The 54,704-nt window shown below is 68.4% G+C and carries 55 protein-coding genes, 3 tRNA genes and 1 other RNA gene (2 of these 59 cut by a window edge); 28 read left to right on the plus strand and 31 right to left on the minus strand.

What is annotated here, in order from left to right; genetic code table 11:
• The 5 genes in view from ACWGJP_RS12685 to ACWGJP_RS12705 are tightly spaced (at most 59 nt apart) and all read left to right on the plus strand, a layout consistent with a single transcriptional unit that may run on beyond the window.
• On the plus strand, positions 1 to 327 hold the 3' portion of the coding sequence (locus tag ACWGJP_RS12685) for an RNA polymerase sigma factor (RefSeq protein ID WP_452330137.1). It extends 231 nt beyond the left edge of the window; 327 of the gene's 558 nt are visible here — the last part of the coding sequence; its start codon lies beyond the left edge, outside the window; the stop codon is at positions 325 to 327.
• Positions 324 to 1,394: a DUF4349 domain-containing protein gene (locus ACWGJP_RS12690; protein WP_452330138.1), complete on the plus strand. Its 1,071-nt coding sequence runs from the start codon at positions 324 to 326 to the stop codon at positions 1,392 to 1,394. The genes ACWGJP_RS12685 and ACWGJP_RS12690 overlap by 4 nt, the downstream gene beginning before the upstream one ends.
• 59 nt (positions 1,395 to 1,453) lie before the next feature.
• On the plus strand, positions 1,454 to 2,002 hold the full coding sequence (locus tag ACWGJP_RS12695; RefSeq protein WP_452330139.1) for an ArsR/SmtB family transcription factor: 549 nt from the start codon (positions 1,454 to 1,456) through the stop codon (positions 2,000 to 2,002).
• Positions 1,999 to 3,246: an MFS transporter gene (locus ACWGJP_RS12700; RefSeq protein WP_452330140.1), complete on the plus strand. Its 1,248-nt coding sequence runs from the start codon at positions 1,999 to 2,001 to the stop codon at positions 3,244 to 3,246. Before ACWGJP_RS12695 ends, ACWGJP_RS12700 begins: the two co-directional genes overlap by 4 nt.
• Before the next feature lie 28 nt (positions 3,247 to 3,274).
• On the plus strand, positions 3,275 to 4,594 hold the full coding sequence (locus ACWGJP_RS12705) for an acyltransferase family protein (RefSeq protein WP_452330141.1): 1,320 nt from the start codon (positions 3,275 to 3,277) through the stop codon (positions 4,592 to 4,594).
• Between the two features lie 74 nt (positions 4,595 to 4,668).
• Here the strand turns inward: ACWGJP_RS12705 and ACWGJP_RS12710 are convergent.
• A tRNA-Glu gene (locus ACWGJP_RS12710) sits at positions 4,669 to 4,741 on the minus strand.
• A gap of 152 nt (positions 4,742 to 4,893) precedes the next feature.
• Here ACWGJP_RS12710 and ACWGJP_RS12715 point away from each other — a divergent pair.
• Positions 4,894 to 5,532 (plus strand): MBL fold metallo-hydrolase, encoded by a 639-nt coding sequence (locus ACWGJP_RS12715; protein WP_452330142.1) that lies wholly within the window; start codon positions 4,894 to 4,896, stop codon positions 5,530 to 5,532.
• A gap of 105 nt (positions 5,533 to 5,637) precedes the next feature.
• On the opposite strand, the gene pepN is transcribed toward ACWGJP_RS12715, so the two are convergent.
• Positions 5,638 to 8,118: an aminopeptidase N gene (gene pepN / locus ACWGJP_RS12720; protein ID WP_452330143.1), complete on the minus strand. Its 2,481-nt coding sequence runs from the start codon at positions 8,116 to 8,118 to the stop codon at positions 5,638 to 5,640.
• Between the two features lie 269 nt (positions 8,119 to 8,387).
• Between pepN and ACWGJP_RS12725 the strand changes: the two genes are divergently transcribed.
• On the plus strand, positions 8,388 to 8,591 hold the full coding sequence (locus ACWGJP_RS12725) for a cold-shock protein (protein ID WP_452330144.1): 204 nt from the start codon (positions 8,388 to 8,390) through the stop codon (positions 8,589 to 8,591).
• 120 nt (positions 8,592 to 8,711) lie between these two features.
• Here the strand turns inward: ACWGJP_RS12725 and ACWGJP_RS12730 are convergent.
• Positions 8,712 to 8,783 (minus strand) — tRNA-Gln (locus tag ACWGJP_RS12730).
• 97 nt (positions 8,784 to 8,880) lie between these two features.
• Positions 8,881 to 9,426, minus strand: coding sequence for a CGNR zinc finger domain-containing protein (locus ACWGJP_RS12735; RefSeq protein WP_452330145.1), 546 nt, complete (start codon positions 9,424 to 9,426; stop codon positions 8,881 to 8,883).
• 116 nt (positions 9,427 to 9,542) lie between these two features.
• On the opposite strand from ACWGJP_RS12735, the gene ACWGJP_RS12740 reads away from it, so the two are divergent.
• From ACWGJP_RS12740 to ACWGJP_RS12750, 3 genes are read left to right on the plus strand one after another with little or no spacing between them, the layout of a single operon-like run.
• Positions 9,543 to 9,974 (plus strand): hypothetical protein, encoded by a 432-nt coding sequence (locus ACWGJP_RS12740; RefSeq protein ID WP_452330146.1) that lies wholly within the window; start codon positions 9,543 to 9,545, stop codon positions 9,972 to 9,974.
• Between the two features lie 29 nt (positions 9,975 to 10,003).
• Positions 10,004 to 10,450 carry a VOC family protein gene (locus ACWGJP_RS12745; protein ID WP_452330147.1) on the plus strand — a complete coding sequence of 149 codons (447 nt, stop codon included), beginning with the start codon at positions 10,004 to 10,006 and terminating at the stop codon, positions 10,448 to 10,450.
• Between the two features lie 23 nt (positions 10,451 to 10,473).
• Positions 10,474 to 10,659, plus strand: coding sequence for a hypothetical protein (locus tag ACWGJP_RS12750; RefSeq protein WP_452330148.1), 186 nt, complete (start codon positions 10,474 to 10,476; stop codon positions 10,657 to 10,659).
• 48 nt (positions 10,660 to 10,707) lie between these two features.
• Here the strand turns inward: ACWGJP_RS12750 and gltX are convergent, their stop codons facing one another.
• Positions 10,708 to 12,213 carry a glutamate--tRNA ligase gene (gene gltX / locus ACWGJP_RS12755; protein WP_452330149.1) on the minus strand — a complete coding sequence of 502 codons (1,506 nt, stop codon included), beginning with the start codon at positions 12,211 to 12,213 and terminating at the stop codon, positions 10,708 to 10,710.
• A gap of 155 nt (positions 12,214 to 12,368) precedes the next feature.
• Between gltX and sfnG the strand changes: the two genes are divergently transcribed.
• On the plus strand, positions 12,369 to 13,499 hold the full coding sequence (gene sfnG / locus ACWGJP_RS12760) for a dimethylsulfone monooxygenase SfnG (protein WP_452330150.1): 1,131 nt from the start codon (positions 12,369 to 12,371) through the stop codon (positions 13,497 to 13,499).
• Between the two features lie 22 nt (positions 13,500 to 13,521).
• Here sfnG and ACWGJP_RS12765 read toward each other — a convergent pair whose 3' ends face one another.
• From ACWGJP_RS12765 to ACWGJP_RS12780, 4 genes are read right to left on the minus strand one after another with little or no spacing between them, the layout of a single operon-like run.
• Complete coding sequence (locus ACWGJP_RS12765; protein ID WP_452330151.1) at positions 13,522 to 14,304, minus strand: class I SAM-dependent methyltransferase; 783 nt, start codon at positions 14,302 to 14,304, stop codon at positions 13,522 to 13,524.
• Positions 14,301 to 15,554 (minus strand): MFS transporter, encoded by a 1,254-nt coding sequence (locus ACWGJP_RS12770; protein ID WP_452330152.1) that lies wholly within the window; start codon positions 15,552 to 15,554, stop codon positions 14,301 to 14,303. Before ACWGJP_RS12770 ends, ACWGJP_RS12765 begins: the two co-directional genes overlap by 4 nt.
• Entirely contained in the window at positions 15,551 to 16,327 is a 777-nt protein-coding gene (locus ACWGJP_RS12775) for a fumarylacetoacetate hydrolase family protein (RefSeq protein ID WP_452330153.1), read from the minus strand. Before ACWGJP_RS12775 ends, ACWGJP_RS12770 begins: the two co-directional genes overlap by 4 nt.
• A 9-nt stretch (positions 16,328 to 16,336) precedes the next feature.
• Positions 16,337 to 17,077: a FadR/GntR family transcriptional regulator gene (locus ACWGJP_RS12780; protein WP_452330154.1), complete on the minus strand. Its 741-nt coding sequence runs from the start codon at positions 17,075 to 17,077 to the stop codon at positions 16,337 to 16,339.
• Positions 17,078 to 17,319: 242 nt separating this feature from the next.
• Here ACWGJP_RS12780 and ACWGJP_RS12785 point away from each other — a divergent pair, with 242 nt between their 5' ends.
• From ACWGJP_RS12785 to ACWGJP_RS12800, 4 genes are read left to right on the plus strand one after another with little or no spacing between them, the layout of a single operon-like run.
• The gene (locus ACWGJP_RS12785; RefSeq protein WP_452330155.1) at positions 17,320 to 18,234 is read left to right on the plus strand and encodes an ABC transporter substrate-binding protein; all 915 of its coding nucleotides are present in this window, start codon (positions 17,320 to 17,322) and stop codon (positions 18,232 to 18,234) included.
• Between the two features lie 13 nt (positions 18,235 to 18,247).
• The gene (locus tag ACWGJP_RS12790) at positions 18,248 to 19,795 is read left to right on the plus strand and encodes an amino acid ABC transporter permease/ATP-binding protein (protein WP_452330156.1); all 1,548 of its coding nucleotides are present in this window, start codon (positions 18,248 to 18,250) and stop codon (positions 19,793 to 19,795) included.
• Positions 19,796 to 19,797: 2 nt separating this feature from the next.
• Positions 19,798 to 20,214 (plus strand): RidA family protein, encoded by a 417-nt coding sequence (locus tag ACWGJP_RS12795; protein ID WP_452330157.1) that lies wholly within the window; start codon positions 19,798 to 19,800, stop codon positions 20,212 to 20,214.
• The gene (locus ACWGJP_RS12800; protein WP_452330158.1) at positions 20,211 to 21,320 is read left to right on the plus strand and encodes an acetamidase/formamidase family protein; all 1,110 of its coding nucleotides are present in this window, start codon (positions 20,211 to 20,213) and stop codon (positions 21,318 to 21,320) included. Before ACWGJP_RS12795 ends, ACWGJP_RS12800 begins: the two co-directional genes overlap by 4 nt.
• A gap of 69 nt (positions 21,321 to 21,389) precedes the next feature.
• Here ACWGJP_RS12800 and ACWGJP_RS12805 read toward each other — a convergent pair whose 3' ends face one another.
• Genes ACWGJP_RS12805 through ACWGJP_RS12815 form a run of 3 tightly spaced genes read right to left on the minus strand, consistent with a single transcriptional unit; the run spans position 21,390 to position 25,158 of the window.
• The gene (locus ACWGJP_RS12805) at positions 21,390 to 22,484 is read right to left on the minus strand and encodes a branched-chain amino acid aminotransferase (protein ID WP_452330159.1); all 1,095 of its coding nucleotides are present in this window, start codon (positions 22,482 to 22,484) and stop codon (positions 21,390 to 21,392) included.
• Positions 22,485 to 22,536: 52 nt separating this feature from the next.
• Positions 22,537 to 23,586: a 3-isopropylmalate dehydrogenase gene (locus ACWGJP_RS12810; RefSeq protein ID WP_452330160.1), complete on the minus strand. Its 1,050-nt coding sequence runs from the start codon at positions 23,584 to 23,586 to the stop codon at positions 22,537 to 22,539.
• Positions 23,587 to 23,625: 39 nt separating this feature from the next.
• The gene (locus ACWGJP_RS12815) at positions 23,626 to 25,158 is read right to left on the minus strand and encodes an MFS transporter (RefSeq protein ID WP_452330161.1); all 1,533 of its coding nucleotides are present in this window, start codon (positions 25,156 to 25,158) and stop codon (positions 23,626 to 23,628) included.
• Positions 25,159 to 25,217: 59 nt separating this feature from the next.
• On the opposite strand from ACWGJP_RS12815, the gene ACWGJP_RS12820 reads away from it, so the two are divergent.
• Entirely contained in the window at positions 25,218 to 25,775 is a 558-nt protein-coding gene (locus ACWGJP_RS12820; RefSeq protein ID WP_452330162.1) for a TetR/AcrR family transcriptional regulator, read from the plus strand.
• Here ACWGJP_RS12820 and serA read toward each other — a convergent pair whose 3' ends face one another.
• From serA to ACWGJP_RS12835, 3 genes are all read right to left on the minus strand, one after another.
• Positions 25,776 to 27,380, minus strand: a complete 1,605-nt coding sequence (serA, locus tag ACWGJP_RS12825) for a phosphoglycerate dehydrogenase (protein WP_452330163.1) — start codon at positions 27,378 to 27,380, stop codon at positions 25,776 to 25,778.
• Positions 27,381 to 27,496: 116 nt separating this feature from the next.
• The gene (locus tag ACWGJP_RS12830) at positions 27,497 to 27,838 is read right to left on the minus strand and encodes a hypothetical protein (protein ID WP_452330164.1); all 342 of its coding nucleotides are present in this window, start codon (positions 27,836 to 27,838) and stop codon (positions 27,497 to 27,499) included.
• Positions 27,835 to 28,302 (minus strand): hypothetical protein, encoded by a 468-nt coding sequence (locus ACWGJP_RS12835; RefSeq protein WP_452330165.1) that lies wholly within the window; start codon positions 28,300 to 28,302, stop codon positions 27,835 to 27,837. The genes ACWGJP_RS12830 and ACWGJP_RS12835 overlap by 4 nt, the downstream gene beginning before the upstream one ends.
• Positions 28,303 to 28,376: 74 nt before the next feature.
• On the opposite strand from ACWGJP_RS12835, the gene ACWGJP_RS12840 reads away from it, so the two are divergent.
• On the plus strand, positions 28,377 to 29,300 hold the full coding sequence (locus ACWGJP_RS12840) for a hypothetical protein (protein WP_452330166.1): 924 nt from the start codon (positions 28,377 to 28,379) through the stop codon (positions 29,298 to 29,300).
• A 9-nt stretch (positions 29,301 to 29,309) separates the two neighbouring features.
• Here the strand turns inward: ACWGJP_RS12840 and ACWGJP_RS12845 are convergent, their stop codons facing one another.
• Positions 29,310 to 29,960, minus strand: a complete 651-nt coding sequence (locus tag ACWGJP_RS12845) for a GntR family transcriptional regulator (protein ID WP_452330167.1) — start codon at positions 29,958 to 29,960, stop codon at positions 29,310 to 29,312.
• A gap of 17 nt (positions 29,961 to 29,977) precedes the next feature.
• Here ACWGJP_RS12845 and ACWGJP_RS12850 point away from each other — a divergent pair, with 17 nt between their 5' ends.
• Positions 29,978 to 32,860: an FAD-binding and (Fe-S)-binding domain-containing protein gene (locus ACWGJP_RS12850; RefSeq protein ID WP_452330168.1), complete on the plus strand. Its 2,883-nt coding sequence runs from the start codon at positions 29,978 to 29,980 to the stop codon at positions 32,858 to 32,860.
• Positions 32,861 to 32,936: 76 nt separating this feature from the next.
• On the opposite strand, the gene ilvC is transcribed toward ACWGJP_RS12850, so the two are convergent.
• From ilvC to ACWGJP_RS12885, 7 genes are all read right to left on the minus strand, one after another.
• Complete coding sequence (gene ilvC / locus ACWGJP_RS12855) at positions 32,937 to 34,028, minus strand: ketol-acid reductoisomerase (protein WP_452330384.1); 1,092 nt, start codon at positions 34,026 to 34,028, stop codon at positions 32,937 to 32,939.
• The gene (ilvN, locus tag ACWGJP_RS12860; protein ID WP_452330169.1) at positions 34,006 to 34,515 is read right to left on the minus strand and encodes an acetolactate synthase small subunit; all 510 of its coding nucleotides are present in this window, start codon (positions 34,513 to 34,515) and stop codon (positions 34,006 to 34,008) included. Before ilvN ends, ilvC begins: the two co-directional genes overlap by 23 nt.
• 5 nt (positions 34,516 to 34,520) lie before the next feature.
• Positions 34,521 to 36,323: an acetolactate synthase large subunit gene (locus tag ACWGJP_RS12865; RefSeq protein WP_452330170.1), complete on the minus strand. Its 1,803-nt coding sequence runs from the start codon at positions 36,321 to 36,323 to the stop codon at positions 34,521 to 34,523.
• A gap of 66 nt (positions 36,324 to 36,389) precedes the next feature.
• On the minus strand, positions 36,390 to 38,105 hold the full coding sequence (gene ilvD, locus ACWGJP_RS12870; RefSeq protein WP_452330171.1) for a dihydroxy-acid dehydratase: 1,716 nt from the start codon (positions 38,103 to 38,105) through the stop codon (positions 36,390 to 36,392).
• Positions 38,106 to 38,115: 10 nt separating this feature from the next.
• Positions 38,116 to 38,913 carry a trehalose-phosphatase gene (gene otsB / locus ACWGJP_RS12875; RefSeq protein WP_452330172.1) on the minus strand — a complete coding sequence of 266 codons (798 nt, stop codon included), beginning with the start codon at positions 38,911 to 38,913 and terminating at the stop codon, positions 38,116 to 38,118.
• A 78-nt stretch (positions 38,914 to 38,991) separates the two neighbouring features.
• Positions 38,992 to 40,395, minus strand: a complete 1,404-nt coding sequence (locus ACWGJP_RS12880; protein ID WP_452330173.1) for an alpha,alpha-trehalose-phosphate synthase (UDP-forming) — start codon at positions 40,393 to 40,395, stop codon at positions 38,992 to 38,994.
• Positions 40,396 to 40,479: 84 nt separating this feature from the next.
• The gene (locus ACWGJP_RS12885) at positions 40,480 to 41,730 is read right to left on the minus strand and encodes an MFS transporter (protein ID WP_452330174.1); all 1,251 of its coding nucleotides are present in this window, start codon (positions 41,728 to 41,730) and stop codon (positions 40,480 to 40,482) included.
• A gap of 173 nt (positions 41,731 to 41,903) precedes the next feature.
• Between ACWGJP_RS12885 and ACWGJP_RS12890 the strand changes: the two genes are divergently transcribed.
• Positions 41,904 to 42,164 (plus strand): hypothetical protein, encoded by a 261-nt coding sequence (locus ACWGJP_RS12890; protein WP_452330175.1) that lies wholly within the window; start codon positions 41,904 to 41,906, stop codon positions 42,162 to 42,164.
• A gap of 7 nt (positions 42,165 to 42,171) precedes the next feature.
• Here the strand turns inward: ACWGJP_RS12890 and ACWGJP_RS12895 are convergent, their stop codons facing one another.
• From ACWGJP_RS12895 to ACWGJP_RS12905, 3 genes are read right to left on the minus strand one after another with little or no spacing between them, the layout of a single operon-like run.
• Entirely contained in the window at positions 42,172 to 43,350 is a 1,179-nt protein-coding gene (locus ACWGJP_RS12895) for an acetyl-CoA C-acetyltransferase (protein ID WP_452330176.1), read from the minus strand.
• Positions 43,347 to 43,994: a CoA transferase subunit B gene (locus ACWGJP_RS12900; protein ID WP_452330177.1), complete on the minus strand. Its 648-nt coding sequence runs from the start codon at positions 43,992 to 43,994 to the stop codon at positions 43,347 to 43,349. Before ACWGJP_RS12900 ends, ACWGJP_RS12895 begins: the two co-directional genes overlap by 4 nt.
• A gap of 1 nt (position 43,995) precedes the next feature.
• Entirely contained in the window at positions 43,996 to 44,769 is a 774-nt protein-coding gene (locus ACWGJP_RS12905) for a CoA transferase subunit A (RefSeq protein WP_452330178.1), read from the minus strand.
• A 71-nt stretch (positions 44,770 to 44,840) separates the two neighbouring features.
• Between ACWGJP_RS12905 and ACWGJP_RS12910 the strand changes: the two genes are divergently transcribed.
• From ACWGJP_RS12910 to ACWGJP_RS12935, 6 genes are read left to right on the plus strand one after another with little or no spacing between them, the layout of a single operon-like run.
• Positions 44,841 to 45,656: an IclR family transcriptional regulator gene (locus ACWGJP_RS12910; protein ID WP_452330179.1), complete on the plus strand. Its 816-nt coding sequence runs from the start codon at positions 44,841 to 44,843 to the stop codon at positions 45,654 to 45,656.
• Between the two features lie 35 nt (positions 45,657 to 45,691).
• Complete coding sequence (locus tag ACWGJP_RS12915) at positions 45,692 to 46,138, plus strand: MarR family winged helix-turn-helix transcriptional regulator (RefSeq protein WP_452330180.1); 447 nt, start codon at positions 45,692 to 45,694, stop codon at positions 46,136 to 46,138.
• The gene (locus ACWGJP_RS12920; protein WP_452330181.1) at positions 46,135 to 47,364 is read left to right on the plus strand and encodes an MFS transporter; all 1,230 of its coding nucleotides are present in this window, start codon (positions 46,135 to 46,137) and stop codon (positions 47,362 to 47,364) included. Before ACWGJP_RS12915 ends, ACWGJP_RS12920 begins: the two co-directional genes overlap by 4 nt.
• 41 nt (positions 47,365 to 47,405) lie before the next feature.
• The gene (locus ACWGJP_RS12925) at positions 47,406 to 47,888 is read left to right on the plus strand and encodes a YbaK/EbsC family protein (protein ID WP_452330182.1); all 483 of its coding nucleotides are present in this window, start codon (positions 47,406 to 47,408) and stop codon (positions 47,886 to 47,888) included.
• Positions 47,889 to 47,935: 47 nt separating this feature from the next.
• On the plus strand, positions 47,936 to 48,547 hold the full coding sequence (locus ACWGJP_RS12930; RefSeq protein ID WP_452330183.1) for a TetR/AcrR family transcriptional regulator: 612 nt from the start codon (positions 47,936 to 47,938) through the stop codon (positions 48,545 to 48,547).
• Positions 48,548 to 50,227 (plus strand): MDR family MFS transporter, encoded by a 1,680-nt coding sequence (locus ACWGJP_RS12935; protein ID WP_452330184.1) that lies wholly within the window; start codon positions 48,548 to 48,550, stop codon positions 50,225 to 50,227.
• A 61-nt stretch (positions 50,228 to 50,288) separates the two neighbouring features.
• Here ACWGJP_RS12935 and ACWGJP_RS12940 read toward each other — a convergent pair whose 3' ends face one another.
• Complete coding sequence (locus ACWGJP_RS12940) at positions 50,289 to 50,462, minus strand: hypothetical protein (protein WP_452330185.1); 174 nt, start codon at positions 50,460 to 50,462, stop codon at positions 50,289 to 50,291.
• 197 nt (positions 50,463 to 50,659) lie between these two features.
• Positions 50,660 to 50,732: transfer RNA gene (locus tag ACWGJP_RS12945), tRNA-Lys, on the minus strand.
• A gap of 125 nt (positions 50,733 to 50,857) precedes the next feature.
• Between ACWGJP_RS12945 and ACWGJP_RS12950 the strand changes: the two genes are divergently transcribed.
• Complete coding sequence (locus ACWGJP_RS12950; RefSeq protein WP_452330186.1) at positions 50,858 to 51,664, plus strand: inositol monophosphatase family protein; 807 nt, start codon at positions 50,858 to 50,860, stop codon at positions 51,662 to 51,664.
• Between the two features lie 23 nt (positions 51,665 to 51,687).
• Complete coding sequence (locus ACWGJP_RS12955) at positions 51,688 to 52,254, plus strand: hypothetical protein (protein WP_452330187.1); 567 nt, start codon at positions 51,688 to 51,690, stop codon at positions 52,252 to 52,254.
• Between the two features lie 7 nt (positions 52,255 to 52,261).
• On the opposite strand, the gene ACWGJP_RS12960 is transcribed toward ACWGJP_RS12955, so the two are convergent.
• On the minus strand, positions 52,262 to 52,990 hold the full coding sequence (locus tag ACWGJP_RS12960) for a hypothetical protein (RefSeq protein WP_452330188.1): 729 nt from the start codon (positions 52,988 to 52,990) through the stop codon (positions 52,262 to 52,264).
• Positions 52,991 to 53,056: 66 nt separating this feature from the next.
• Positions 53,057 to 53,426, minus strand: a transfer-messenger RNA (tmRNA) gene (gene ssrA / locus ACWGJP_RS12965).
• Positions 53,427 to 53,559: 133 nt separating this feature from the next.
• Between ssrA and ACWGJP_RS12970 the strand changes: the two genes are divergently transcribed.
• Positions 53,560 to 54,228: an SIMPL domain-containing protein gene (locus tag ACWGJP_RS12970; RefSeq protein WP_452330189.1), complete on the plus strand. Its 669-nt coding sequence runs from the start codon at positions 53,560 to 53,562 to the stop codon at positions 54,226 to 54,228.
• Positions 54,229 to 54,240: 12 nt separating this feature from the next.
• Here the strand turns inward: ACWGJP_RS12970 and hflX are convergent, their stop codons facing one another.
• Positions 54,241 to 54,704, minus strand: the final stretch of a protein-coding gene (gene hflX, locus ACWGJP_RS12975) for a GTPase HflX (protein ID WP_452330190.1). The gene runs 1,048 nt beyond the window's last position; only the last 464 of its 1,512 coding nucleotides appear in the window; the start codon falls outside the window, past its right edge; its stop codon occupies positions 54,241 to 54,243.

A 54,704-nucleotide genomic window follows, 5' to 3' on the forward strand; every position in this document is an offset into this window, starting at 1 on the left:
ACGATCTGCCGGTTCCAGGCGGCGAACCGTCTGCGACGCAGGCTTCGGGAGCAGGCGCACACCGCGGATGCCGACGACGCGCTGATCGCCGACACGGTGAGCGTCGAGGAGCAGGTCATCACGGCGGAGCTCGCCGCACGGATCGCCGCGGAGATCGGCACGCTCGGAGACCTCGACCGCGAGATCTTCCGGCTGTGCGCCTCCGAGGGCTACGCCTATCAGGCGGCGGCCGAGGAGCTGGGCGTGAGTCACGCCGTCGTCCGCAACCGTCTCTCGAGAGTGCGCACGCAGCTGCGAGGCGCCGTGAAGGAGGCGAGAGACGCATGAACGAGCAGAGCACTGATCTTCCGGAGCTGTCCGATCAGGCGGTCGCGAGGATGGAGCACGCCGTGTTCGACCGCATCGCGGATGAACCGGAGAGAGGCGCTCCGGCCTCTCCCGCTTCGAAGAGACGAGGGCGCAGACGCCGTTGGCTGACAGGCGCGGGGATCGCGGCCGCCTTCGCGGTCGGCGTGCTCGTCACTCCCCCGATCCTCGGCAGCGTCGGCACCGCGACGACCGCCGGTTCGCCGGTCATGGGCGCGTCGGACGGCGGCGGAGCACTGCCAGACATGGGCATCACGGAGGCGGGCTCCGAGGAGAGCGCGGTCACGGGTGATGATGCCTCGGCATCCGCCGCTGATCCGGATGCGGGTCGCGAGATCGTCGCCACAGCGTCCGCGCAGCTCGAGGTCGAGGACATCGCCGAGGCTGTCGAGGCGATCGGCGAGCTCGCCGCGGAGTACGGCGGATACGTCGAGAGCACGAGCATCGCCAAGCCCATGGCCATCGATGACGCGAGCGCCCCGATCGTTCAGGACTCCGGCTACGGATGGGTGAGCGTCCGCGTGCCGTCGGCGGATCTGAGCTCGGTGATCCAGGAGCTCAGCGGAAGCGGGGAGGTCCTTTCGTCGTCGGTCTCGAAGCAGGATGTGACGTCGACCGCGATCGATCTGCGCGCCAGAGTCGATGCGCTGCAGGCATCCGTGACGCGGCTGACGGAGCTCATGTCGCAATCCGGTTCCGTATCGGAGCTCATCGAGGCGGAGGTCGCGCTCACCGACCGACAGGCCGAGCTGGAGTCGTATCAGCAGCAGCTCACCGCGCTCGAGGATCAGATCGCGATGTCATCGCTCCAGGTCGAGCTCGTGCGGGAGCAAGCTGTGACGTCCGCGGATCCGGCAGGCTTCGGTGATGGTCTGGTCGCGGGCTGGAACGGGCTCATCGTCTCGCTCAACGCCCTCGTGGTCGCCGTCGGCTTCCTCCTGCCCTGGGCCGCGATCGCCGGCGTCATCCTGCTCGCCATCTGGCTGATTCGTCGCCGGCGTCACCGCTCGAATCCCGAAGAACCCTGATTTTCCGGGGTATACAAGAAGTCTTGTAGAAACGTTGGTCCCGCCATAGCGTGGCCTGCATGGAAGAGATCAGCACTATCACGGCCCTGCACCATCCGGTGCGCAGACGCATCGTCGACTATCTCGGGCTCTACGGCTCCAGCCAGGTCACGACCCTCGCCCGCGCGCTCGGGCAGCAGGTCGGCAGCATCAGCCATCACCTCAGGATGCTGGAACGTGCAGGGGTCGTGGAACGCGCGGACGCCCCCGACGGCGACCGTCGGACGAGCTGGTGGCAGGCGGTCCGGCGCAGCTTCACATGGTCCGTGGACGATTTCCAGGATGCCCCGGCCTCCGCGATGCTCGCGCGCGAGGCGGAGCGGGTCAACATCGCGACCCAGATCGGCCGTCTTCAGGCCTGGCATCGCCACGCGGGCTCCGCGCCGGAGTGGACGAACGCCGCGTTCAGCACCGACACGCTCGCCTGGGCGACAGCCGACGAGCTCACAGCCCTGTCCAGCGCGATCCGCGAGACGGTCGACGCGTGGCGAGCGGGCATCGATCGCGAGGACGGCGCCGAACGTCGCCCGGTGTTCTTCTTCGCGCACGGCTTCCCCACGGCGCCATGACCTCCACTGAGCCGACTCTCCTCCGCGAGCCGCCCCGCTTCTCTCGCGATGTGACGGTCCACGCGTGGATCATCGTCAAAGCGCTCTCCGACGCGGGCGACGCGATCTGGACCATCGCGCTGGCGTGGACGGCCGTGCAGATCGCCACGCCCGCTGTCGCCGGGCTCATCGTGGCCGCAGGAACGGTGCCCCGTGCGATCGTGCTCCTGTTCGGCGGCGTCATCGCCGACCGCGCCAACGCGAGGCATGTCATGCTCGCGTTCAACGCCCTCCGCGTCATCGTCCTCGTGGGCGTCGCCCTGTGGGTGCTCGCCGAGCCGCCCTCCGTCCTCGTGCTGATGCTCGCCGCCATCGCCTTCGGCGTCTGCGACGCCTTCTACGAGCCGTCCGCGGGAACGATCGCCAGGCAGATGGTGCGAGCATCCGATCTGCCGTCGTACGGCGCATTCGCCCAGACCGCCTCACGGCTGGGCACGATGGGCGGGGCGGCCGTCGGCGGATTCCTGGTCGCCCATGCCGGGCTCGGCGGCAGCGCGTCGCTCAACGCGGTGACATTCGTCCTGGTGATCGCCTTCATCGCGCTCATGCTCCGGCCGCGATACGCCCTTCCGCGCGCAGAACGCGAGACTGCGCTGCGTGGCATCGGCCGCGGATTCGCGCATCTGCGTGAGGCGCCGACGACACGGACGCTCGTCATCGCACTCTCGGGACTCAACCTCGCCGTCGGCCCCGCTGTCGGCATCGGCATCGCCCTGCGGGCGCATGACGAGGGGTGGGGCGCTCAGGCGGTGGGGATCTTCGAGGCGCTCCTCGGACTCGGTGCGGCACTCGGCGCCGTATCCGTCGCCCGCTGGCGTCCTCGACGCGAGGCGAGGGCTGGATTCATCGGCCTGATCGTCCAGGGCGCGGGCATCGTGGCGCTCGGTCTCGGCCCCGCATGGGTGACGGGCGCCGGCAGCTTCGTGATCGGCGCGACCGCCGGCTACGCCTCCGTGCTGCTCAGCGCGACGTTCGCGGCGACGGTGGATACCGCGTACCTCGGGCGCATGGGATCGCTCACGCGACTCGGCGACGACGTGTTCATGCCGCTCGCGATGGCCGCCTTCGGCGCGCTCGCCTCGGTGACAGCGATCTGGGTGCCCTTCGCACTGTTCGGCGGCGCGATGGCGGCGCTCATGATCGTGCCGCTGAGCAATCCGGTGTTCCAACGGCTCTCTCTGCGCACCCCGGCGGATGCCGGCTGACGCCCCGCCCTGGCGCTAGTCTCACGTCATGAGCCGCGCCGACGAAGCCCGCACCCGCACCGTCCCGGCGGGGCGCGACCTCACGCTCGATCTCGCCAGGGTGCTCTGCGTCCTGCTGGTCGTCTTCGTCCACATCCTCTTCACCGGCGTAGGCCGCAACGCGGACGGCACGCTCCTCATCGAGAAGACGGTCGAACTGCAGTCATGGTTCGACGCGGTGACCTGGGTGGCGAACATCATGCCCTTGTTCTTCGTCGTCGGCGGATATGCGGCGATGGCGGGATGGCATTCGGCACAACGCAAGGGCACGAGCGCTGATGCGTTCGTACGCGTCCGTCTCGCGCGTCTCGCACGACCGGCGCTTCCCGTCTTCGTGTTCTTCACGGTAGCGCTCGGAGCGGTGCGACTGGTCGGGGTGGATGCCGCGCTCGTGGACGGCATCGCGATCGGCGTCGGCTCCCCGCTCTGGTTCCTCGCCGCCTACATGGTGGCCCAGGCGCTCGCACCCAGGATGATCCGCTGGCACGAGCGGCACGGCGCGGTGGTGCTGCTCGTGCTGCTCGCCGCGTCGATCGCGACCGATGCGCTGCGCTTCATCGTGGCCGGTGGGATGCTCGGGATCGAGCCGATCGGGCCCTCCGGATACGGACTCGGCCAACAGCTCTTCGGCATCCCCAACGTCGTCTTCGTCTGGTTGTTCTGCCAGCAGATCGGCTTCTTCCTCCACGACGGGTGGTTCGCTGCGCGCGCCCGATGGCAGCTCGTGGCGCTCATCGCCATCGGCTACCTCGCCGTGTGGGGCCTCGTCTCCCTCGGCGGCTACTCGTGGAGCATGCTCGCGAACCAGTGGCCGCCGAGCGCGCCCATGGCTGTGTTCGCCGTCATCCAGGCATCCGCGCTCGCCCTGCTGCACCGTCCGCTGACCGCGCTGATGACGATGAGGGGCGCCCAGGGCGTCGTCTTCCTTCTCGGCTCGAGACTCATGACGATCTATCTGTGGCACCTCCCGGTCATCATGATCATCACAGGTATCCAGCTCTTGCTTCCCCTTCCCATTCCTCTGCCGGGGAGCCCCGCATGGTGGTGGACGCGGGCGCCCTTCCTTCTCGTCGTGCTCGCCGTCGTCTGGCTGCTGTCGCTGTGGCTCGTGCGTTTCGAGCAGGTCCCGCCGCTAGAGCCGCCGCGGTACCGGGGCACGACGACGACCGTCGTCGCGGTCCTCCTCTTCGTCATCCCGATCCTGGCGATCACCGCCTACGGCCTGGACTTCCCGCTCGCCGCCCTCGCGCTGGTGACGACCGCGGTTGCCGTCTGGATGACCGGCGCGCGACGCCGGCTCACACCGTAGATGCGGCGCCACCGGTCGGACCATGTCCGGATACGCGAAAACCCCCGGCGAACCGGGGGTTTTCGGTGTTGCGGTGACCCCAGCGGGATTCGAACCCGCGTTACCGCCGTGAGAGGGCGGCGTACTAGGCCGCTATACGATGGGGCCGTCTTGCGGGAGCGTTTCCGTCCCGCGACAACTGTTCAAGTATGCCACGCGTTTTCTCGCCTCACCAAATCGAGCCCGCGCCGAGGCGTTTCCCGGGCGTGGCGCAGCGATTCGGGTTTGCCGGCGGGCAGGGATCGGAGTTGACTCTTCTCATGCGCGTCACGAAGTACGAACATGCCACCCTCCGCATCGATGAGAGCGGAGACACCCTGCTGATCGATCCGGGATCGTTCACCTCCCCGCTGGATGCGCTCACGAACCTCGTCGCCGTCGTGCTGACCCACGAGCATCCGGACCACTGGACGCCCGAGCACCTCGATCGCATTCTCCGCGACGCCCCGGGAACGCCGATCTTCGCACCGGCGGGTGTCGCAGCAGCCGCAGCCGATTACGAGATCACGACCGTCTCCCCCGGCGAGACCGTCACGGCAGGCCGGTTCACGCTGCGGTTCTTCGGCGGCGATCACGCCGTCATCCATTCCTCGCTCCCCCTCGTCCAGAACGTCGGCGTCCTCGTGAACGACGAGCTCTACTACCCCGGCGATTCCTATGCGGTTCCCGAGGGCGTCACGGTCGACACTCTCGCCGCTCCGCTGGGCGCGCCATGGCTGAAGATCGGCGAGGCGATGGACTTCGTCCTCGCCGTCGCACCCCGCCGCGCCTTCGGCGTGCACGACATGACGCTGTCCGTGAGCGGCAAGACGATGCACCGCGCGCGGCTGAAGTGGGCCACCGAGCAGGACGGCGGTGAGTTCTTCGAGCTCGAGCCCGGCGACGCGATCGATCTCTGAGTCCCAGGCGGCCGCCTTCGCGGCGATCATGCTTACCCAGAGCGATGACCGCGACGATCACCGCGAGCTCGGCGCCTCTACCGCGACCGAGCTCGCGACCGATGCTCAGCTCTGAAGAGCACGCACCCTGATCGCACGCGCGAGATGATCGCGCTGCTCGATCACGAGCCTGCGGAGCGCGGCAGGCGCGTCCTCGTTCGCTTCGAGCCATGCGTCGACGAGGTCGAGGGAGTCGGATGCCGGGAAGAGCCCGACCACCAGGCGCCGGGCGATCTCGATGCTCCGCTGCGTCCACGCCGGGCGGATGCGGGCGAAGTACTCCGTATCGCGATCGGCGATCAGGTCACGCCTGCCTCCTGCGCGGAAACCGGCGATCGTGGCGTCCAGCTGGTCGTTGGAGAGCGCCTCGTCCTCCCAGGCCGCGATCCATGCACCGGCTCTGACCTCGGCATCCGGCCGGGACGTCCTTGCCCTCAGAGCCGCGGTGCGACCGTCGGCTGTCTCGTCCTTCGCCGATTCGACGGTGATCTCCGCGTCGTTCACGGCGCCGATGGTTGCCTGCGCGATCACGAGGGACCAGCGCAGCTCAGCATCCACCGGCAGCCCCTGGGGCGCATCGCCGCCGAGGATCGTCGCCAGCGTGGGTCCGGCTTCCGGCGCGTACGCGGCAGCAGCGGCGAACGCCCTCGCCCAGCTCAGCTGCGCGTCGCTGCCCGGCTCCGCGCCTCGAAGGGCCTGCTCGGTCGTCCGGAACCACACGGACCGCTGCTCGACCGCGTCGCTCTCGGGGATGTAGTTGCTCAGCGTGAAGGCAGCGTTCGCGAGGACGCCGGCGAGCAATCCGATGTTCTCCTCCGCCGGCGCGTGCGCGCGGACGATGTCCAGGTAGCGGCGTGCCGGCAGCACCCCGTCTCGAGCCGCGTTCCAGAGCGAGGACCATACGAGGGCACGCGGGAGCGGCTCCAGCGTGGAGAGCGCCTCCGCCGCAGCATCCAGCGAACGCTCGTCGAGGCGGACCTTCGCGTATGTGAGATCGTCGTCGTTCAGCAGCACGAGATCGGCGTCGCCGAACGAGACGGGCGTTTTCTCGGCGACGACGTCGATCTCGGTCCGCCCCCGCCGCACCAGACGTCCGTCGACGAGGTCGTACAGACCGACGCGCAGGCGATGCGGCCGGGGATGACTCTGCAGGATCGCGAGCGCTCCCCCGGCATCCCTTGTCAACTCGATCGTCGAGACGCCGCTCGTCTCGAGCCAGGCCCGCGACCATGAGCGCACCTCGCGGCCCGACACCTCTTCCAGAGGAAGAAGGAGGTCCTCGAGGGTCGTGTTGCCGAACGCGTGCTCGGCGAAGTAGCGTCGTGCGCCCTCGAAGAACGCCTCTTCGCCCACGAAGGCGACGAGCTGCTTGAGCACGGCTGCGCCCTTGGCGTACGTGATGCCGTCGAAGTTGAGCTTCGCGGCTTCGAGGTCGGGGATGTCGGCGACGATCGGATGCGTGGTGGGGAGCTGATCCTGCTGATACGCCCAGGCCTTGCGGTTGGCCGCGAAGCGCACCCAGGCGTCGGTGAAACGTGTCGCCGCGGCGGAGGCATGCGAGCCCATGTAGTCGGCGAAGCTCTCCTTGAGCCAGAGGTCGTCCCACCAGCTCATCGTCACCAGGTCGCCGAACCACATGTGCGCCATCTCATGCAGGATCGTGTTCGCACGTCCCCCGCGCTGAGCGTCGGTCGCCGCGCCACGCGGGATGTACGCCTCTGTGAAGGTGACGAGTCCTGGGTTCTCCATCGCGCCGAGGTTGTACTCGGGGACGAAGATCTGGTCGTACTTCCCCCAGGGGTACGCGTACGCGAACGCGTCCGTGAAGAAGTCGAGACCCTGCCGCGTGACCTCGAGGATCTCCTCCGCCTCCAGGTGCGGCGCGAGCGATGCTCGGCAGAGCACCCCGAGCGGGATGCGCTGATCGCCGCGACTCCACTCCCCGTCGACGCGGTGGTACGGCCCCGCAGCGACCGCGGTGATGTAACTGGAGATCGGGAGGGTCGGCGCGAATTCGACGCTCTGGACGTCATCCGCCGTCGTCGACGAGATCACGCGCTGGTTGGAGAGCACCTGCCATCCGGCGGGGGCGTGAACGACGAAGGTGTACGCGGCCTTCATATCGGGCTGCTCGAAGCAGGCCATCACCCGCCGCGAATCCGCCGGCTCGTACTGCGTGTACAAATAGGTCTCGCCATCGACGGGGTCGACGAAGCGGTGCAGCCCTTCGCCCGAGCGGCTGTAAGCTCCGACCGCGCGCACCCGCACCACGTTCGAGCCGCGCAGGCCGGTGAGCGCGATGCGGGACCCGTCGTGCACGACCGGCCGGCTCGCGCCGTTGACGACCACCTCCTCCACGCTCTCCCCGATGAAGTCGAGCCACGTCTCCGCCGCAGTGGATTCGAACTCGAGCGTCGTCGTGGTGCCGAACCCGGAGCGCGCGGGATCCCGCGCCTCGCGAAGGTCGAGCTCGACACGGATGCTGTGGACGGAGACTGCTGCGGATCGCGCAGCGGTCTCCTCACGGGTGAGGTTCGCAGAGGACATGCATCCATCGTTCCACGACGCCGGTGCGGTGAACCTCAGGCGTTGCGGTAGGCTTGCTCAATCTCACATGTTGCCAGCCGGAATCTCCGCCTGTGCATCCGCCCGCGCATCGCCTTCGCGCTCGGGGCACCTGCCACCTCCTCCTCCGCCTCTCCCCTCCTGATCACGGCCGCAATGATCGCCGCCGCCCCGAGGGACCATCACTTGCTCCGCGCTACCTGCGGTGCGGGACGGGTCGACCATCGGCCCAGAAAACAAAGGAAAAACGCATGGCCACCGGCACTGTCAAATGGTTCAACTCCGACAAGGGCTTCGGCTTCATCGCCCCCGACGACGGATCCGCCGACCTGTTCGCGCACTTCAGCGCGATCCAGGGCAGCGGACACCGCAACCTCGAAGAGGCGCAGAAGGTCGAGTTCGACACGGAGCAGGGCCCCAAGGGCCCGCAGGCGACGAACATCCGCGCCCTCTGAGACCACTTCAGGAAAGGGGCTCTTCCGCTTCGGCGGGAGGGCCCCTTTCCCTATCTGCACGAAGATGCAGAAAGGCCCGGTGATCCGCTTTCTGCGGGATCACCGGGCCTTTCAGAAGTGCTGGGGTACCTGGACTCGAACCAAGAACAACTGAACCAGAATCAGCCGTGTTGCCAATTACACCATACCCCAAGGGCGAAACCGGAGTCTCGCACCGAGGTTCAAGCTTACCCGAGGGCGGACGAGAACGCCAAAACGTCGGCGGGTCGCCGCGTGCCGGGCGCGTCGTTCACGAGGCGTCCGCGCGCTGACGGGCACGGAAGTTCGAGGCCTTCACCCGATTGCCGCAGGTCTTCATCGCGCACCACTCACGGCGACGCCCCCGTGAACGGTCGAGATAGACCTGCGTGCACTCAGGGCGTGCGCACTCACGCAGCAGCGCGGCATCCTCGCCCCCGAGGATCTCGATGGCCTGCCGCGCCAGCGTAGAAAGCCCCTGTGGGACACTCCCCGACCGCTCGACCTCCCCCCCGAGACGAACCCCGATCGGGAGTTCTTCCGCATGCTCGTTCAGCACGGCCACGGCGTCGGCGTCCAGCTGACGTCCACGACGCCGATCATCCATCAGCGCATACACCGCTTCGCGCAACGCGATGGCGGCGTCGAGGTCCTGCGTCGATGCGCCAGGCGCCGCATCGACGAGCTCAGCCTCGACGAACCACGCGTCCAGCGCCCCCGGCTCATCCAGCATCTCGGTCGGTCGGGAGTTGCGACGGGCGCGCCGAGTGCCCACGAAGTCGAGGACAGGAGTCCCGCAAGGGAAGGCATGGATCACGTAACCATTCTGACAGGTGATCACGACGCAGACAATCCCAAGTAACCGTCTTGACAGGTTACTCATTCGTCTGCCACAGTCGTAACCATTCCAACCGGTTACCTTAGGAGGACATCGTGCCCAGCATTCGTTTCCAGCTCACCTCGACACTCGCCCCGCACGACGTCATGTCGGTGCTCACCGACTTCAGCGCGGCACGCGCAGCAGCGTGGCCGACGATCGACGCGCAGCATCTGAAGGTCCACCGGCGCGGAGCGGACTGGGCCGAGGTGACCGAGGGCACCGCCGCCGCATGGGAACGGGCACGGTACGAGTGGAGCGCCGAGGAAGGACGCGTCGACATCACCACGCTCGACTCGAAGGTCTTCGGCCCTGGTGGCGGTTGGACGTTCCAGCTCTCCCCCGCTGAGGAAGCCGGCACACGGATCGACGTCGAGCTCGTGCGCACGCCTCGAGGCATGCGACGCAAGACGCTGGCCGCTCTCCTCCCCCTCATCGCACCGACGAGCCTTCGCAAGGCCTTCGCCGGCCCGCTGCACGCCCGCTGACCCCGCACCCGACAAGGAAACACATCATCATGGAACTGAACCTCGAGATCATCGTCCTCCCCGTCGCCGACGTCGACCGCGCGAAGGCCTTCTACACCGGCCTGGGATTCCGGCTCGATGCCGACGCCACCTCCCGTCGCGGTCTGCGCGTGGTGCAGGTCACACCTCCCGGCGCAGGCGCCGCCTCGGTGATCTTCGGCGAACACCTCACGGACGCAGCACCAGGCTCTGTGAGGGGCCTGCACCTGGTCACACCCGACCTCGAGGGTGCGCGTGCCGAACTGATCGCAGGCGGCGCCGATGTCAGCGGCCCCTGGCACGATGCCGACGGCGTCTTCCACTGGGCGGGCGAGGCCAACCGTGTCTGGGGTGCTGACGACACGCACGACAGCTACGCCTCGTACGTTTCCTTCGACGACCCCGACGGCAACGAGTGGATCATCCAGCAGGTCGTCGACCGCCTGCCCGGGCGCTGATCTGCGAGACGAGGGAGATCTCCATGACCCGGACCAACGACCTCATCCTCGAGCTGCTCCTCGGCGCGGCAGAGGCGCACGGCATCCACGAGCGAGAGGACCTCGGCGGCGTCTACGACGAAGCCTGGCCGCAGTGGTATGCGGCGCACATGACCACGGCCATCGAGCAGCGAGGTCTTCGGCTGGTTCCGGCGACCGAGCAGCGCTGAACCGAGGCGCGGGCGGGAAGGAGTCCCTCCCCACCCGCGTCCGTGTCGTCAGGCCGCGAGGTGCGCGGACAGCGCGCGAAGCCGGGCCAGCGTGGCGTCCTTGCCGAGGAGCTCCATCGACTCGAACAGCGGCGGCGAGACCCGGCGACCCGTGAGCGCCACCCGCGGCGGGCCGTACGCGACGCGGGGCTTGAGCTCGAGTCGCTCCACCAGGGCGGCCGCCAGAGCGTCCTGGATCGCCTGCGGCGTGAACTCGGCCACGGGCTCGAGCGCTGCGACGCAGGCGTCGAGAACCTCACCCGCGTTCGCGGGCAGCCCCTTCAGCGCGTCGGCCTCGTAGGACACCTCGTCCGTGAAGAGGAAACCGAGCATCCCAGGCACCTCGCCGAGGAGCTGAACGCGCTCCTGCACGAGGGGCGCTGCCCGGAAGGCGAGGACGAGCTGCTCATGCGTCGGCTCGTCGAAGAGTCCGGCCGCGGCGAGATAAGGCACGATCCGCTCGGCGAAATCCTTCTCGGTGAGCATCCGGATGTGGTCGCCGTTGATCGACTCCGCCTTCTTCTGATCGAAGCGGGCGGGGTTCGGGTTGACGTTCTCGATGTCGAACGCGGCGACGAACTCGTCGAGCGAGAAGACATCGCGGTCCGGGCCGATCGACCAGCCCAGCAGCGCCAGGTAGTTCAGCAGACCCTCGTGGATGAAACCGCGCTCCCGATGCAGGAACAGATCCGCCTGCGGGTCGCGCTTGGAGAGCTTCTTGTTGCCGGTCTCCCCCAGTACAAGCGGCATGTGCGCGAACCGGGGCACGAAGTCCGTGACACCGGCCTCGATGAGCGCCGCGTACAGCGAGAGCTGGCGGGCCGTGGACGGCATGAGGTCCTCGCCGCGCAGCACATGGGTGATGCCCATCAGCGCGTCGTCGACCGGGTTCACGAAGGTGTACAGCGGGATGCCGTTCGGGCGCACCACGACGAAGTCGGGGAAGGACCCGGCGGGGAACGTCACCTCGCCGCGGATGAGGTCGACGTAGGTGAGATCCTCGTCCGGCACACGCAGGCGGAGCGCCGGCTGACGCCCTTCGGCGCGGAACGCCGCCTTCTGCTCCTCCGTGAGGTCGCGGTCGAAGTTGTCGTAGCCCAACTGCTTCGCGCGCCCCGCCGCCTCGTTGCGCGCGTCGATCTCCTCGGCTGTCGAGTAGCTCTCGTAGATCGCACCGGCGGCGAGGAGCTTGTCGATGACCTCGCGGTAGATGTCGTGGCGCTGCGACTGGCGGTACGGGGCGTGCGGGCCGCCGACCTCGACACCCTCGTCCCAGTCGATCTCGAGCCAGCGCAGCGCGTCCAGCAGCTGCTGATAGCTCTCCTCGCTGTCGCGCGCAGCATCCGTGTCCTCGATGCGGAAGACGAGCTTGCCGCCGTTGTGGCGGGCGTATGCCCAGTTGAACAGGGCGGTCCTGACGAGACCGACGTGCGGGAGGCCGGTGGGCGACGGGCAGAACCGCACGCGCACATCGGCGCCCGTCGCGGTCGTGGTCTGAGGATGAGGAGTAGCCATAGCCCTTCGATTCTAGTTGCGCGACCGTCGCCATCGATCCCGCCTCCGCCGGCCGCTTCACGTCATCCGGAGTAACAGACGCGCCGCCGATCCTCGGGCGGGCGAGCGCTGCTCGTATGGTTGCAGCGTCCGCCTGTCGAGAGAGGACGCCGCCGATGTCACAATCGCTCCTTCACGAGCCGCTGAAGTTCGCCTACTGGGTGCCCAACGTCAGCGGCGGCCTCGTCGTCAGCTCGATCGAGCAGCGCACCTCGTGGGACTACGACTACAACGTGAAGCTCGCGCAGACGGCTGAGCGCGTCGGCTTCGAGTACGCCCTCAGCCAGGTCCGCTATGCCTCCAGCTACGGCGCCGCTCAGCAGCACGAGTCCACGAGCATCAGTCTCGCGCTGCTCCTGGCCACCGAGAAGCTGAAGCTGATCGCCGCCGTGCACCCCGGGTTCTGGGCGCCGGCTGTGCTGGCGAAGTTCATCCTTACCGCCGACCAGTTCTCCAAGGGCAGGGCGGCGGTCAACGTGGTCAGCGGCTGGTTCAAGGACGAGTTCGTCGACCTCGGCCTGCCCTGGCTCGAGCACGACGAGCGCTACCGTCGCTCGGCCGAGTTCATGCAGATGCTGCGCGGACTGTGGACCGAGGAGGAGTTCGACTTCAACGGCGACTTCTACCGGTCGCACGGCTTCACTCTGCGCCCCGGCCCGTACCCCGTCGAAGGGCGCCCGCATCCCGAGATCTTCCAGGGCGGCAACTCGACGGCGGCCCGCTTCAACGGGGGCGCATACGCCGACTGGTACTTCTCCAACGGCAAGGACTTCGACGGATTCACCGAGCAGTACGACGACGTCACGCGCGTCGCTGCAGAGCACGGCCGCACCGTGCGGTTCGGCCTGAACGGATTCGCGATCATCCGGGACACCGAGGCGGAGGCGCGCGAACAGCTCCGCGAGATCGTCGCGAAGGCCGACGTCGAGTCCGTCAAGGGCTTCCGCGCCTCGGTGCAGCAGGCCGGCGCCTCGACCGGGGACAAGAAGGGCATGTGGGCCGACTCGAGCTTCGAAGATCTCGTGCAGTACAACGACGGCTTCCGCACCCAGCTCATCGGAGATGCGGAGCAGGTAGCCCGTCGCATCATCGAGTACAAGAAGCGCGGTGTGAACCTCATGCTGCTGGGATTCCTGCACTTCATCGAAGAGGTCGAGGCGTTCGGGACGAAGGTGATCCCGATCGTCCGCGAGCTCGAGGCCGAGCTGGAGCGCACGGGCGACGAGGTGCCTTCGGCCGCGAGGTGACTCCGGGGTCGCTTCTGAGCCCTCAGGCCGCCGGAGCGGCGTCGTCACGCGTCCAGGAGGCCAGCGCTGCACGATGGTCGAGCGGCAGCCTGCCCTGCTGCTCACGATCTGCGACGACGGCATCGAATGCCGCGCGGAATGCGCTCCGGTCCGCCGAGGACAGGTCGCGGTAGAACGCACCCATTCCCGCGACGCCGCCTTCGACGGCCGTCCACAGCGTCGCGGGAGTCACTTTCCAGGTCCACGACTGCTCCACGACGACGGCACCCGGCAGACCGGCCTCTGCGAGCATCCGGACGAATCCGGCGGCCGTGCGATCGAAGTCGAGTTCCTGCGGAAGCCGGCCGCCGGTGGCAGGCTCGAGCTCCGCGCGCTCGACGACCTCGGCCCAGAACCAGGACGGCGATGCCGTCCAGATCGTCGCGATCACGTGGGCCCGAGACACACGGGCCAACTCCGCGGCGGCTGCTCGAGGATCCGGCACATGGTTCAACACGAAGTTCGCGGTGACGACGTCGAAGGAGCCGCCCCCGAGCGGCAGCGCGGGAAGGCTCGCATCGATCATCGGGAGGGACGGATGCTTCCGCGCAGCCTGCGCACGCATGGAGGCCTCCGGTTCGCAGGCGACGACATCCCAACCGGCCGCGATCCACGCGGAAGCCGGCGTTCCCTCACCGGCACCGACATCGAGAAGGCTCCGACCGCGAGCGGGACCAGCGATCTCCCGCATGCGTTCGACGGTGCCGGCACAGAGCTCGGCATAGGAGGCCGCATATGCGGGGCCGGCCCCGGCCCACGTGCTCATCGTCGCGTCAATCGCCCGAGCGGCGAGAGCGCCACGATGGCGACGACGAGGACGGCAGCAGCCACCCCGAGGCCGGCGTACTGGAAGTTCGAGAGCACAACGCCGGCGAGCACCGCTCCAGCCGCGGCCGACAGACTCATCAACGAGTCGCTGCGTCCCTGTCTGCGGGTGCGCAGTTCCGGCGCAGACGCCTCCGTGAGCAGTGCGGCGCCCGCCACCGTGGCCGCGCTCCACCCGAGGCCGAGCAGGATGAGCGCGACCATCACGCCCCATGCCTGATCGTTCACGGTGATCGCGAAGGCCAGCGAGAGACCGAGCAGTCCCTGCCCCAGGAGCACGACACGGAGCCGGCCCCATCGGTCCGCGAGGATGCCGAACAACGGCGACAGGGCGTACATGCCAGCGACGTGCAGCGCGATCGTCACTCCGACGAGCGTCGACACGTCGGAGGTGCTCGCGTGGCCGGCATGCATGCTGTGCGCCATGTGCGAGAGGTGGATCGGGGTCATCGCCATCACCGATGCCATCACCACGTGCGACGCGGCGATGGCGAAGATCGCATACCGTGCGACCACTGGCCGGTCCACGCGCTCGACGACCTCGGACGCCGGGGCGGCGGCCGCGATCCGCTGAGCGGTCAGGAGCGGGTCGGGTCGAAGGGCGACGACGTACAGCAGGAACGCCGCTGTCTGCGCCACGAGCGAGAACAGGTAGGAACCGGTCTGCGGCGGCATCCCGATCGCCTGTCCGACGACCTCTCCGGGCCCGAGGAGCAGCGGCCCTGCGACGCCCCCGATCGTCGTCGCCCAGACGACGACGGAGAGGTCCCTGCCGCGGTGATGCGGTGCGGCGAGGTCGGTCGCTGCGAATCGGGACTGCAGGTTTCCCGCGTTGCCCGCACCGATGAGAAGGATGCCTGCGAGCAGGAGCGGGAAGACCCGCAGCGCCGCCGCGAGGATCACGATTCCGATGCCCGCCAGGGCGAGCAGGTTGCCCAGGGTGAGCGCCCGGCGACGTCCGACCCTGGCGGCGAGACGTGCGAGCGGGATCGCGCACAGCGCAGCCCCCAGCGTGACCGAGGCCGTCGCCAGCCCTGAGAGCGCATCGTCGCCGGAGATGTCCGCGGCGAGCAACGCGCCGAGGGAGACGGTCGCGCCGAATGCGATACCGCCGAGCACTTGCCCGAGCGAGAGGACGAGAACGGTGCGGCGCTGGACGGCCGCCTGTTCGAAGGCCGTCACGGCGCTCATGCGGCAGGTGCCGCGTCGCGCGCCGGATTGCGCAGGATGCCGAGACCCGTGATCTCGACTTCGACGGTGTCGCCTGCGACGAACGGACCGACGCCGGCCGGCGTGCCCGTCAGGATCACGTCGCCGGGCAGGAGGGTGAAGACCGCGGATGCGTAGGCGATGATCTCGGCGACGGAGTGGATCATGTCGGTGAGCGGCGCCTGCTGCCGAACGTCGCCGTTCACTCTGGTCTGAACGGTCGCGCTCTCCGCATCGAACTCCGTGTCGATGACCGGTCCGAGCGGGCAGAAGGTGTCGAAGCCCTTGCCGCGCGTCCACTGTCCGTCCTTGCGCTGCAGATCGCGCGCGGTCACGTCGTTGGCGATCGTGTAGCCGAAGACGTAGTCGAGGGCATCCGCGGCCGCGACGTTCTTCGCGACCCGACCGATCACCACGGCGAGCTCGCCCTCGAAGTCGGTCTGCTCCGAGATGGTCGGACGCACGATGGCATCGCCAGGGCCGATGACCGCGGTGTTCGGCTTGAGGAACAGGAGGGGCTCCTCCGGGGCCTCGCCACCCATCTCCTTGGCGTGGTCGTGATAGTTCTTGCCGACGCAGACCACCTTGGAGCGAGGGATCACCGGCGCCAGCAGTGCGGCGTCGGCGAGCGGCACGCGCTCACCGGTGGTCTCGTAACCCGTGAACATCGGGTCTCCGGCGAGGACGACGAGTTCGCCCTCGTCGAGGATGCCGTAGCGGATGGCTTCGTTGTGGCTGAACCGAGCGATCTTCACCCCCTCAGCCTACTCAGCGCGTGCTGCTCCCCCGCCAGGATCGGACCGGTCTCTGCGCTCGCCCTCCGTCGTGATGGCCTCGCGGACCTCTCGCAGGTGCTCCTCCATCGCGCGCTGCGCTGCATCGGGGTCGCCGTCGCGGACGGCGACCAGGATCGCGAGGTGACCCTCCGCCGACATCGCACGGCCGCTGCGATGGGCGTGGGAGTCTCGACGCAGCGGGGTGGTCCAGGTGATCACGAGCCGCTGCAGCTCGCTGAGCAGAGGATTTCCCGCCGCACTGGCAAGGGTCTGGTGGAACGTCGTATCGAGCTCCAACGAACGAGCAGCCGTGATCGGCCCTGCCGATGCGACCACCAGCTCTTCGAGGGCGGCGATGGACGCGCTGGTGGCGCGTTGGGCGGCGAGACGCGCGAGAAGGGGCTCGACCGCGGAGCGGAGCTCGGCGACGTCGTCCTGCCGTCCGGCCGAGGCGACGAGCGCGTCGAGATCGCGCGCTTGGGCTCCCCGCTCGCGCACCCGCGTCCCTCGCCCAGGGGTCCGCTCGATCAACCGCCTGTTCTCGAGTTCGTGCATCGCCTCCCGCACGGTCGTGCGCGAGACGGAGAGCTGCTCCGCCAGTGCTCGTTCCGGGGGCAGCTTCTCGCCGGGGGCGACTGCCCCCGTGGCGATGAGGCGCTCCAGGTGCGCCGTGACGGCGACGGATTCCCGCTCTGGGCGGCGCGGTGACACGGCGTTCTGGGCTGTCATTGCGATCCTTCCGCGCTGGATGCCCAACAGGCTAGCAGGCTCCGGCTCATTGGTCCGACCGCATTCCAGGGGCGCAGGACGGAATGTTTCGGCGGCGTAAAGAGGCCATTACGAGTGTTCGAAACGGACTCGGCGGACTCCTCGAGCGTCATAGTCTGGCGCCACTTGGTCGGACCAATTCGAACCGAGTTCTCCGCCGCTCCCCTCAACGGACGCACCCATCCCCAGACGAAGGACGCCTCGTGACCCGCACACGCACCCTCAGCATCATCGGAACCAGCGCTGCCCTTGTGCTCGCCCTCACCGGTTGCAGCCCGGACGCAGACCCCGCCGGAGACGCGAGCGACGAGTGGGCGGAGCTCGCGGCCAGCGAGGCCTGCGTCACGCTCCGCGAGGAGAACCCCGACCTCGTCGGCACGACCCAGACGAACGCCCTCAATCCGCACACGCCGGGGTACGAGACCGTGAGCGCCGAGGACCCGAACACCTACGAAGGTTTCGACATCGACCTCGGCAACGCGATCGGCGCCTGCCTCGGCTTCTCCGTCGACTACATCCCGGTCGGCTTCGCCGAGATGATCCCTACCGTGGCGAGCGGTCAGGCCGACTGGATCGTCTCCAACCTCTACGCGACCGAGGATCGTGCTGCCGGCGGCGTCGACTTCATCAGCTACTCGAAGGTGTTCGACGGCATCCTCGTCGCTGCCGGGAACCCCAGGGAGATCACCGGGATCGACACGTCCCTGTGCGGGACGACGGTCGCTCTGAACAAGGGGTACGTCGAGGTGCCTCTCGTGGAAGCCGTCGGACCGGATTGCGAGGCCGAGGGCCTGGATGCGCCGATCGTCAGCCTGTTCGACTCCAGCGCCGACTGCGTCCAGGCCATCCTCTCGGGTCGCGCGGACAGCTACATGAACGACATCAACACGGTCATGCGCTACATCGCCGAGCACCCGGACGCCCTCGCATCCGCGGAGACGGTGATGCTCGACTACGAGATCGGCATCGCCGTCCCGCAGGGAGAGGACGCCTTCCGCACCGCGGTGGCTGCTGCCCTCACCGAGATCCAGAGCCGAGGCATCCAGCAGGAACTCGCGGCGCGCTGGAAGCTCGAGTCCAGCGAGGACGCCGAGCCGACAATCCTCAGCGTGGGCTGAGCGGGCCTCGCTGATGGACTTCACCGGATTCCTTCACTACCTCACCCTGCCGTATCTGCTGGACGGTGTGCTCGTCACGCTGCAGCTGACCGTATACGGCTTCCTCGGCGGCATGGTGCTCGGCGCGCTGCTCGCCGCGATGCAGCTCACCCGCTTCCGCGCACTCAGCGCGGTGGCACGCTGCTACACGACCCTGTATCGCGGCACGCCCCTCATCCTTCAGCTCGTGTTCGCCTTCACCGTGCTGCCGCACGCCGGCATCGTCCTGACGCCGATCGTGGCGGGCTCGCTGGCACTCGCGATGAACGAAGCGACGTTCTTCTCCGAGATCTTCCGCTCCGGCATCCGCGGTGTCGATCAGGCGCAGGGGAAGGCCGGCCGTGCTCTGGGTCTCGGACCCGCGGCGCTCATGCGCCGTATCACCGCGCCGCAGGCCTTCCGGCAGATGGTGCCCGCGCTGGGCAACGAGGCGATCTCGACGATGAAGAACTCCGCGTTGGCATCGATCATCGCCGTGCCGGAGCTCACGCTGCGGACACAGCAGCTCGCGAGCTCCACGTTCGACTACTTCGAGATCTACTTCGCCACGGCCGTGCTGTACCTGCTGCTGACCGGTGCGATCACGCTCCTGCAGATGCTCGTGGAGCGCCGCTCGGCGCGCATCAGCGGGATCCGCCCCACCACCGCGCGGCGCACCCGAGCGATCCGGTCCGGCGATGCCGAGACGACTCCACGGACGCCCTCGCGTGCTGCGAGACAGAGCGCCGGTCCGGCCGCCCGCGGACAGAGCGGAGCCGCGCTCGAGCTCACCGGCATCGTCAAGCGCTACGGCGACCGCACGGTTCTGGACGGGATCGACCTCACCGTCGCACCCGGCGAAGTCCTCGCACTGCTCGGACCGAGCGGGTCGGGCAAATCGACGCTGCTGCGCATCATCAACCAGCTGGAGGAGCGCGATGCCGGAACTGTCACCGTCAACGGCGCCGAGCTCGGCATCGGCTCGTCGGGACGCCGTCACTCGGAATCACGACTGGCCGCCGAGCGCGTGGATGCCGGAGTCTCGATGGTGTTCCAGAACTTTGCACTCTTCACGCATCTGAGCGTCGCCGAGAACATCGCGGGGCCGCTGCGCTGGGTGCACGGCTGGTCGCCGGAGGCGGCCGCCGAGCGCGCACACGAGCTGCTCGCGCTCGTCGGCCTCGCCGAGTTCGCCGACGCAGACCCGTCCGGCTTGTCCGGTGGTCAGCAGCAACGCGTCGCGATCGCACGCGCCATCGCGTCGCGTCCTCGGCTCCTGCTGCTGGACGAGCCGACGAGCGCGCTCGATCCCGAGCTCGTCGCCGAGGTGCTCGGCGTGATCACGGCGCTCGCCCGCGACGAGGGCCTGACCATGATCATCGCGACGCATCAGCTGCGCTTCGCACGCCAGGTCGCAGACACGGCCGTGTTCATGGCGGGCGGCCGCGTCGTCGAGGCCGGCCCTGCAGAGCAGGTCATCGGCGCACCCCGATCCCCCCAGACAGTGACATTCATGACCGCTATGAACGCGGCGGAGGTATGACCATGACGAGCAAGACGAAGATCACCTACGACCTGAACGGCACCAGCGGGGTCCCGATGCAGGTCGGCCCGTTCGCCCACGCGACCCGCTGGGGCGACCTGCTGTTCGTCACCGGCCAGATGCCGACCGTGCCCGGCACGGGAGAACTCGTTTCCGGCGGCGTCGAGGAGCAGACCGAACAGGTGCTGCGCAACCTGGAAGCGGTCGTCGGCGGGTGCGGGGCACGCCTCGAGGACGCCCTCATGGTCCGCGTGTATCTGCGGGATTTCGATGACTTCGACGCCGTGAACGCCGTGTACCGGCGCTGGTTCGGAGCGCCCCTCCCCTCGCGCACCTGCGTCGGCGTGACCGGTCTGGCGGTCGGCGCGCTGATCGAGATCGACCTCATCGTCGGAATCGACGAAGGGAGCCACGAATGAGCACGATCCTGGACCCCGGGCACGGACTCATCCGTGCCGACAATTACCTCCCCTGCCGGGTGGACGAGGTCGGCTGGGGATGGCTCCCCACTGCGGCGAGCACCCCCGCCCTCACGGTTCGATCCGGAGACAGCGTCACGATGGACACCCTGTCGCACGAGGGCCTCCTCGCCGATCAGGGCCGGGATCCCGTCGCCTTCCTCGCCGCGCACGGGCGCGACGACGTCCTGCGCGACGCCACGGAGCTGGCGGCCAGCGACGTGTCGAACACGGATCTCGACGGGCCACACGTCGTCACCGGTCCGATCGCGGTCTCCGGAGCACGGCGTGGGGACGTCCTGCGGGTGGACATCCGTGCTCTCGATCGCCGGGTGGAGTACGGCTTCATCAGCAACCGGCACGGCTTCGGGGCACTTCCCGGCGAGTACCCGCTGCGCGACGAGCATCCGTGGGGACCGGATCTGCAGCCGGATTCGGGAACGGTGTCGCATTTCTGCTGGGTCGAGGACGACGGGTGCGGCACGGCGCGTGGCCGCTTCCGCGTCGACGCCGACCGATCGGCATCGTTCCGGCTCGCCCCGTTCCTCGGGCTGATGGGTGTTGCCGGTGTCGATGACACTCCGACCCATTCCGTACCGCCTGGCCCGCACGGCGGGAATGTCGACATCAAGCACCTGGTCGCGGGAACGTCGCTGTACCTTCCGATCCAGACCGACGGAGCGCTGTTCTACGCCGGCGATCCGCACTTCGCCCAGGGCAACGGCGAGGTGGCCCTGACCGCGCTGGAGGCGTCGCTGCGTGCGACGCTCACGCTCACGGTCGTGCCGGCCGCCGAGAGCGCCGGGTTGTTCGGAGCTCTGACCACGCCCTTCGGCGAGACCGGAGAGCACTGGATCCCTACGGGCATGGCTCCGACCCTCGATGAGGCGATGCGCGCGGCCGTGCGGGAGGCGATCCGCTTCCTCGCCGAGAGATTCGACCTTCCGCGGCAGTCGGCACTCGCCTACCTGTCCGCCGCCGGCGATTTCGAGGTGTCGCAGGTCGTCGACGGCGTCATGGGTGTGCACTGCCTGATCCCGAAGCGGGACTGGCTCGCCTGGACGTGACGAGCTGCTCCCTTCACGTCGAAACCCCGCCGGTGCGACCGGCGGGGTTTCGACGTGAAGACGCCGTGCTCAGGCGTCCAGCCGGAGCAGCCAGCCGTGGGTGTCCTCGCGACGCCCGTACTGGATGTCGGTGAGCTCCTCCCGCAGCGACAGCGCGAGCTCTCCGGTGGGCTGGGCGTCCTCGAAGCCCTCGGCGACAAGGGCGCCGATCGGGGTCACCACCGCGGCAGTACCGCATGCGAAGACCTCGACGATGTCGCCGGACGCGACGCCGTCACGCCACTCCTGCAGCGAGACGGGACGACGCTCCACCGTGTGCCCACGGTCCTCGGCCAGCTGGAGGATCGAGTCGCGGGTGATCCCTTCGAGGATGCTGTCGGACTGCGGGGTCACGATCCGGCCGTCCTTGTAGACGAACACGACGTTCATGCCGCCGAGCTCCTCGACGTTGCCGTCCTGATCGAGGAACACGACCTGGTCGCATCCCTTCTCATACGCCTCGGCCTGCGGAAGCAGGCTCGATGCGTAGTTGCCGCCCGTCTTCGCCGCGCCCGTGCCGCCCTTGCCCGCACGGGCGTAGGTCTCCGACAGCCAGATGCGCACCGGCTTCACACCGCCCGTGAAGTACGAGCCGGCCGGGCTCGCGATGAGGTAGAACGCCACCTTCTGCGCGGGGCGCACGCCGAGGAACGCCTCCTTGGCGAACTCGAAGGGACGAAGGTACAGGCTCTGGTCCGCACCGGGCGGCGTCCAGGCCCCGTCCACGGCGATCAGTTCGCGCAGCGCCTGGATGAAGTACTCGGTCGGCAGCTCGGGCAGCGCCATCCTGCGTGCGCTGCGCTGCAGGCGCTCCGCGTTCTTCTCCGGACGGAAGGTCCAGATCGAGCCGTCTGCGTGACGGTACGCCTTGATGCCCTCGAAGATCTCCTGACCGTAGTGCAGGACGGCCGCGGCGGGGTCGAGCGAGATCGGCCCGTAGGGCTGCACGCGCGGACGGTGCCAGCCGCCCTTCGCCGACCAGCAGATGTCGACGGTGTGGTCGGTGAAGACCGTGCCGAAGCCCGGGTTCTTGAGGAGCTCGTCGCGCTCCGCCGGGGACTTGGCGGCGAGGTTGCGGGTCACGGAGAACTCGAGCGGTGCGAGTTCGGTGTCGGTCAGCGTCATGGTGATGTCACATTCTGCGGTCGGGTGCGGGCGTCGCTCGCGTGCTCTCAGATTACGCCTGAAGCCTCGCGATGATGGCGTCGCCCGTCTGGCTGGTGGTCCGCGCGCCGTCGCGCGAAGCGATGTCCTCCTCGACCGCGCGGTTGACGCGGGCGGCTTCGGCGCGGAGCCCGAGGTGATCGAGCAGGAGCGCTGTGGAGAGGATCGCTGCGGTGGGGTCGGCCTTCTGCAGGCCGGCGATGTCCGGGGCCGAGCCGTGGACGGGCTCGAACATCGAGGGGAACGCGCCGTCCGGGTTGATGTTCCCGGATGCTGCGAGACCGATGCCACCGGTGACGGCGCCGGCCAGATCTGTGAGGATGTCGCCGAAGAGGTTGTCGGTGACGATGACGTCGAAGCGGGACGGGTTCGTGACCAGGAAGATCGTTGCCGCGTCGACGTGCAGATAGTCTACGGCCACTCCGGGATGCTCAGCGGCCACCTCGTTCACGACGCGCTGCCAGATCCCGCCGGCGTGCACGAGGACGTTCGTCTTGTGCACGAGGGTGAGGCGCTTGCTGCGGCGCTCGGCGAGCTCGAACGCGTAGCGGACGACGCGCTCGACGCCGAAGGCGGTGTTCACGCTGGTCTCGTTGGCGACCTCCTGCGGCGTGCCCTTGCGGATCGCCCCGCCGTTGCCGACGTACGGGCCTTCGGTGCCCTCACGGACGACGACGAAGTCGATCTCCCCCGGCTCGGCCAGCGGACCGGGGGCGCCGGCGAAGAGCTTGGACGGACGGAGATTCACGTAGTGGTCCAGCGTGAAGCGCAGCTTCAGAAGGAGACCGCGCTCGATGTTCGCATCCTTCAGACGTGGATCCCCCGGCTGACCGCCCACGGCGCCGAGCAGGATGGCGTCGTGGGAGCTGATCGCCGCGAGGTCCTCGTCGGTGAGGGTGTCACCGGTCTCGAGGTAACGGGCGGCGCCGAGCGAGAAGCGGGTCTTCTCGAAGACCACATCGCTCTCGGCAGTCACGGCATCGAGCACGCGCTCCGCCTCTGCGATGACCTCGGGGCCGATTCCGTCACCGGGGATGACCGCCAGCTTCACGACACGCGACATGACACTCCTTGCATCGGGGATTCTCCCCCAGCGTACTGGTCAGCGCGAACGCGGAGTGCGCAGGGTGACCCCGGCGATCACCGCAGCGACGACGACGAGCCCTGCGCCGATGAGCGAGGTCACCGTGACGCCGGAGCCGAACGCCGACGCCGCTGCCGTCCAGAGCGCCTCGCCGACGGCTCCGGGGAGCTCGGCCGCAGCCGTATACGCCCCGGAGAGCGTCTCCCTCGCCGTCTCTGCGATGTCGGCTGGCACACCCTCGGGAATCACGAGCGCACCGCGATAGAACGCGGTGATCAGACCGCCGAGGATCGCTGTGCCGAGCACCGCTCCCAGTTCGTATGCCGTCTCCGACACCGCGCTGGCGGCTCCCGCCTTCTCCGCGGGGGCGCTGGAGAGGATGAGCTCGTTCGAGATCGTCTCCGCCGCGCCGATCCCGATGCCGAGCACGACGAAGGCGATGATCAGCGGCGCGACGCCGTGATCGTACGTCGTGAACGCCACGAGCAGGTATCCGGCGACGGAGAACACGAGTGCACCGGGCACGAGGATGTGCGGCCTGACCCTCCGCGAGATCGGCACGACGAGCAGCCCCGCCACGATCATCATGACCATGCCCGGAACGAGTGCGACGCCGGCCACCATCGGCGAGAGGCCGAGGACGAGCTGGAGGTGCTGGGAGACGAAGTAGAGGAATCCGACCAGCGCGACCACGCTGAGGAGGTTCACGAGGATCGCTCCGGAGAAGGACCCTCGACGGAACAGTGCCATGTCGAGCATCGGGATGTCCGCCCGCAGCTGACGTCGCACGAAGAGCACGCCCATGACGACCCCGAGCGCCGCCCAGGCGGCGACCGTCCAGGACGGTCCATCGACCGCGAGCGACTTGATCGCGTAGACCACCGGGATCATCGCAGCCATGGACAGCACGATGCTGATCGGATCGATGCGTCCCGGGGCGGGGTCGCGGCTCTCCGGCACCAGCAACGGTGCCGCGACGAGGAGCGGGATCAGCACGGGCACGGCGATGAGGAAGACCGAGCCCCAGTCGAAATGCTCGAGCAGGAAGCCTCCGACGATCGGCCCGAGCGCGGATCCTGCGGAGAACGCGGATGCCCAGACCGCGATCGCCATCCGGCGCTGGTCACGGTTGCGGAAGATCGATCGGAGCAGAGAAAGCGTCGACGGCATGAGCATCGCACCGAAGAACCCCAGCAGGGCACGCGCGGCGATGAGCAGCCCGGCCGTCGGCGCGAAGGCGGCCAGCACCGAGACGGCAGCGAAGCCGGTGGCACCGATGAGCAGCATCCGGCGCCGACCGAACCGGTCGCCCAGCGTGCCCATCGTGACCAGGAGGCCGGCGAGCACGAGCGGGTAGACGTCGATGATCCAGAGCTGCTCGGCCCCGGAAGGTGCGAGCGCTATCGCGATCTCGGGCAACGCGAAGCTGAGCACGGTGTTGTCCACCGAGACCAGCAGGACGGGAAGCATGAGGACGACGAGCGCCCACCATCCCCGCGCCCCGACGCGGGGCGCATCCGTTTCCGTCGTCGGAATCGACGCCGTGACCATCTTCCACCTCTGAAACTTCCTGGCACGAAACTATACCGTCCGGTTGGTATAGTAACAGAATGCCCCGACCACCGCTCGCCCGCGAACGCGTCCTCGATGCCTTCGAAGCCCTCCTCATCGACGACGGCGAGCGTGCAGCGACCCTCGACGCCACGGCGCGGGCGGCCGGAGTCTCCAAGGGCGGCCTGCTCTACCACTTCGCCTCGAAGGACGAGCTGGCCACCGGCCTCCTCGCCCGCCTGCGCACCCTCGCAGACGAGGACCTGGCGAACATGGCAGGCGCACCGGACGGCGCCGTCGCCTACTTCATCCGCACGTCCGTGATGGACGACAGCGCCTTCGACCGCGCGCTCGTCGCCGCCTCCAAGCTCGCTCAGGGCGGGCACTCCCCTGCCGGCGAGGCGCTCAGACGGATCAGGGAGGAATGGGCGGACGCCCTCCGCCCCTACGTCAAGGACGAGACCGCCCTGGACCTCGTCCTCCTGGTCAGCGACGGGCTGTACTACAACAACGTGCTGGACGCATCAGGGCACGAGGCCGCAGCTCTTGCAGGCCCCGCGCCCAGCGGAGACGCGCTCTCCCGCCTCATCGCCCTGGTGACGTCGGCGACGACCTGATCAGTCCTCGGTGATCTCGATCTGCGTGATGATCGAGGCATCGATGTCCGCACCGACCTCGGCGAGCAGCTCATCGGGGACCCGCGAGTCGACGGTGAGCACGGACAGAGCCTGGCCACCGGCCTCACGACGGGCGATCTGCATGCCTGCGATGTTGATGCCCGCGTCGCCGAACTTCTGGCCGTAGACCGCCACGATGCCAGGACGATCCGTGTAGAGCATCACGACATGATGCTTCTCGAGTGGGACCTCGATGTCGTGACCGTTGATGCCGACGATCTTCTGCACCATGCGGGTGCCCGCGAGCGTTCCGGCCACCATGAGGACCGTGCCGTCCGCCAGCGCGCCGCGCAGCGTCGTCAGGTTGCGGTACTCGGGGCTCTCCTTCTCGACGACCAGGCGCGCCTCGATGCCGCGCTGCTCGGCGAAGAGCGGGGCGTTGACGTAGGAGACGTTCTCGCTGACCACGTTGGAGAGGATGCCCTTGAGCGCCGCGAGCTTGTACACGCTCACGTCGTAGTCGGCCAGCTCGCCGCGCACCTCGATGTCGAGGCTCGTGAGAGCCGACGTCGCGAGACCGCTGAAGACCTGACCGAGCTTCTCGACGAGGTCGATGCCCGGCCGCACGAAGGGATCGATGATGCCGCCTGCGACGTTCACGGCGTCGGGAACGAGATCGCCCTCGAGCGCGAGCCTGACGGACCGGGCGACGGACACCCCGGCCTTCTCCTGCGCCTCGTCGGTGGAGGCGCCGAGGTGGGGCGTCACGACGACGTTCGGCAGATCGAGCAGCGGACGCGCACTGCCGCCCTCGGCCGGCGGCTCCGAAGTGAACACGTCCAGCCCCGCGCCGGCGAGTTCTCCGGCGACGAGCGCGGCGTGCAGCGCTTCTTCGTCGATGAGCCCGCCACGGGCGACGTTGATCACGTAGGCGGTCTTCTTCATCGCCTCGAACTGCGCGGTGGAGATCATGCCGGTCGTCTCCGGCGTCTTCGGCATGTGGATCGTGATGAAGTCGCTCTCCGCGATCAGCTCGTCCAGGGTGCGCAGCTCGACGCCGAGCTGCTGCGCGCGGGCGCTCGTGACGTACGGGTCGTAGGCGACGACCTTCATGCCGAAGCCCTGCATGCGTGCGGCGACGAGAGCTCCGATGCGACCGAGACCGATCACACCGAGCGTCTTCTCGAAGAGCTCCGTACCCGTGTATGCGCTGCGCTTCCAGGCACCTCCGGCCAGCGAGGCGTTGGCGGCCGGGATGTGGCGGGCAAGGCTCAGGATGTGGCCGCAGGTGAGCTCGGCCGCCGAGATGATGTTCGACGTCGGCGCGTTGACCACCATCACTCCGGCCGTCGTCGCCGCCTTGATGTCGACGTTGTCGAGGCCGACGCCTGCACGGGCGACGACCTTGAGCTTCGGGGCGTGCGCGAGAGCTTCGGCGTCGATGCGGGTCGCGGAGCGGATGAGCACGGCGTCCGCGTCGGACAGCGCCGAGAACAGCGCCTCTCGATCCGTGCCGTCGACGTTGCGGACGTCGAAGTCGGGGCCGAGGGCCTCGATCGTGGCGGGCGAGAGAACTTCGGCGATGAGCACGACGGGCTTCGGCACAGCGGATCCTTCGGGGTGAGCGTCAGTACGCGGATGGGATCGATGCGCCGCACGCCTTCGGGACGCGATCGCTTCCACTTTAGCCCAGCGCCGAGGCGCGGCCGATCCGTGTGACGCTACAGCTCGAGGTTCACCAGCGCGTCCATGTTCAGGATGCTGTAGCCGACGAGGCTGAGCCAGAACACGGCGACGATCCCGAGCCCCGCGAGAAGCACCAGCGACAGCTCGCCCGCGGGTCGCCGACGCCCGATGACGACGGCGAGCACGAAGACGATCGCCGGGAAGACGACGCCGAACAGCAGGGTGAACCACCCCACCGCCGTGAGCCCGCTCCCCTGCACCATCGAGATCAGGTGCGCCAGGGCGTTCCAGACCGCATACGCGTAGAAGAGCCCGGCGATGCCGATCGCCGTGGCGCGCAGCCACCCGAGCCGCTCGGTCGTTGCGAGCCCGCTCATGCTCCGCTCACCCCCACCATGACGAAGGGCCACGGCACGAGCAGCACCGCGCCGACGAGAAGCAGCAGCACGCGGATCCAGGTGGCGCTGCGGCGGGTGAGCACCCACACCGTCAGCATCCAGAGCGCGGGAGCGGCAACCGCGAGGATCTGCCATGGCAGGTACATCGCATCCGAGACGATCAGACCGGCCAGCGGACGGAGGTTCAGCCCGCCGATCACCCAGCCGATCGAATAGAGCAGGTACACGCCGCCGATGAGCCCGAGGAACAGCAGCATCCCCGTGCTCTCCTGAGCGGGCTGCGCCGGGGATGGCGATGGCAGGACCGCCCCGTCCTTCTCGATACGGCCGACCTGCTCGCTGCCCTTGCCCACGGCGTTCCAGCCCTGCGGCAGCGCAGGTTTCGCGGGTTCCCGCTCCTCATCGCCCTCCCAGGAGAGCGCGTCATCCGCATCCGATGTCATGTCTCCAGCGTAGCGACGCCGTCGACGCGCCCACTAGGCTCGGTGCCAGCACTGACAGAGGGGAACATCGCACAGTGTCTGAGCGCGAGAGCACGACCGAAGAGCCATCCGCGACCGCCGGAAGGGAGTGGAAGCCGACCGTCGAGGCGAAGAAGAAGGCGACGACCTTCCGCTGGATCGCGGCCGCCCTCTGGTTCGTGGCGATCGCCGCCGAAGCCGTCGCGATCTTCTGGCTGCTGCGCCAGCGCGAGTTCGTCGGCGAGGACGGCGCGCTGGTGCGGGATGCCGAGACGGGTCTGCTCTCCGAGCCGGGCGTCACGGCGACGTTCCCGCAGTGGGCATTCATCACACTGCTGGTGCTCCTCGTCGTGATCGCGGCACTGTCGATCACCGGCTCGGTCCTCTGGAAGAAGGCGAACCGGCTCGATCCTGCGAAGAAGTCCGACACCGTGCGCTTCTTCGTGCAGAACCAGCTCGGCGCGATCATCGCGATCATCGCCTTCCTTCCGCTCATCATCCTCGTGTTCCTGAACAAGGACATGAACAAGGGGCAGAAGACCACGGCCGGCATCGTCGGCATCGTCCTCGCTCTCGTCGCGGCGTACTTCGGCACGAGCTTCAACCCGCCGTCGGTCGAGCAGTACACCGCCGACCAGTCCGCCGTCATCCAGCTGCTCGGCGAGGATGAGGTGTTCTGGGTCGAGGGCGGTTCGGTCTATCACGTGTGCGACAGCGTCTCCGACATCCAGACCGGCAGTGAGATCTTCAACGGCACGACCGCCGAGGCCGTCGCGGCCGGAAAGACCCGCCTGACGCTCAAGTTCGCCTCGGAACTGACCGCCTGCGGTCTGACGGTCCCCGAGAACGCCGACGAGATCGCCGACGCGCTGCGCGAGATTCAGGCGGGCAACGTCGACACGCTGCTCCCCGCGCCGGAGTGGGCCGATCCGGAGGATGCGCCGATCCTCATCGAGACGGAGACTGCCCCGGCGGAGTAGTCCGGGACGTCACCCGAGGGCGTCGACGAGGCGTTGCTCCGCTGCCCCGAGGTGGTCGGCGAGCAGTGCGGCGGCCCGCTCGCCATCGCCGCCGGCGACGGCGTCCAGGATCGCGGCGTGCTGCGCCCCGATGTCCGCGGCATCCAACAGGCTCCTCCCCTGCACCTGCGCCATGCAGAGCCGGACCTCGTCGATCACGCTCCGGTACATCCGCGAGGTCCGCTCGCTGCCGAGCGCATCGATGAGGGCGGTGTGGAAGCGCAGGTCCGGGTCCACCGTCGCCGGGTCGGGGCCGGGCGCCATGGCGAGGATCTCGCCGTTCGCGTCGCCGGCCGCCACCGGAACGCGACCGTGAGCTGCGAGTTCGCGAAGCGCGGCACTCTCGAGGCGGGCGCGGGTGCGGTAGACATCCTGGACCATGTCCGCGTCGATGGCGACGACGCGCGCGCTGCGATGAGCAGTGCGCACGAGGAGTCCTGCGGAGACGAGCTGCTCGATCGCCGCCTTCGCGCTCGGGCGAGCGACTCCATAGGCCTCGGCGACCCTGGCCTCGGTGATCGGCGCATCAGGGCGCAGCTCTCCGCGGAGGATCCCGGCGCGCAGTTGTCTGGTCACGGCCTCGACGACGCCGACGACAGCGAGTGCGGAGGCGGTGGTCATGCTTCCCAGCGTAGAGGATGCTCCTCACGTCGGTACACTTGTCAGACAATCCTAGCGAAGGAGCTCCCGTGTCGACGACGCTCACCTCTCCCCTGGACGCCGCACTGCTCGGTCAGGACACCACGATCTCCGCACGGTCCATCGATCGATTCGCGCGCGCACACGACGCCTCGCATTACCTGCTCATCCCCGACGCCGTGCTGTCCCCGCAGGATGCAGACGGAGTCGCGCGCGCCTTCGACGCCGTCCGCGTCGCGGGGCGCACGCTGACCTTCCGCTCGGGCGGCACGAGTCTCTCCGGGCAGGGTGTCACGGGCGACATCCTCGTCGACACCCGCAGCGCATTCAGGGACATCTCCGTCGAACAGGACGGCGCGTTGGTGCGCGTCGGGCCTGGAGCCACCGTGCGGCAGGTGAACACGCGTCTGGCACGATACAGACGCAAGCTCGGACCCGACCCCGCGAGCGAGATCGCCTGCACCATCGGCGGAGTCATCGCGAACAACTCCAGCGGCATGGCCTGCGGCATCGTGAAGAACTCCTACCGCACCGTCGACTCGTTGCTCCTCGTCCTGCCCAGCGGGACCATCATCGATACGGCGGCACCGGATGCCCTCGCGCGCCTCGAGGCAGCCGAACCGGAGATCGCGTCCGGCCTGCGCGGGCTCCGCGAGCGGCTGCTCTCCAACCAGGACGCGGTCGAGCGCGTCAGGCAGCAGTTCTCGATGAAGAACACGATGGGCTACGGCCTCAACGCCCTCCTCGACTTCGAGGATCCCGTGAAGATCCTCGAGCATCTCGTCATCGGCTCTGAGGGGACGCTCGCCTTCGTCGCCGAAGCGCGATTCCGCACGATCGAGATCCGGCCGCAGATCGCCACGGGCCTGCTGGTCTTCACCACCCTCGCCGATGCCATGGCCGCACTCCCCTCCCTGGTGGAGCTGGGCCTCGCCACCATCGAGCTGATGGACGCCGCATCGTTGCGCGTCGCGCAGGGCTTGAGCGACGTCCCCGAAGCCATCGCGGAGATCGCCGTCGACGGGCACGCCGCCCTGCTCGTCGAGGTCCACGCATCCGATGCGGACGCGCTGGCCGAGGCGTCCGCATCGGCCCTGGCCCACTTCGACGGGCTTCTGCTGGCGGTCGCGCCGCGCCTCACGACGGATGCCGCGGAGCGGGCGTCGCTCTGGCACGTCCGCAAGGGGCTCTACACCGCCGTCGCAGGCGCACGGCCCTCCGGCACGACCGCCCTCCTGGAGGACATCGTCGTACCGGTCGACCGCCTGCTCGTGACCTGTGAGCGGCTCATCGAGCTGTTCGCGGAACACGACTACGACGGTTCCGTGATCTTCGGCCACGCCAAGGACGGCAACGTCCATTTCCTGCTCAACGAGCGCTTTGACGACGAGGCGAGCCTGGCTCGCTACCGACGCTTCACAGCCGATCTCGTCGATCTCGTGCTCGGCCAGGCCGGCTCACTGAAGGCAGAGCACGGCACAGGACGCATCATGGCTCCGTTCGTGCGTCGGCAGTACGGCGACTTCCTCACCGACCTGATGTGGGACATCAAGCGACTCCTGGATCCGGCAGGCATCCTCAATCCAGGAGTGGTGCTCTCCGAGGATCCCGAGTCCTATCTGCGCGACCTCAAGCGCGTGCCGACGGTCGAGGACGAGGTCGACCGCTGCGTCGAATGCGGATACTGCGAGCCGACCTGCCCCAGCAAGGCGATCACGCTGACACCTCGCCAGCGCATCGTGCTGCGCCGCGACATGGCACTGGCCGAGCAGAGCGGCGATACGAGGCTTCTGAAGGAGCTCCGCGCCGACTACGACTACGAGGGCGTGCAGACCTGCGCCGTCGACGGGATGTGCGCGGTCGCGTGTCCTGTGGACATCAACACCGGCGATCTGGTTCGGCGCCTCAGAGCCGAAGAGGCATCGAAGGTCGAGGACGGTCTGTGGGACGCCGCGGCCAAGGGCTGGGGCGCGGTCACGCGGGTCGGCGGTCTGGCGCTCACGGTCGCGGACGCCCTGCCTGCACCCCTGGTGACCGGTGTCACGAAGCTCGGTCGCGCCGTCCTCGGCGCAGACACAGTGCCGCTCTACGATGCAGGTCTCCCGCGCGGCGGCACGCGAGCTCCCGCGCCCGTTGCCCGCTCTGATGCGCAGGCGGTCTTCTTCGGAGCCTGCATCGGCACCATGTTCGGTCCGGAAGAGCACGGCGAGGGGTCTCGGGATGCCGTCATGTCGCTGCTCGACCGTGCGGGCATCCCCGTGGTGATCCCCGAGGACGCCGGAGGGTTGTGCTGCGGAACTCCGTGGAAATCCAAGGGGCACCTGAGCGGGTACGAACGGATGACCGGCCGCGTGCTCGCGTCACTCTGGGACGCCAGCGGACACGGCAGGATACCGGTCGTGTGCGACGCGGCATCCTGCACGGAGGGTCTGCACGTGATGCTCGCGAAGGCGCTGACGGCGCATCCTGAGTACGCGGAGCTGGTCATCGAGGACGCGACGACCTACGTGGCACGGGAGGTGCTGCCGCGCGTGACGGTGCGCGAGCGGGTCAAGAGCCTCGCCGTGCACCCGACCTGCTCCACGACCGCGCTGGGTGCGACAGGGGCCCTCACAGCCATTGCCGCGGCCGTCTCGGAGGAGGTCTTCATCCCGGATGGGTGGGGATGCTGCGCCTTCGCCGGCGACCGAGGGATGCTGCATCCCGAGCTCACCGCCAGTGCGACCGCCGTCGAGTCGGCGGAGATCGCGGCCGCGGACGCCGAGCACGGCGGGTTCGACGCCTACGTCTCGGCCAACAGGACGTGCGAGATCGGTATGACCAGGGCGACGGGACGCCCGTACCGACACGTCGTCGAGATCCTCGAGGAGCTCACCCGCTGAGTGGTCTTTCGCACGCAGAAAGGGCGCCCCCGAAGGGGCGCCCTTTCTGTCACAGCCCTCAGGACTGCATCGGGGGTCAGCGCGCAGCGCTGCCCTCGATGTAGTCCTCGTCGGTCTGCTTCCAGGAGAACAGCGAACGCAGCTCCTTGCCGGTGACCTCGATGGGGTGCTCCTGCTCCTTGGCGCGCAGCGCGAGGAATTCGGTGGCACCGTTGTCCTGGTCGTCGATGAAGCGCTTGGCGAACGCGCCAGACTGGATGTCGGCGAGCACGCCCTTCATGTTCTCCTTGACGGCGGCGTCGACGACGCGGGGGCCGGAGACGTAGTCGCCGAACTCGGCCGTGTCGGAGATCGACCAGCGCTGCTTGGCGATGCCGCCCTCCCACATGAGGTCGACGATGAGCTTGAGCTCGTGCAGCACCTCGAAGTAGGCGATCTGCGGCTGGTAGCCCGCCTCGACGAGGGTCTCGAAGCCGGCCTGGACGAGGTGGCTCATGCCACCGCAGAGGACGGCCTGCTCGCCGAACAGGTCGGTCTCGGTCTCCTCGGTGAAGGTCGTCTTGATGACGCCGGCGCGCGTGCCGCCGATCGCCTTCGCGTACGACAGGGCGACGTCCCAGGCGTGGCCGGACGCGTCGCGCTCGACGGCGATGATGTCCGGGATGCCGCGACCGGCGACGAACTCGCGGCGCACGGTGTGGCCGGGAGCCTTCGGGGCGATGAGGATGACGTCGACGCCCTCTGGGGCGTCGATGTAGCCGAAGCGGATGTTGAAGCCGTGCGCGAAGGCGAGGGTCTTGCCTGCGGCGAGGTTCGGCTCGATCGACTCGCTGTAGATCGTGCGCTGGTGCTGGTCGGGCGCCAGGATCATGATGAGGTCGGCCCAGGCCGTGGCGTCGGCGACATTCTTGACCGGGAAGCCGGCCTCCTCCGCCTTGACGATGGACTTCGAGCCGTCCTTCAGCGCGATGGCGACCTCGACGCCGGAATCGCGGAGGTTCATCGCGTGGGCGTGGCCCTGCGAGCCGTAGCCCACGATCGCGACCTTCTTGCCCTGGATGAGGGACAGGTCGGCGTCGGCGTCGTAGAAGATCTCAGTACTCACTTGTGTTTCTCCTTGATGGTGGTCTTCGAAGGTCGGATGGTCAGCCGCGCAGAACGCGTTCAGTGATGCTCTTGCCGCCGCGGCCCATGGCCAGCAGACCCGACTGGGCGAGCTCCTTGATGCCGAAGGGCTCCAGCGCGCGCAGGATCGCGTCGACCTTGCCCTTGTCGCCGGTGACCTCGATCACGAGGGCATCGGCGGCATAGTCCACGACGGAGGCGCGGAACAGGTTCACGATCTCGATCACATTGGAACGCGTCGAGTTGTCGGTGCGAACCTTCACCAGCACGTGGTGACGCTGCACGGAGGTCGCGAAGTCGAGCTCGACGATCTTGATGACGTTGATCAGCTTGTTCAGCTGCTTGGTCACCTGCTCGAGCGGAAGCTCCTCGACGTCCACGACCACCGTGATGCGGGAGATCCCCGGCACCTCGGTCACGCCGACGGCGAGGGATTCGATGTTGAAGCCGCGGCGGGCGAACAGCCCCGCTACGCGGGTGAGGAGACCGGGCCGGTCTTCGACCAGGAGGCTCAGAACGTGCTTGGACATGTCTGTCACTCCTCCCCTTCGAAGGACGGCGCATGGTCGATGGCGTACTGGACGTAGCTGTTGCTGACGCCCTGCGGCACCATCGGCCACACCATGGCGTCGGCGGAGACCACGAAGTCGATCACCACGGGGCGGTCGTTGGTGTCCAGCGCGAGCTGGATCGCCGCATCCACGTCCTCCTCCTTCTCCACCCGGATCGCGAGGCAGCCGTAGGCGTCCGCGAGCTTGACGAAGTCGGGGATCCTGGCCGTGCCGTGCCCGGTGTTCAAGTCGGTGTTGGAGTGGCGTCCGTCGTAGAACAGCGTCTGCCACTGGCGCACCATGCCGAGCGAGGAGTTGTTGATGACCGCGACCTTGATCGGGATGTTGTTGATCACACAGGTGGCGAGCTCCTGATTGGTCATCTGGAAGCATCCGTCGCCGTCGATGGCCCACACGACGCGGTCGGGCTCTGCGACCTTGGCTCCCATCGCCGCGGGAACCGAGTACCCCATCGTGCCCGCACCGCCGGAGTTCAGCCAGGCGTTCGGGCGCTCGTACTTGATGAACTGCGCGGCCCACATCTGATGCTGGCCGACGCCGGCGGCGTAGACGGCCTCCGGTCCGGTCAGCTCGCCGATGCGCTGGATCACGTGCTGGGGCGAGAGCAGGCCGTCCGTCGTCGGGGTGAACCCGAGCGGGAACTCGTCGCGCAGACCGTCCAGATAGGACCACCACTCGGCGATGTCCGGCGTCGTGTCGACCACCGCGCTGCGGTAGGCCGTCTCCAGGTCGACGAGCACATCGCGCACGTCGCCGACGATCGGCACGTCTGCGGTGCGGATCTTCGAGATCTCCGCAGGGTCGATGTCGACGTGCACAACCTTCGCGTTCGGCGCGAAGAGCGCCGCCTTGCCCGTGACGCGGTCGTCGAACCGGGCGCCGAGCGCCACGATCAGGTCGGACTCCTGCAGGGCGAGGACGGCGGGGACAGTGCCGTGCATGCCCGGCATGCCGAGGTGCTGCGGGTGCGAGTCGGGGAAGGCGCCGCGGGCCATCAGAGTGGTGACGACGGGTGCGCCGGATGCCTCGGCGAAGCTCTTCAGCTCCTCGGAAGCGCGGCCACGGATGACACCGCCGCCGACGTACAGAACGGGCTTGCGCGCCTCCACGAGGAGCGCGGCCGCCGCCTGGATCTGCTTTCCGTGCGCCTTCGTGACCGGACGGTAGCCGGGCAGGTCGTACTTCGGCGGCCAGATGAAGGGTGCCTTCGCCTGCTGGGCGTCCTTCGTGATGTCCACGAGCACGGGGCCGGGGCGACCGGTGGAGGCGATCTCGAAGGCGGCCGCCACGGCACCGGGGATCTCGTTCACATCCTTCACGAGGATGGAGTGCTTCGTCACCGGCATCGTGATGCCGACGATGTCCGCCTCCTGGAACGCGTCCGTGCCCATCAGCGTGGAGAAGACCTGGCCGGTGATGGCCACGAACGGCACGGAGTCCATGTACGCGTCGGCGATCGCCGTCACGAGGTTGGTGGCACCGGGGCCGGACGTCGCGATCGCGACGCCCACCTTGTTCGACGCCGCGGCGTACCCCTCGGCGGCGTGGCCTGCGCCCTGCTCGTGCCGGACGAGGATGTGGCGCAGCTCGGTGGAATCGAGCAGGGGGTCGTAGACCTCCATGATCGCGCCGCCTGGCAGGCCGAAGACGTCGGTCACCCCGAGCAGCTCGAGGGAGCGGACCAGCGCCTGCGCACCGGTCAGTTCTGGGGCGGCGGATTTGGCGGACGGCGGCCGTGGCACGGCCGACAGGGAATCAGCAGTCATGGAGTTCCTTGCGATCTGAAAGAAGGGAGGTGAGCCGAGCGCGAACGCTCGAGAGCTGCCAGCGGATCAACCGGTCGTCGCGCCCTCTGCAGCGGAGCGCACGAGTCGGGAGTACTTGGCAAGAACGCCACGGGTATAGCGCGGAGGAAGCGGCTCCCAGCCGGAACGGCGGGAGGCGAGCTCTGCCTCGTCGACGAGTAGATCGAGAGAGCGAGCTGCGATATCGACCCGTATCAGATCACCATCGCGCACGAAGGCGATGGGACCAGCGTCCACCGCTTCGGGTGCTATGTGGCCGATGCACAGGCCGGTTGTGCCGCCTGAGAATCGTCCGTCTGTCAAGAGTAATACATCTTTTCCGAGCCCCGCGCCCTTGATGGCCGCCGTGATCGCGAGCATCTCGCGCATCCCCGGCCCGCCCTTGGGGCCCTCGTAGCGGATGACGATGACCGTCCCCGCCTCGATGGAGCCCTCGGCGACCGCATCCATCGCCGCGCGCTCGCGCTCGAACACGCGGGCCGGGCCCTCGAAGACGGCGGCGTCGAAGCCCGCCGTCTTCACCACGGCGCCCTCGGGGGCGAGCGAGCCGTGCAGGATCGTCAGGCCGCCGGTCGCGTGGATGGGGTTGTCGAAGGTGTGGATGACGGTGCCGTCGATCGGCTGCGGGTCGAGCTCGGCGAGATTCTCGGCGAGCGTCTTTCCCGTGACGGTCAGCGCGTCGCCATGCAGCAGGCCCTCGTCGAGCATGGCCTTCATGATCACGGGGATGCCGCCGTGTCGGTCGACGTCGTTCATGACGTACTTCCCGAACGGCTTCATGTCGGCGACGTGCGGGACCTTGTCGCCGATGCGGTTGAAGTCGTGCAGGTTCAGCTCGACCTCGGCCTCGCGGGCGATGGCGAGCAGGTGCAGGACGACGTTCGTGGAACCGCCCAGCGCCATGGCCAGTGCGATCGCGTTCTCGAAGGCCTCGGGCGTGAGGATGTCGCGCGTGGTGATGCCCTGACGGAGCAGGTTCACCACCGCTTCTCCCGAGCGGTGCGCGAAGTAGTCGCGGCGGCGATCGGCGGCGGGCGGGGCGGCGGAGCCGGGAAGGCTCAGACCGAGCGCCTCGGCGACCGAGGCCATCGTGTTGGCGGTGTACATCCCGCCGCATGCGCCCTCGCCCGGCGCGATGGCGCATTCGATGCGCTTGAGGTCCTCTTCGCTCATCAGACCGGCACGGCACGCGCCGACGGCCTCGAAGGAGTCGATGATCGTGACGTCCTTCTCCGTGCCGTCGGAGAGCTTCACCCACCCCGGTGCGATCGAACCGGCGTAGAGGAAGACGCTGGAGAGATCCAGGCGGGCGCTTGCCATCAGCATGCCGGGGATCGACTTGTCGCAGCCGGCGAGCAGCACGGATCCGTCGAGGCGCTCCGCCATCATCACCGTCTCGACGGAGTCGGCGATGACCTCGCGGGACACGAGCGAGAAGTGCATGCCCTCGTGGCCCATCGAGATGCCGTCGGAGACGGAGATGGTGCCGAACTGCAGGGGGTACCCCCCACCGGAGTGCACGCCCTCCTTCGCGCCCTGGGCAAGCCGGTCAAGGCTCAGGTTGCACGGGGTGATCTCGTTCCAGCTGGACGCGATGCCGACCTGAGGCTTGTCCCAGTCGGCGTCCCCCATGCCGACGGCGCGGAGCATGCCGCGCGAGGTCGTCGCCTCGATCCCGTCGGTGACGACGCGGCTGCGGGGCTTGATGTCGATGGGCGTGTTCGACGGTTCCTGCGGGGCCATAGAGGGCAGTCTATTCCCGTCCGGCCGCGCGCTCGTCGGCGACCTGCGCCAGGAGTTCGGCGATCTGCTGAGGATCCTGCACCCGCAGCGCCGCCGCCGTCTCCCCCGGTCCGACGCGCACGCCGAGATCGCCGGGCTCGAGCACGCGCATCGCGTCCTCGTCGGTCACGTCATCACCGGCGAAGAGGATGCCTGTGGCGGCGAAGTGCTCCCTCAGCACGCCCATCGCCGCATCCTTGCCCTCTGCGCGAGACGAGAACTCCAGGACGCGGTGCCCGGAGCGTCGCCGCCAGTGCGGGAAGCGCTCGGCGACCAGCGCATCGACCTCCGCGAACACGGCCGCCTCGGCCTCGGCGGTGGCACGACGGGTGTGCACGCCCATGCCGAAGGTCTTCGGCTCCAGCTCGGCGCCCTCGTAGCGGTCGATGATCGGCTGGGCCGCGGCCCACAGCGCCTCACGGGCGCCGGGCTCGGTCTCCTCACCGGTGAGCGCGGCGTCGCCCGTTCCGGGGAACCAGTACTGCGCGCCGTGCGATCCGGCGAGCGCCACCGGGGAGTCGTCGGCATGCTCGGTGATGATGCGGAGATCGGCCATGCTCCGCCCTGAGACGAAGGCGATGAACGTGTCAGGAAGCCCGGCGAGGCGCTCGAGCTGTTCGGTCACCGCGGGGAGCGCGCGCGCCGCCATCGGCTCGGCGACGAGCGGAGACGCCGTGCCGTCGAAGTCCAGCGCGATGACGAGTCGAGGCGTCGTCGCGAGGGCGGTGAGCTCGGCATCAGGCGTTCCGGGCGTCCAGGTACGGGTCACTGCGGGTCTCCTTCGGTGTCTGGTGCATCCAGCCTGTCATGGATGGCCACGCCGCCCCACCGCGGAGCGCGCCGCGCGTCAGGAGCGGGCGTCGCGCAGGGCGGACAGGAACGACGACGACCATGCCTGCACGTCGTTCTCCAGCACACGACGCCGCAGCGCGCGCATCCGCCTGCTCTGCTCCCCCGTCGTCATCTCGACGGCCGTCATGATGGCGTCCTTGAGGCCCTCGATGTCATGCGGGTTGACGCGCACCGCCTGCCTGAGCTCATCGGCTGCGCCGGTGAACTCGCTGAGCACCAGGACACCGCGGTTGTCCCGACGGGTCGCCACGTACTCCTTGGCGACGAGGTTCATGCCGTCGCGCAGCGCCGTGACGAGCATGACGTCGGCCGCGAGATAGAGCGCGACCATCTCCTCGCGGGGAAAGCCCTGGTGGAGGTAGCGGATCGCCGTGTGCCCCATCGTGTCGTAGTCGCCGTTGATGCGCCCGACGGACAGCTCGATCTCATCGCGAAGGTGCACGTAGGAGTCCACCCGCTCGCGACTCGGGCTCGCGACCTGCACGAGCGTGACGTCCTCCACGTTGAGCTCGCCCTGCGCGATGAGCTCGCCGTACGCCTTGATCCGGTGCCGGATGCCCTTCGTGTAGTCCAGGCGGTCGACGCCGAGCAGGATCGTCTTCGGGTTGCCGAGGCTCTCGCGGATCTCCGCCGCGCGCGCCTGCACGTCCTCGCGCGCGGCGAGCTCCAGGTACGGGGCCGTGTCGATCGAGATCGGGAAGGCTTTCGCCGTCGCCGTGCGCGCCCCGTCCTCCCCTGGCACCGTGATGCTGGCCCCCTTGACCTCGTAGCGCAGCCGCCGCCGCACCGCGGCGAGGAAGTAACTGGCGTCCTGTGTGCGCTGGAAGCCGATCACATCGGCGCCCAGCAGCCCTCGCAGCACCTGGTCCCGCCAAGGCAGCTGCGCGTACAGGCCGTGCGCCGGAAACGGGATGTGATGGAAGTACCCGATCGTCACGTCGGGTCGCAGCGCCCTCACCATCTCAGGTACGAGCTGCAGCTGATAGTCGTGCACCCACACCGTGCCGTTCTCGGCGACGGCCGAGGCCGCGGCTTCCGCGAACCGCCGGTTCACGGTCACGTACGCCTCCCACCATTCCCGATGGAACTGCGGCGGCGCGATGACGTCGTGGTAGAGCGGCCAGATCGTGTCGTTGGAGAAGCCCTCGTAGTACTCGGCCACCTCCTGCTCGCTGAGCGCGATCGGAATCAGTCTGAGACCGTTCACCTCGAAGGGCTCGAGCTCGAGATCGGCCTGCCCCGGCCATCCGACCCAGGCGCCGTCGACGGAGTGCATCACCGGCTCGAGGGCAGCCACGAGACCACCAGGAGAGGTCCGCCACGACTCCTCGCCATCGACCCCCTGAACTCGATCGACAGGAAGTCGATTGGCGACGACGACGAATTCCGCAGCGGTCATGGAGGCTCCTCACACCGTGATCGGTATCTCCAGAGTAGCCCGCCGCCCCGAGCCGACCGCCCGGCGCAGGATCGGACGCCCGGGTCAGACCGCCGGCGCCCGTCCGCGGTCCGGGTGTGAGAGGAACCAGTTCGCGACACCGCACACGAGCACGAGCGCGGCGCATGCCGCAGGCAGCATGAGAGCGACGACCGTGCCGTACGACTCCGCCACGGCACCCGTGATCGCCGATGCGGACGCCTGGCCGACCACGACACCGGAGCCCAGCATCGTCATCACCGTCGCCGAACGACCGAGCGGGCTGCGGGCAGCGCCGAAGCTGTACTGGGTCACAAGCAGTGGGCCGATGCCGATGCCCATCACGGCGAGCGCGACGATCATGGCGGGCACGGATCCCGCCACCGCGACCAGGAGCGAGCCGGCGAAGAGGATGCCGCCGAAGACGAGCCACCTCGCCCGCAGGGTGAACCGGGCCGGGAGCCAGGCCACGCCGAGTGCAAGGGCAGCGGAGCCGATGCCCATCACGCCGTAGAGGAGGCCGGCCTGCTCTGAATCGCCGCGATCGGCCATGAACGAGGTGAGAGAGGTGAGCATCGCTCCGAAGAAGAGGCCGACGCCGAGGATTCCGATCACGACGACGATCAGCTCCGCCCGGAACAGCTCTCGCACCGGAGAGGGCGCCGAGCCGTCGGCCAGGCGCGCAGACGAGACGTGCCGACCGGTGGGGTGCAGCGCGAAGGCGCCGACGAACACGAAGGTGAGCGCCGACGCGCCCACCAGCGGCGCCCAGGGGGCGATCGCCGAGGCGAGGATGCCGACGAGGAACGGGCCGAAGACGAAGACCGTCTCATCGGCGGCCGACTCGTAGGACAGCGTGCCGGACACGGTGCGGGGCCGAACGGCCTCCGGCATGCGCTCCGAGATGATCGAGACCAGCCGCGAACGGGACATCGGCGAGACCTGGGGCGCAGAGGCGCCGACGATCAGCGCCGTGAGGAGGACGATCGCATCGGCGGCGGTGCTGTACACGACGAGCGCGAACACGGCGAGCGCTGCGCCGTTGACGACGGCGGATGCCGTGAGCACGATGCGCTGTCCATAGCGATCGGCGGCTGCGCCGAGGAGCGGTCCGACCACGGCGGTGCCGAGCCCCACGGCAGCGGAGGTCAGGCCTCCCAGGGAGAGGGAGCCGCGCGCGGAGACGACGACGGTCAGCACGCCGACCACCATCATGGCGAAGGGCAGCCGGGCGATGAAGGCGATGAGGAAGTAGGGCAGGCCGACGAGGCGGTACAGGCTCGGGCTCGCCGCGGAGGAGATCTGTGTCTGGGTCATTGGCTCACGCGCGTCGGACGGACGCGGGAATCGGGTGCCGCCGCTGTCCGTCGGGGTGCCGACGGCCGGTAGATACACAGCTGGGGCGCCGGAGCGCCTGGACGATTATACCGTTCGAGCCTGAATGCGGCCAGGGCTGCTCCGCCGAGCGTGCGACCGGGTAGCGTTGGCGCATGCGCTATCTGTTCAGCACCGGATTGTTCGCCGCGATCACGGCGGGGATCACCCTGCTGAAGGGAAGCCGCGAAGCGCCGATCACCTGGCGCGCCGTCCTCGCATGGCTGAGCTGGGGCATCACGCTCGCCCTCGCCATCGGCGCCGTCGTCGACACCCGCCGTGACGAGAAGGGTCTCGCCGTCTCGCCGGACTCCCCCCTCGCGCCTGCGCAGGCCAAGCGCGCGAAGAAGGCCGAGAAGGCGGCGTCCAAGCGCTGAGCCATGGCTAGCGGGTGAGAACGAGCGCCTCTCCCTGACCGCCGCCGCCGCAGAGCGCGACCACTGCCGTGCCGCTCCCGCGCCGGGCGAGCTCATGGACGACGTGGACCACCAGCCGGTTTCCACTCGCGCCGATAGGGTGACCGATCGCGATGCCGCCACCGTGGATGTTCACGACTTCCTCCGTCACTCCGAGCTCGGCCTGCGAGCGGGCGACCACGGCGCCGAAGGCCTCGTTGATCTCGACCATGTCGAGATCCGCCACGCCGATGCCCTGCTTCTCCAGCGCACGCTCGATCGCCCTGGCCGGCTGCGCCTGCAGCGAGTTGTCCGGCCCCGCCGTCTGGCCGCTCGCGCCCACGGTCGCGAGCACGGGCCATCCCTGTGACAGCGCGTTCTCCCGCGTGGTGACGATGACGGCGGAGGCTCCGTCCGAGATCTGCGAGGAGTTCCCCGCCGTGATCGATCCGCCGTCGGCGAAGGCGGGCCGGAGCCCGGCCAAGGTCTCAGCCGTCGTCTCGGGGCGAACACCCTCGTCCTGGGTCACCAGAACCGGCTCGCCTTTGCGCTGCGGCACCTCGACGGGGACGATCTCGGCGTCGAAGACTCCGGCCGCCTGCGCGGCGGCGGCTCGCTGATGCGAGAGCGCCGCGACAGCATCCTGCGCTTCGCGCGTCAGCCCGTAGCGGTCGTTGTGCCGCTCCGTCGATGCCCCCATGCTCTCCTTGTCGTAGGCATCGGTCAGGCCGTCGAAAGCCATGTGGTCGAGGACCTCGACGCTGCCGTAGGTCCAGCCGTCCCTCGATCCCATGAGCAGATGCGGCGCACGGGTCATCGACTCCATCCCCGCGGCGACCACCGTCGTCGCGTCGCCTGTGCGGATCATCCTGGCCGCATCGATGATCGCGGTGAGCCCGGACAGGCACACCTTGTTGACGGAGTGCGCGGGAACGTCCCAGCCGATCCCCGCGCCGATCGCGGCTTGGCGCGCGGCGTTCTGTCCGGATCCTGCAGCGAGGACCTGGCCCACGATGACGGCGTCGACCTCTCCGGGGTCGATGGATGCCTGGGCGAGAGCGCCACGGATCGCGATGGCGCCCAGATGCACGGCGCTGAACGAGGCGAGACGGCCCTTGAGCCGCCCCTGCGGTGTGCGCGCCGCGGCGACGATGACGATGTCGGTCATGATTCCCTTCCTCCCTGGAGGATCAGTGCAGGTTCCGTTGCTGCGAGGACCTCGTCCACCGAGACCCCCGGTGCGGTCTCCACGAGCACGAGCCCGTGGTCGGTCACATCGATCACGGCGAGGTCCGTGATGATGCGATCGACGACCCCGCGACCGGTGAGCGGCAGGGAGCACTCGTTCACGATCTTCGCCGAGCCGTCCTTCGCGACGTGCTCCATCAGGACGATGACCCGACCCGCGCCGTGCACGAGGTCCATCGCCCCTCCTGGGCCCTTGACCATCTTCCCGGGGATCATCCAGTTCGCCAGATCGCCGGATGCGGACACCTGCATCGCGCCGAGGATCGCCGCGTCGATCTTTCCGCCGCGGATCATGCCGAAGCTCACGCCGGAGTCGAAGAACGCGGCACCGGGGAGCACCGTCACGGTCTCCTTCCCCGCGTTGATGAGGTCGGGGTCCACCGCGTCCTCCCGCGGGTACGGACCGACACCGAGGATGCCGTTCTCGGACTGCAGCACGACCGATACCCCCTCCGGCACGAAGTTGGGCACGAGTGTGGGCAGGCCGATGCCGAGATTGACGTAGGAGCCGTCGCGCAACTCCGCCGCGGCGCGCGCCGCCATCTGCTCGCGGGTGAGCGCCATGTCAGACTCCCCCTCCGGTGACGGTGCGCTTCTCTATGCGCTTCGGGACGTCGGGGCCGACCTCGACGACGCGGTGCACGTACACGCCCGCGAGGTGCACGCGGTCCGGATCGATCTCGCCCGGTTCGACCAGGTGTTCGACCTGGGCGATGCAGATCCGCCCTGCCATCGCAACGAGCGGATTGAAGTTGCGCGCCGCCTTGTTGAAGACGAGGTTCCCGTGCCTGTCGCCCGCCGCCGCGTGCACCAGCGAGAAGTCGGTGGTGATGGCCTCCTCGAGGACGAACTCCGTCTGGACGCCGCGCAGATCGAAGCTCTGCACGTGCTTGCGCGGCGAGGCGATCTCGACGGAGCCGTCACTCCGGTATCTCCTGGGCAGACCGCCCTCTGCCACCTGCGTGCCGACACCCGTCTGCGTGTAGAACGCCGCGATCCCCGATCCGCCGGCGCGCAGCTTCTCGGCCAGCGTCCCCTGCGGCGTCAGCTCGAGCTCGAGCTCTCCCGTGAGGAACTGCCGCTCGAACTCCTTGTTCTCGCCCACGTACGAGGAGGTCATCTTCCTGATGCGATGCGCGCCCAGCAGGATCCCGAGCCCCCAGTCGTCGACTCCGCAGTTGTTGCTGACCACGTCCAGGTCTGTGGTGCCCTGCGCGAGGAGTGCCTCGATGAGGGCGATCGGGTTCCCGGAGAGTCCGAAGCCGCCGACGGCCAGCGATGCGCCGTCAGGGATGTCCGCCACGGCCTCCGCGGCCGAGGCCCAGTGCTTGTCGATCACGTCGCTCCTTCGCTCACGCCTTTCTCCAGCATCCGCCTCTGCACCCCGCGGAGGAAACCGCTGCTTGCGATATGGCGGATCACGAGGATAGCGTCCACGATGTGGAACAACGTCGATCCGTGCCAGGCGCTCAGGCGATCGCCAGGGCGGCCAGACTGCTGCGGCTGGTGACGGCCGCCGGGGACCGTGGTGCGGGCCTTGCCGAGTTGGCCGCCGCGGCGGACCTGTCGCGATCCACCGCGCACCGGCTGCTCACGGCGCTCCGCGCGGAAGGACTCGTAGACCGGGACGAGGGCTCAGCCGCGTGGATGCCGGGACCAGAGCTCTTCCTGATGGGCACGGTCGCCGCAGCACGCTACGACATCACCGCGCTGGCCAAGGACATCGTGCGCTCGCTGGCGGTGAAGACCGAGGAGAGCGCGTTTCTCTCCGCGCGCCGGGCGGACGAGACGGTGTGCCTGCTGCGCGAGGAGGGCGCCTTCCCGATCCGCTCCTTCGTGCTGAGCGAGGGCGTGCGATTCCCCCTCGGCGTCGCGAGCGCAGGGCTCGCCATCCTCGCGTTCCTGCCTAACCACGATGTGGATGCCTATCTCGATCGGCATCCCGAACTGGCAGACGACTGGGGACGTCCCCATGATCGCGATCGACTGGGTCGGCGCCTCGCCGAGACCAGGGAACGCGGCTACGCGGTCAACCCCGGTCTCATCGTGGAAGGGAGCTGGGGGCTCGGAGCTGCGGTCTTCGACGGCGCTGGCCGGCCGGAGTGGGCCTTGAGCCTGACCGGTGTGGAGTTCCGGTTCGGGCCGGATCGGCTCCCCCAGCTCGGGCGCACGCTTCTCGCGCACGCCCATCAGCTCTCGGCGAGGATCGCCTCCTCCCGGCACTGACCCCGATACATACCAACAGGTATATACTGTGTGGTATGAATCGCGTGGACGTCATCCCCTCCCTCGTCCTCTCCGCGCACGCCCTGGCCCGCATCGCCGCGCAGGATGCGCGCAATGACGCGCCCGCCGCGCAGTGGCGGGTACTCGGCATCCTCGAGCACGCCGACGGCCTCCGCATCGGCACGCTCGCCACCGCGGCACGCACGACACAGCCGGGGATGACCCGGCTGATCCGCGAGCTCGACAAAGCCGGCCTCGTCACCCGCAGCGCCGATCCTGCCGACTCGCGAGCAACGGTCGTCGACATCACGTCGGCCGGGCGAGCAGCGATGTCCGCATGGAGAGCGGAGTTCCGCCAGACGCTCGCCCCCCGATTCGCCGGGCTGACCGACGATGACTGGGGCGTGCTCGCACGCGCCGCGGAGATCCTCGCCGCCCACGCGATCGAAGAGCCGTACACGAAGACAGGAGTGCAGGAATGAGCAGCGCGCAAGCGACGGGATCGGTCTGGAAGCAGCCCGCGCAGGTATGGGCGGTGGCGTTCGCCAGCGTCGTCGCCTTCATGGGCATCGGCCTGGTCGACCCGATCCTTCCCGCGATCGCCGAATCGCTGCAGGCCAGCCCCACCGAGACGGAACTGCTGTTCACCAGCTACCTGCTCATCACCGGTCTCGCCATGCTCATCACCAGCTGGGTGTCCAGTCGCATCGGGGCGAAGAGGACGCTCTTGATCGGCTTGGCGCTCATCGTCGCCTTCGCTCTCGCCTGTGCCCTCAGCGGCAGCGTGGACGCGATCATCGGCTTCCGGGCGGGCTGGGGCCTGGGCAACGCCCTGTTCATCTCCACGGCGCTCGCGACGATCGTCGGATCGGCATCCGGCGGCAGCGCCGCGGCCATCGTTCTCTACGAGGCCGCCCTGGGCCTCGGCATCGCGATCGGGCCGCTCGTCGGAGGAGTCCTCGGGGAGATCAGCTGGCGGGGGCCGTTCTTCGGAGTCGTCGCTCTCATGGCGATCGGCTTCATCGCCGTGCTGACACTGCTCAAGACTCCGGATGAGAAGCGCACTCCCATCCCGTTCTCCGCACCCTTCAGGGCGCTCGGCCGTCCGGCACTGGCCGTGCTCGCCGTCACGGCCCTGTTCTACAACATCGGCTTCTTCGTGCTGCTCGCGTTCTCGCCCTTCCCGCTCGGGTTCGGCGCGATGGGCATCGGTTTCACGTTCTTCGGCTGGGGCGTCGCGCTCGCGATCACGAGCGTCTGGGTGGCCCCGTGGATGATGCGGCGGATGCGGCGGACGACGATCATCCTCACCGTGCTCCCCCTCCTCGCGCTCGACCTCATCGCGGCGGGGCTGCTGGCGGAGAACCCCACGGGTCTCGTCATCTGCATCATCGTGGGAGGGCTGCTGCTCGGCGTCATGAACACGGTCCTCACCGAAGCCGTGATGGAGGCGACCGACCTGCCGCGCTCGGTGGCGTCGTCCGCGTACTCCGCCGTCCGGTTCATCGGCGGGGCGATCGCGCCGCCCGTGGCAGCCCTTCTCTGGCACGCCTTCACCGCCACGGTGCCGTATCTGTTCGCCGCAGCATCCGTGCTCCTGGCGACGCTGACCGTGTTCCTCGGGCGGCGCATCCTCGCGCGGATCGACGACGAAGCATCGGATGCCGTGGAGGACGCCGAGGCGATCACCGTCGGCGACGCGACCTGAGAGCGCCTTCCCGGCCCGGGGCGGAGCGCTACGGTGGGGCGATGACCGATATCACCGCCCTACCGGAGCGCTCCCGCCTCGTGCACCAGCGGCTCGTCGAGGCCGGGATCACGCCGGCGATCCGCGTGCTTCCAGACTCGGCCAGGACCGCTCCGGAAGCAGCCGAAGCGATCGGATGCACGGTGTCGGCGATCGCGAACAGCCTGGTCTTCCTCGCGGACGGCAGCCCCGTTCTCGTGATGACGAGCGGCGGGCACCGCGCTGATGTCGATGCGCTCGCGACGGCGATCGGCGCCGATCAGGTGACGATGGCGCCGGCGTCCGTGGTGCGCGAAGCGACAGGTCAGGCGATCGGAGGAGTCGCGCCGACGGGCCATCCCGCTCCCCTGCCGACGTATCTCGATGCGACGCTCGCGGGGCACGAGGTACTGTGGGCGGCCGCGGGTCACCCGCATACGGTGATGCCGCTGTCGTTCCGACAGTTGCAGGCCCTGACCGCAGGCACCGTCATCGACGTGAACTGACCCCCTTCACAGTGCACTCTTAGGTTCAGAGTGCAAACTTGCACTCTATGAGCGAGAGTGCAGAGTCGTTGCGCGAGCAACGCAGACGCGAGACGACCCGCGCCCTGGCCGACACGGCGAGGCGACTGACGACGCAGCACGGGTTCGCCGGCTTCACCGTCGAAGAGCTCTGCGCCGAGGTGGGAGTGTCCCGAAGGACGTTCTTCAACTACTTCGAGAGCAAGGAGAACGCCGTCTTCGGGTTCGCGGTCGTCGATCCGCGACAGGAGATCATAGAAGCCGAGTTCGTGGCCGCGGACGGCGATCTCGTCGACGATTTCGTCGACATGATGGCCAGGAGATTCGACCTCTTCAATCCGCTCGATGACGCTGAGGCCCTCTTCGCCGTCATCGAGCAGGAACCGCGCCTGCTCAAGGCTGCGTTCGAGCAGCTCGGCAAGAACGAACGTCGCGATGCCGACCTCATCCTGCGCCGCATCGGCGACGACGAGGAGAACGCCCTTCGCGCGGAGGTGATGGTGCAGACCGTCGGCGCCCTGGTGCGTCTCTGCATGGACCAGCTCCTCCACCACCACTCCCCCGACTCCTTCCGCGACCTCCTCTTGCGTCGCGTCCGCATCGCCCGTTCCTCCTTCGCCCCGTCAGAGAAAGCCGACTGAATGTCCGCCACCGCAACCAAGGATGCGCCGTTCCTGCTCACCAAGCGCCGCATCTGGATCATCTTCAGCGCCCTCATCGCAGGGATGCTGCTGTCCAGCCTCGACCAGACGATCGTGTCCACAGCGATGCCCACGATCGTCGGGCAGCTCGGCGGCGTCGACCACCAGGTCTGGATCACGACCGCATATCTGCTCGCCACTACGATCGTCATGCCGATCTACGGCAAGTTCGGCGATGTGCTGGGCAGGCGCAACCTGTTCCTCGTCGCGATCGCGCTGTTCACCCTCGCTTCCGTCGGCTGCGCCTTCGCCGGCGACTTCTGGAGCTTCGTCGTGTTCCGCGCGCTCCAGGGCCTCGGCGGCGGCGGTCTCATGATCCTGTCGCAGGCGATCATCGCCGACATCGTCCCGGCGAACGAGCGAGGCAAGTACATGGGGCCGCTGGGCGCCGTCTTCGGCCTCTCCGCCGTCGCCGGGCCGCTGCTCGGCGGGTTCTTCGTCGACCACATGACGTGGCAGTGGGCCTTCTACATCAACATCCCCGTCGGCATCGCGGCGTTCATCATCGCGCTCGTCGCCCTGCAGCTGCCGAGCAAGAAGGCGGAGAAGCGCATCGACGTCCTCGGTGTGGTCTTCCTCTCCATCGCGACGACCTGCTTGATCTTCTTCACCGATTTCGGCGGCGACAAGGAGTTCGGTTGGGACTCCGCTGCGACCTGGGCGTGGGGCGCGGGTCTCGTCGTGGCTGCGACGGCGTTCGTGATCACCGAGGCGCGCGCACAGGACCCGATCATCCCGCTCAGCCTGTTCCGCAACCCGATCTTCGTCAACGCGACCGCGATCGGCCTCGTCCTCGGGATCGGCATGTTCGCCGCGATCGGGTTCGTCCCCACGTTCCTGCAGATGTCGTCCGGGACATCGGCTGCGGCATCCGGCCTGCTGATGATCCCGATGATGGTGGGCCTGATGGGCACCTCCATCACCTCGGGAATCCTCATCTCGAAGACCGGGAAGTACAAGGTCTACCCGATCATGGGCACGATCGTCACCGGTCTCGCGATGGTCGCGTTCACAACCCTTTCGGCGTCGACGCCGATCTGGCTGATCTGCGTGTTCCTGTTCTTCTTCGGTGCGGGTCTCGGCCTCATCATGCAGGTGGTCGTCCTCGTCGTGCAGAACGCGGTGCCCGCCGGTGAGATCGGCACGGCCACCAGCACGAACAACTACTTCCGAGAGGTCGGGGCGTCTCTGGGAACGGCGGTGTTCGGCACCATCTTCACGACCCGCCTGACGGAGAACCTGCTCGGCGTCTTCGCCGATGCCGGCGCGTCCCCGGATGCCGCATCCCAGGCCGCGTCGACGATCGATCCCGCCACCCTCAGCACGCTCCCCGACGAGGTACGAGACGGCATCGTCACGGCCTACGCGGATGCTCTCGCGCCGGTGTTCTGGTATCTCATCCCGTTCGTGGCCCTGGCGCTGATCCTCTCGCTGTTCCTGAAGCAGATCCCGTTGTCCGATCAGGCAGGTCTCGTCGCCCGCGGGGAGGCGATCAGCGGAGACGAGGCCGAGAGGCTCGAGGCGGAGCTGCGCGCGGGGGCTGGTGCAGACGGCGTCGGATCATCGGAGGCGCCAGAGCCGGTCTCGGACAGCACGGGCCCCGCGCCCGCGCAGCGCTGAGCGCCTGAGGACCGGTGTAAAGGCCCGTCACCCAGAGGTGGCGGGTCTTCCCGCATCCGCGTCAGTCCTCGCGCGGCTGTTCCTCGGCGCGAGGCTTGCTCTCGCGCGACTCAGATGCGCGGTCGGTCGTGTGGGCCTTGCTGCTCTCGTCCGCGCGCTCCGGCGCGCCACCGGAGGCCGTGTCCGCCTCCTCGTTCTCGCCCGGCACGCCACGGGTGTTCTGCGGGTCGCTCATGTCGGCTCTCCTCTCGGTCGATGCCTCGAGCGTCGTCGCATCGTGCCGGCGCGGCCAGGCCCTTGACGGTGGCCGATCGCTTGCTCTCGTGCCGGACCACGTCACGTGCGGTCGACGGCAGCGCCCTGATTCTGCAGGCGGCTGCCCGAAAAACAGAGAAGCCCCAGTAGATGGCGAGATCTACTGGGGCTTGTCCGTGCACCCCCTGGGACTTGAACCCAGAACCCACTGATTAAGAGTCAGTTGCTCTGCCGATTGAGCTAGAGGTGCGTTGGCCGGTGTTCCCCGGCCGAGGAATTACGTTACCAGTTCTTCGCTCGCATGCGAAATCGAGGCCGCCCGTCACACGGCGACGCCGGGCACGCCTCGATCGAGCCCGAAGGTATCCTTGTGAGGTGACAGACTCCCCCTCTGCATCAGACCTCCGCGACGACCTCGCGCTCGCGCTCCGGCTCGCGGATGCCGCGGATGCGGAGACGCTCCCCCGGTTCGACGCCACCGACCTCGAGGTCTCACGCAAGGCGGACCGCTCGCACGTCACAGACGCCGATCTGGCGGCCGAGCGGGCGATCCGCGGCATCCTCGCCGCCGAACGTCCCGACGACGGGATCCTGGGCGAGGAGTACGGCACGGAGGGAGACGCGCGCCGGCAGTGGATCATCGATCCCATCGACGGCACGGCGAACTTCCTGCGTGGGGTCCCCCTGTGGGGCACCATGATCGCACTGGCCATCGACGGCGTCCCGCAGGTCGGCGTGGTCAGCATGCCGGCGTTCTCCGGCCGGCGCTGGTGGGCCAGCACGGGCGATGGCGCATGGACCGGCACACCGGAGAACCCGCGGCGGATCCGGGTGTCCTCCGTCGACAGCCTCGATGACGCGAGCGTCAGCTTCCAGAGCATCACGCAGTGGGCGGATGCCGGGAAGACGCGTGAACTTCTCGCCCTCGCCGAGCGGGTCTGGCGGGACCGCGCCTACGGAGACATCTATTCCTACATGCTCCTCGCAGAGGGCCGGATCGAGCTCGTCGCAGAGTTCGACGTGAAGGAATACGACATCGCCGCTGCCGTGCCGATCGTCCGCGAGGCCGGAGGCCGGATGACCTCCTTCGACGGCGTCGACACCCTCGCCGCACGCTCGGCGCTCGCCACCAACGGCGTGCTGCACGACGCCTTCCTCGCCCTGCTCCACCCTTCCGACTGACCGCCACACCGACAAGGCCCGAGATGATCCCCCGCATCCCCCTCGCCGCAGCATCCACCCTCGTCCTGGTGCTGGCCCTCGCCTCGTGCGCCGCCCCCGAGACGCCGGAGCCGACGGCGAGTGCACCTGCACCGGCGCCGACTCAGACGACGGCCCCCGTGAGCGAGGAGACGCCGGAACCCGAGGCCCCCGCAGAGGATCCGACCTGCGAGACGATCATCTCCGAGGGCACAGTCAGCGCCTTGCAGGATCTCGGATGGTCGGCTGAGAAGTCGGACTTCGTCCTCATCGACGGCCCGCTGGAGGGCGGCATCTACTGCGCGTGGGCGAACTGGGAGGAGCCGTCCGATCATGGGCAGTTCTTCGCCTGGGCTCCCCTCGACGCCTCTGCCGCCGCCCAGGCGCAGAGCACGCTCGTCGCCGAGGGCTGGATCCGCGAGGACGGCACCGAAGGCTCCTACCTCACCGAGGACCCCTCTGCCGCGTTCCAGACGGACGAGGACGGCTACGGCATGACCTACCTGTTCGGCGACGGCTGGGTGAAGTTCGCGGACACGAAGCAGAGCCTCATCCTCATCGACTGGCCCTGAGCCGGACTCAGACGAAACTGTCCAACGCGCGCCGGTAGCTGTCGTTGTCCTCTCGCGTTCGATCGGTCATGAGGAGAGCGTTCGATCCGACCTTGCGCGCGAAGACGCCGGAACAGGGAATGGTCACGATCTTCGTCAGACCCGCGCGCCACGCAGGAATCAGAGACGGCAGATCTCTCCACTCAGGACTCTCATCGAGACTCTTCGGGATCGACCGGATGCGAGCGTTCGCAGGCCCTCGAAGCCAGATGCTGTACCGGTCATCGGCGAATGCGCCGTCGCCGAAGGAGTCGCGCCAGCCCGGCCCGACCATTCGGCGCAGAAGCTCAGCGCGCGCGAGCGAGCCGTCGGCGGTGCCGTCAAGCTCGTCGAACCATCGCGGGTCATGGTCCTCCTGACCCACGTGCGCCACAGCAGCGCTCCAGACCTGGGGCCATGCCGCCTCCCACGTGTCGCGTGTGTCAGTCGCAACCGAGGCGTGCTTGGCCGTCGGAGGCGTAGCCGTGAGCAACGGGGGCAGGTCCTCGCCACCGGGCCGGAGCCCATGCGCCTCCCGGATCCAGAGCAGCTCCATGAGCAAGCTGGGCGACTCGTCGACGGTGATCGACATGTCGTGCGGCCACGGGTTCCCCGGTAGCGGTGCGCTGGATCTCATTACTCCCCCTCTGCTCCTTTCATCCTTGCTGTCTCGTGCGGTCGCAGCAACGTCCCGCGTGACCGACTGAGCACGCCTCACTACACGAAAAACCCCTCGATCCCCGTGTTTCCAAGGGATCGAGGGGCTTCCTCTGCGACAGCGACATGGTGGAGCTGGGGGGAATCGAACCCCCGTCCAACGCTGAGTCTCCACGCCTTCTCCGGGCGCAGTCTGTGAAGACGTTCTGCTCGGCTCCGACCTTTGTCACAGACACCTAAGTCGACAAGCCCAGCCTGGGAAGAGTCCCGCGTGACGTCCAGACGCCGTCACGCAGCAAGATTCCTAGATGACGCCAGGATCCGTATCGGAATCACATACGGTCTGACGGACTATCGGGCTCGCTTAGGCAGCGAGGGCGAAGTCGTTGCGCTTGGATTCGGCAACTATTTTTTCGCAGGGAGCGTTCACGAGATAACCCTGCATCCTCGGCCCGCTTCTCGTGGATTCACAGGCGCTGTCGAAACCGATCAGCCCCGTGGTCCTTCTCTCGAAGGAGCCGCTGTCGCACTGTGGAATTACCAGTTCGGATGCTTACGCACCCGAGCATTACAGACTACAACGTATCCCGCTTCCACGCCATTCCTCGCCGCTCGCGTAGAGTCACCAGCATGAGCGACGTCACCATCACCGTCCGCGGCGAGAGCGAGGCGCGCATCGCGCCGGAGCGCGCCACCATCCACGTCACCATTCGCACCGAAGGCGCAGAGCGCGCGGCAGTCGTCGAGCAGGCCCTGCGCCTGTCCGAGCCGGTGAGAGTCAGCCTGACCACGAGGTCGGATGCCGGAACACTCATCGACTGGACGAGCACGCGCCTGTCCGTGCGCGCCGAACGGCCGTGGAACAACGAAGGCAAGCGCCTCGCACCCGTGCACTATGCGAGCATCGACTTCACCGCCACCTTCGCTGAGGCCTCCGAACTCTCCGATTGGGTGTCCGATGTCTCCGCCTGGGATGCCGTCGAGGTCGGAGGAGTGAACTGGCACCTGACTCCCGAGACGCTCGCGCGCGTGGAGCGGGACGTCGCCGCCGCGGCGGTCGGAGTCGCGGTCGCACGTGCCGAGGCCTACGCCGGCGCCCTGCACCTGAGCACGGTCACCCCGGTCGAGATCGCCGACGTCGGCCTGATCTCGAGCGGACGTCCCGAGAACGCACCGCTCGCGAAGGGCAGGATGATGGCATTCGCGGCCGCCGATGCAGCCGGCGGGCCCGCGATGGAGTACGAGCCCGAGGACATCGCCGTCACTGCGACCGTCGAAGCGCGCTTCCTGGCCCGCTGACGGCCGCAGCGCTCAATCGGCGACGACGTAGCGCGCGAGATCCGCAGCCAGGCGCTCTGAGACGCGTGCGTGCACGGCTGTTCCGTGCTCACCGTGCTCGGCCGAGAGCAGCATCCCCGTCTCATGGATCGCCGCGACCAGATCGCCGCGGTCGTACGGGACCAGGGCCCGGATCTCGACCGCAGGCTTGGGCAGAGCCTCTTCGACGGCGAGGCGGAGCTCGGCGATACCCTCCCCCGACCTCGACGAGACGAAGTGCGCGCGCGGCTCGAGACCGCGCAGCACGAGCCGCTCGTCGTCGTCGATGAGATCCGCCTTGTTGAAGACGATGATCTCGGGCATGTCCCGCACGCCGACATCGCCGAGCACGTCGCGCACCGTCTGCAACTGGCCGGCTGGGTCGGGGTGCGACCCGTCGACGACATGCAGGACGACGTCTGCGTCGCCGACCTCCTCCAGCGTCGAGCGGAACGCCT

The sequence above is a fragment of the Microbacterium sp. NPDC055903 genome (assembly GCF_053615555.1).

Excerpts from the sequence above, each read along its gene's own strand:
- ACWGJP_RS12690 (WP_452330138.1), top strand. The coding sequence starts at position 324 with ATGAACGAGCAGAGCACTGATCTTCCGGAGCTGTCCGATCAGGCGGTC.
- ACWGJP_RS12695 (WP_452330139.1), top strand. The coding sequence starts at position 1,454 with ATGGAAGAGATCAGCACTATCACGGCCCTGCACCATCCGGTGCGCAGA.
- ACWGJP_RS12700 (WP_452330140.1), top strand. The coding sequence starts at position 1,999 with ATGACCTCCACTGAGCCGACTCTCCTCCGCGAGCCGCCCCGCTTCTCT.
- ACWGJP_RS12705 (WP_452330141.1), top strand. The coding sequence starts at position 3,275 with ATGAGCCGCGCCGACGAAGCCCGCACCCGCACCGTCCCGGCGGGGCGC.
- ACWGJP_RS12715 (WP_452330142.1), top strand. The coding sequence starts at position 4,894 with ATGCGCGTCACGAAGTACGAACATGCCACCCTCCGCATCGATGAGAGC.
- pepN (WP_452330143.1), bottom strand. The coding sequence starts at position 8,118 with ATGTCCTCTGCGAACCTCACCCGTGAGGAGACCGCTGCGCGATCCGCA.
- ACWGJP_RS12725 (WP_452330144.1), top strand. The coding sequence starts at position 8,388 with ATGGCCACCGGCACTGTCAAATGGTTCAACTCCGACAAGGGCTTCGGC.
- ACWGJP_RS12745 (WP_452330147.1), top strand. The coding sequence starts at position 10,004 with ATGGAACTGAACCTCGAGATCATCGTCCTCCCCGTCGCCGACGTCGAC.
- ACWGJP_RS12750 (WP_452330148.1), top strand. The coding sequence starts at position 10,474 with ATGACCCGGACCAACGACCTCATCCTCGAGCTGCTCCTCGGCGCGGCA.
- gltX (WP_452330149.1), bottom strand. The coding sequence starts at position 12,213 with ATGGCTACTCCTCATCCTCAGACCACGACCGCGACGGGCGCCGATGTG.
- sfnG (WP_452330150.1), top strand. The coding sequence starts at position 12,369 with ATGTCACAATCGCTCCTTCACGAGCCGCTGAAGTTCGCCTACTGGGTG.
- ACWGJP_RS12765 (WP_452330151.1), bottom strand. The coding sequence starts at position 14,304 with ATGAGCACGTGGGCCGGGGCCGGCCCCGCATATGCGGCCTCCTATGCC.
- ACWGJP_RS12770 (WP_452330152.1), bottom strand. The coding sequence starts at position 15,554 with ATGAGCGCCGTGACGGCCTTCGAACAGGCGGCCGTCCAGCGCCGCACC.
- ACWGJP_RS12780 (WP_452330154.1), bottom strand. The coding sequence starts at position 17,077 with ATGACAGCCCAGAACGCCGTGTCACCGCGCCGCCCAGAGCGGGAATCC.
- ACWGJP_RS12790 (WP_452330156.1), top strand. The coding sequence starts at position 18,248 with ATGGACTTCACCGGATTCCTTCACTACCTCACCCTGCCGTATCTGCTG.
- ACWGJP_RS12795 (WP_452330157.1), top strand. The coding sequence starts at position 19,798 with ATGACGAGCAAGACGAAGATCACCTACGACCTGAACGGCACCAGCGGG.
- ACWGJP_RS12800 (WP_452330158.1), top strand. The coding sequence starts at position 20,211 with ATGAGCACGATCCTGGACCCCGGGCACGGACTCATCCGTGCCGACAAT.
- ACWGJP_RS12805 (WP_452330159.1), bottom strand. The coding sequence starts at position 22,484 with ATGACGCTGACCGACACCGAACTCGCACCGCTCGAGTTCTCCGTGACC.
- ACWGJP_RS12810 (WP_452330160.1), bottom strand. The coding sequence starts at position 23,586 with ATGTCGCGTGTCGTGAAGCTGGCGGTCATCCCCGGTGACGGAATCGGC.
- ACWGJP_RS12815 (WP_452330161.1), bottom strand. The coding sequence starts at position 25,158 with ATGGTCACGGCGTCGATTCCGACGACGGAAACGGATGCGCCCCGCGTC.
- ACWGJP_RS12820 (WP_452330162.1), top strand. The coding sequence starts at position 25,218 with ATGCCCCGACCACCGCTCGCCCGCGAACGCGTCCTCGATGCCTTCGAA.
- ACWGJP_RS12830 (WP_452330164.1), bottom strand. The coding sequence starts at position 27,838 with ATGAGCGGGCTCGCAACGACCGAGCGGCTCGGGTGGCTGCGCGCCACG.
- ACWGJP_RS12835 (WP_452330165.1), bottom strand. The coding sequence starts at position 28,302 with ATGACATCGGATGCGGATGACGCGCTCTCCTGGGAGGGCGATGAGGAG.
- ACWGJP_RS12845 (WP_452330167.1), bottom strand. The coding sequence starts at position 29,960 with ATGACCACCGCCTCCGCACTCGCTGTCGTCGGCGTCGTCGAGGCCGTG.
- ACWGJP_RS12850 (WP_452330168.1), top strand. The coding sequence starts at position 29,978 with ATGCTCCTCACGTCGGTACACTTGTCAGACAATCCTAGCGAAGGAGCT.
- ilvN (WP_452330169.1), bottom strand. The coding sequence starts at position 34,515 with ATGTCCAAGCACGTTCTGAGCCTCCTGGTCGAAGACCGGCCCGGTCTC.
- ACWGJP_RS12865 (WP_452330170.1), bottom strand. The coding sequence starts at position 36,323 with ATGACTGCTGATTCCCTGTCGGCCGTGCCACGGCCGCCGTCCGCCAAA.
- ilvD (WP_452330171.1), bottom strand. The coding sequence starts at position 38,105 with ATGGCCCCGCAGGAACCGTCGAACACGCCCATCGACATCAAGCCCCGC.
- ACWGJP_RS12880 (WP_452330173.1), bottom strand. The coding sequence starts at position 40,395 with ATGACCGCTGCGGAATTCGTCGTCGTCGCCAATCGACTTCCTGTCGAT.
- ACWGJP_RS12885 (WP_452330174.1), bottom strand. The coding sequence starts at position 41,730 with ATGACCCAGACACAGATCTCCTCCGCGGCGAGCCCGAGCCTGTACCGC.
- ACWGJP_RS12890 (WP_452330175.1), top strand. The coding sequence starts at position 41,904 with ATGCGCTATCTGTTCAGCACCGGATTGTTCGCCGCGATCACGGCGGGG.
- ACWGJP_RS12895 (WP_452330176.1), bottom strand. The coding sequence starts at position 43,350 with ATGACCGACATCGTCATCGTCGCCGCGGCGCGCACACCGCAGGGGCGG.
- ACWGJP_RS12900 (WP_452330177.1), bottom strand. The coding sequence starts at position 43,994 with ATGGCGCTCACCCGCGAGCAGATGGCGGCGCGCGCCGCGGCGGAGTTG.
- ACWGJP_RS12910 (WP_452330179.1), top strand. The coding sequence starts at position 44,841 with ATGGCGGATCACGAGGATAGCGTCCACGATGTGGAACAACGTCGATCC.
- ACWGJP_RS12915 (WP_452330180.1), top strand. The coding sequence starts at position 45,692 with ATGAATCGCGTGGACGTCATCCCCTCCCTCGTCCTCTCCGCGCACGCC.
- ACWGJP_RS12920 (WP_452330181.1), top strand. The coding sequence starts at position 46,135 with ATGAGCAGCGCGCAAGCGACGGGATCGGTCTGGAAGCAGCCCGCGCAG.
- ACWGJP_RS12925 (WP_452330182.1), top strand. The coding sequence starts at position 47,406 with ATGACCGATATCACCGCCCTACCGGAGCGCTCCCGCCTCGTGCACCAG.
- ACWGJP_RS12930 (WP_452330183.1), top strand. The coding sequence starts at position 47,936 with ATGAGCGAGAGTGCAGAGTCGTTGCGCGAGCAACGCAGACGCGAGACG.
- ACWGJP_RS12935 (WP_452330184.1), top strand. The coding sequence starts at position 48,548 with ATGTCCGCCACCGCAACCAAGGATGCGCCGTTCCTGCTCACCAAGCGC.
- ACWGJP_RS12940 (WP_452330185.1), bottom strand. The coding sequence starts at position 50,462 with ATGAGCGACCCGCAGAACACCCGTGGCGTGCCGGGCGAGAACGAGGAG.
- ACWGJP_RS12955 (WP_452330187.1), top strand. The coding sequence starts at position 51,688 with ATGATCCCCCGCATCCCCCTCGCCGCAGCATCCACCCTCGTCCTGGTG.
- ACWGJP_RS12970 (WP_452330189.1), top strand. The coding sequence starts at position 53,560 with ATGAGCGACGTCACCATCACCGTCCGCGGCGAGAGCGAGGCGCGCATC.